Here is a 57,671-nt window from a genome sequence, read left to right as displayed (position 1 = left end):
AAGAAATCTTGTAGATACCGACTGTTACGGTGTGTCAGCATCCACATCAACTTGATATAACAAATTACATCGGCTGACTCAAAGAAGCTCTTACCGCCGAGGCGCTTAACTTTCACTTTATGTTTGGACAACTCCAGCTCAACTGTATCGATTTCTTTATTGGTTCTAGCCAGTACCGCCCACCCGCCTTGATCGGCAAGGATACCTTCAACAACACTTTCAACTTGATGGTCTTCATCCTTAAAACCATGACAATCGACAACACCGCCCTCCTCTACGTGTGACCTTAATTCTTTGGGGATTCGTTCTACATTGTGTTGAATTAGGTTGTTGGCCACATTCAGTATTGCTGGTGGACATCGATAACAAATTTTTAAGCTGTAGGCTTTCGCGTTTAGATCAGCTTGCATGTTACGGAAGTTATCGACCCCTCTTGCATTTCGAAAGGCATAGATTGATTGGTCATCGTCTCCAACAACCATGATGCAACAACCTCGTTTAGCGTGCTCGTAAAGAAACATATATTGGAGATCGTCGGAATCCTGAAACTCATCAGCACATATGTGAGTAACGCCTAAAGTTTCTGACAGTGGTCGAATTGTTCCATCTCGCAGACCATGAATAACGTCGCGAGATATCTGATTTAGGTCGACTTTGCCCTCTTTTCGCATGATGCTTTCATAAGCTGCAAAAAGTTTCAGTTTGATAGATGAGAATTCTGAGCGAGGTATAGTTAAATACTGTCCGATCGTACTTATCGTTTTCTCTGCTTCCTCATAACTCATAGCCACATGACAAGCACGCATCGCTCGCTCAATATAGATGTTTAAGTGTCCACCCATAACAATCGTTTTATACGAATTAGTTTGACGCCAGAGCTGCACAGCCATCGAATGAAAGGTACTTGGAAAGACGCGAAGAGTCTGACTTCTAGGCATCGTGGACTGGAGTCTGCGCTTGAGGTTGGTCGCAGCGGCATCAGTGAAAGTCAGCATAGCAATTGCGTTTAATTCAGAAACTGATAACACACGCTCGGCGTATCGCACGGACACTTCAGTTTTGCCTGAACCTGGTAAGGCAACAACCATGGTATGGCCTTCCGCATTCACACAAAGATATTGATCTGGATTTAACATATTCGGGACTCGAACTGCCTACTGGAATGGAATATGTACATCAGCGTAGGTGAAAATTTAGCTACATAGTCCAATTAACGAAGGGAATTCACTTTGTTAACTCGTTTCGACATCCATCACTAAATTCGAAAAAAATCGAACCCTTCCCCCCATTTCCCCCCTTTTTTGATGGGCCATTTTTTATATTTTTCTGCTCATGATGTATAAATGTAAGAAGAGTTAACAAATACTCATACAGTTTCACTTGGCTTAGGAAGACAGAATTATGGACTTATTCAAAACAGCATCAGTCATAACCGCCGCATTACTCTTGAATGCATGTGCTTCGAACAGTGCAAAATACGAAATACCGGAAAAAGGGACATCAAGTATCGCGCTGCAAGTTACCCGTTCAGCTGGAAGTGGAACTATCATCGAAGACCAAACCTTACCCAAAGGCGCGATTTCCGATGTGGGTATCGGTGGCTATGTTGGGTCTACAGCAATGGGCTTGGCGTTTGGATCGATGACGACCGGTTTTGGTTTGGCCATTTTAGCGGATCAAAAGTACGGTTGGGATCGAAGAAACCTAGTTATGTATTTGGATGCTGATACTTATAGTGGCTTAGACGAGTATGAAATGTGTAAAGTGATTATGTCTAAAATGGATGAGGTAATGGTTCCTTCATTCGACACACTTCAATCCTTTACCAAAAAACCATTATCGCGAGATTCGAAGTTCTACGATGAACAATACAACGGAGGAGAAAGACTGTGCGTACAGGGTTATCCACTAAATAATGAATTGGATTCACATGCGACGATTTATTACAATGGTGGACGTATCCCATTCCTTGGGACGAGAGTCGGTGTGCGTTCTATTTCGGAACCTTTCAACACAGACTTATTCGATAAAGACCTTAAACAACAGATCCCTGAGACGAATGTCATCGCTGTACGTTTTACTTATTACAGCAGCCTAATAGCGCACATGAAATACAGAGAATTTGATGCAACAGGCTATGTCAGTGCTGATGGTTTATCCACCAGCCCTTCTATTAAACTCCCTGCCGCCACTTTCATGAGTTTACCAATGAAAGAGTTCATAGCTGATTCTCAGTACATCCCTACCGTCAATGCAGTACGAAACAATGACACGGTGTATTACTTCGTTAAACCGGTTGATGGGCAACAGTACACACAAGCGTTAAAGGAGCATCAATCTACGGTAATTGAGATTCTTCAACGCGCTAAAGAGAAAAACTCGCATACCAAAGCTTCAACCCAATAAGTAAGGATCGTAAGCATGGACCAATTCATGACAGTGGTATTGAAGTTTGAAAAGGGTGCAACCTTGCCCAAGAAATTGACGCAAGCGTTCTGCTCGGATTCGAAGTATGAAGATGTCGAGATAACCGCTATCTCGTGCGACGACGAAATCAGTCGTGTGGAGCAATTTGAGTCAGAAGCATAATAGTCAAATGCAAATACAAAGGGCTTACATTGTAAGCCCTTTTTTGATGTCTCGATGGCAGCAGTCCGTCATATACGCCATGTACTTCTCTAGACGGCACTCATAGAACTTAAGGTCATCGACCCACAGAGAAATTAGCTGTTCTTTGCCTTTAAATGGAGCGATAGAGCGCAATGTCTCAAGTAGACCATTTTGTTCACTCTTTGGCGCACGAAGGGTAACGTTGATACCCGTTCCCCCTGTATTCGCCTCCACGATAATTTTACCCCTTGTACAGTGACTTTGTAGTACTGCTAACCCAACTTGTAATTCAGTGAGTTGATTCATCTTAATTTTCGGCATGGATACCTCTTCCGTAGTCGCGAAGGGAGGGGAGGAAATGCCGCTCCTCGTTGGTAATTTAATATTCGTTACACTCACAATAATTGGTGTATTCTTGTGATCATGAAAGAAAGAGCTTATAAATACCGCATCTATCCAACACCTGAACAAGTAACTTTACTTGAGCAGACGTTCGGTTGTACGCGATTTATTTACAACTCTATTCTTCGTTGGCGTACCGATGCTTACCACAATGAGCAAACCAAGATTAACTACAACAAAGCATCAAGCTACCTAACAGAACTAAAGAAAAACCCTGAGTTTCCTTGGCTTAATGATGTTTCTTGCGTGCCTCTACAGCAATCACTCCGCCATCAACAAACCGCATTTAAGAACTTCTTTGATGGTCGCGCTAAATATCCAACCTTTAAAAAGAAGCGCTCTAAACAGTCTGTTGAGTTCACCAAATCCGCATTTAAGTACCGTGACGGGCAACTATTTATTGCCAAGTCCAAACAGCCGCTTAATGTGCGCTGGAGTCGTGAACTGCCTAGCGAACCAACCACGATCTCAATTAGCAAAGACAGTGCTGGTCGTTACTTTGTTTCTTGTCTATGTCGTTTCGAGCCAAAGCCACTACCGATTAGTAAAAATACAGTCGGAATTGATTTAGGTTTGACTGACCTTGTTATTACCTCCAACGGTTTCAAGTCTGGTAATCCCTGTCACACCAAGCGCTACGCTAGCAAACTAGCTAAAGCTCAGCGTGTGCTATCGAAGAAGAATAAAGGCTCTTCTAACTTCCACAAAGCCAGAACGAAAGTCGCTCGCGTTCAAGCAAAAATTGCCGATTGCCGTCGCGACTTCACCCACAAACTGACTTCCCAATTGATAAACGATAATCAAGTGATTAGCTGTGAAAGTCTGAGTGTAAAAAACCTGGTCAAGAATCGAAAACTTGCTAAAGCAATTAGCGATGCTAATTGGGGCGAGCTCGTGCGCCAACTTACCTATAAAGCTGAATGGTACGGCAGAACCGTAGTCCAGATTGATAGGTGGTATCCAAGCTCTAAACGCTGTAATAGCTGCGGTCACGTTGTCGATTCCTTACCGCTGCATATCCGAAAATGGTTGTGTCCTGAGTGCTCTAGCGAGCTAGATCGCGACCTAAATGCGGCACTGAATATTAAAGCTGTCGGGCAGACAGTGTTAGCCTGTGGAGCGTAAGTAAGACTTTAGATTCTATTGAATTTAAAGCGATACGCTATGAAACAGGAATCCCCCTCCGTAATGCCGAAGGCTGGATGTGGGGGAGGATGTCAAGCCATTTGTCCTTTATAAATGAAATCTAGTCGTCCAAAATCGATAACGGAGAGTCACACACTGGTGGTCTTGGGTATACCGAGCAATCCAAGTTACCTGGCATCGCCGCATCATGCGTTTCTTTCAAGTTTTCGTCAGCGTCGGTTGATTCGAATCGCGCTTGGTTAAGATCAACAGGATTCAATGCATCATCATTGTTCGGCATCCAAGCTTGGCTCGACAGTGTATCGAGAGTTAAGTCATCATGTTCAACAGCTAACCCAGAGGCCATAATTAGATTTTCCCATTCGGTTAAATCTATCGTATCCCAGTCTAATTCACTGACTTGTTCAAGTGTCATACCAGAACATTGACCACTTCTCGGATCGAGGCTGATATTTAACTGCGGTGCGGCCTGCTCCATGATGATGCGGCCCAATGGACTTGGGTAGCAGCAATAGTGCTTACGTTTTATCAAACACCCAAAAGGAGTGTCTTTGTGGCAACTGGTTGAGGCGTAGATACATTGTTGTTGGTCGAGCTTCATACCCATCCCCATTTCGAGGTCGTCACACTCCGAAATCATCATTGCACCCAGTTTAATCAGTTGATAAGCAGCGTACACGGCCATAATTGTTGCAAATGCACCTGAGATAGCTGGGTTAAGTGTTACTGTAGTTGTCGCTGATGAGCCCGCACCTTCCTTCACAGTATCAAAAATAGCATTTCGAATTGCATCTGGGAGCAGATCCGCGACCTTTTTCATCAATTCACTTTTAATCTGGTCTAACAAGCCCTGCGTTGCAGATTCCGCTGCAGCCTCACCGACTTCACCCGTGATGTTACGTACCGCGAAGTCCCACCCAGAACTCACAGCATCGGTCACATAGGTTACGGTATCAGTAACTGGACTCGGGTAACTCGACGCCCAAGAACCAAAGCCAGAACCTAATTCAGCGGCTTCGGCTAATCCAGCCAATGATTGTTCCATAGCGTAGTGATGATAGACCCCTTTGATATAATCGAAGATATTAGTTTGGCCTGCGGATAGCGTGCAGCAATTGAAGCCAAGTCCTGTTTGCTCGATACCGCAATATGACACTTCACCATTGAAAACTTTGCAGGTAGAGACATCATCTGGATTTTCACATTCCATGTTCGATTTGATGTCTTCGAGCATTTTGAACGTTGCCATCGCTTCTGCAAAATCATCATTCATCTCTAGCTCGGAATAGCGGCAATCTCCACCCACACACTGCATTTCACCCGTGCAGATGTCTTCCTCCATCGTGTACGAGTAGTTTCCGTTTGTGTAGGTATTACATTCGTAAACTGACTCTTGAACGTAGGCTCGACCCGTTATCGGGTCAACAAAGGCTGGATTTTGTTCAATTAACGCACAATCAGCACTGTTTCTGTATGGCTCGCATCGGTCCGGAATATTGGCATTAAATTCAGTGAAAGAAGTACAAACCCGCTCATTGCTTTCAGGCCAATAAGGTTGCCCACAAATTTGCTGATTAGGTAAGGGGTTACATTCATAGTTGACGGCGTTGGCCTTTAGACACTCTTTACCATCGCTCGTTTGGCCAGCACGAGGAACATTTATCGGCAAGCCAATCAAAAACGGATCGTAATCGTCTATATGCGCGGCTTCGGTATCGACGCACTCCCAACCACCATAGCTACACATCATGCCTTGCTGTCCACCACTTTGATTCAAAGGGTTGCTACAATCTGGGTTGATGTATATTTCGTCGCCTTCATTACCGAACACACCACACGTTGATGGGTCTTGAATCCACCCTAGTTCAGCTGCACAACCTACAGGCGATTGTTCTATGAATTCTCGTGGGTCAATTGGGTCTACGGTACGAACTAGGATGGTGGCTTTACCTTCCCCTCCACCACCAACACCGAGACGCATTTTGAATTTCACTATCCCGTTGTTTGAGCCACGAGCGGCTTGAAATTGGCTCGTTATGTTTGTGTTCGTGGTAAAGACTCGGCTTGAACTGAATTCACAATTGGTATGCTGGTATGGAAAGCCAGTTTCATCTACATATGGGTGCGACCAATTGCCATTCTCATCATAATCAGGGTATGAAGAATCGTTATTGCCAAACCAATACGACTTGGTAGGAACGTATTGATAAACGATTTCGTCATTAAGAGTAAACTGAATGACATCATCCACCCACACGCGTTCAAAGGTCACGGAGCTGATACGCACATCGTCTTCGAGTTCAAATTCAACAAAGTTTATTTTGTGGTAACACCCCATCCCATGGTCATTTGTACCGTTATTTGTTGGGTCACCTACCGTCAACCTGAAGGTATGAGAATCCAGAATTTCTACATCACCACTCCCCGAACGCTTTTTCAAAGGGTAAGTTGTGTGTCGCGTCAGTTCACACTTCATTAAGTTCGAACGATCGGGTTCCATGCATTCATTTTGCACTTTTCCGACATACTCCCTGTTTACTGAATACGTGTTTGTTTCAGTGGTGCAGGCACTATAAAAGTCAGAATCTGAATCTTCGAGGTTATTGGCTAAGTCTTTAAAGATGTTGTCAGCATCGACCATGATAGCGTCATCGGACTCTAGCTTTTGGTAATTGTCGTTATAGTTCAGTTTTAAGGTGTTGTATGCCTTAGCGTCATAATCTGACTCACTGCCAACTGTGTTGCTAGAAAATCTATCAGAGACACCTTGCCCTGAATCTCTGAGTTTGTTTTCATTTTGATAGGCTTGGTAAGCGTCGAATTGCCCTTCTGATCCAACACGCTCAACATCCAATCCAAACAATTCTGAGTTGCCTAGCGAGTTACCACCTACAGTAGCATTACCACCGCTGTAAGTAGGTGTTTGAAAGTTTCCGTATATCTCATCAAGTGACATATCCTGTGCGTAGGTCACCGTTGAGGTAGATGCATACAGCACACCGATAAAAGAAACATGAAAGATCTGAACCAGAAACGCGAACAAGCTAAAGTGAGTCAGTATTCGATTAAACATAACGCCCTGCCTTTTTCTCAAAACAAGATCAGGTTAATCCCGTAACACTTAAAAAATTTCAAATAGCGAGGGCATTTTGAGTTTTTGTTAAACGAATACAAAAAACCACCCGTTAGGGTGGCTCTCTAAAGTTACCTTAAGCAGCAATCATTCCAAGAATACAAAAGATAAACGAACGCTTCCCGACCAGGGACCAATCGCCCGTTCCCCCACTTAAGAACGCTGTCACCGAGTTTATGACAACAACCTGTTGATAGTGGAATTGAAGATCCTCCCCCACCTTTAGGTTGCGAGCTCGCCTCTCTTACTGGGTAAAGCATGGATGAACGATATTGTGTTTTTGGCAACATTGGCGCGTAGTTCGGTTCACAACTGTCTTGAATCATATGATTACCCATTGTCAGCTGTGCTTGCCCACGTCGGTGTAGAGTGGCCATCAAACGCGTGGTTAACAACGAAGTGCCACGTACCGGATCGTCACTGTACTGATTATTACCAGTCATTGGGTAAAGGTTCCCTGAACACCCAGCACAAAAATAGTTTTCAACCACCTCTCCACCAGCCAGTATTTGAGCGCAATCGGCTGTACAGATAGACGTCGCTATTGGGTTCGAAAAGATAACGGTTTCCGGAAACATCACGAACGCCAACAAATCATCTTGATACAACGGGTCGGCTTCGGAAAAGTACGCCAAATCCAATGTTGTCGCCCCATCATAGGTACAATCCGCATTGGCAAACATTTCAATCATTTGCATTACTGGGTAAACCCAATATTTATAGTGAAAAAAAGAAGTTTCTGTATCGTCAATCACTGTTTCTGTTCGGCCTTGTCCAGCACGGGTATTATCGTCTGCCAAACGAACACCGAATGAAGGCATGCAGTATGGCGTTGGTGAAAAAGATACGATCCTTGATGGTTGGAAGAATCCGAGCGGTATACCCCATTCAGGGACACCTAGCTCATCAGCACACATGCAAAAAGGCTTGCTCGAAGCGGCACCTTTAGGCGCGTCCCCACCAATACCGGCTAGTCGAATTGGAAGTAAACAGCTCCAACACATACCGTCGATGACTGTACTCAAGATGTTGGCATCGGGACATAAGTCGCCTGCTTTGTCGTTATCCGCAGCCACAGAATATAAGCTCGCCATGCTTATCATTGTGGACATCAAACCAATCAAAAAGAACCTAATCATATGTTCCTCCCTTTAGTTCTTATTCACTTGCTCTATCACAACACCAGCAGCGTCAATACCTTGTTCTTTAATGTTGTTCACGGAATTCGAGAAGTTTGGGTTATCTTTCATTAGCTGATCTGCAGCATCAATGCTTGATTCAGTAATGTCCCTCACAGAGTTGGCTAGATTGGGCTGTGTATCAGCCAACCACACACCGAGAGCGACGCCGAAACCAATAAGTACGAGATTCTTAATCATGTTGTGTTTTCCTTAACTAGTTTGTTTTGGATTGATTGAACGGTGTAGGTTGGCCACCGTCAGCTACTTGTAGGTTGACCTGAGTGACTGTTTGCGCTGAATACTCATTTATCTGGAACATACCCTCATCGGTACTAATTAACCGAGTCGGGGTCACTTCCAAATCAAATCGATCGATGACTTCTTTAGTCAGGATGGTCACGTCATAGGTGAACTTCTTATTTAACTCAGATATGTGGTCAAACCCCCTATCCTTGTCGATACGTGTAGAAATGAGTTTCACTTTCCCGCGAGATTCATTGAGAGACATGTACTTTACAAACTCCACTTCCTGTTCGTCGGTCGCATCAAAGATAAACATGGTTAAATGTGCAGGTACTATGTCGTGGTTTTTAAGCGGCTTGAGGGGATTTATTAACTCTCCTTTCTTGGCCAGAATAAGACCATTCACCGCTTTCACATCAGCAGTGGCTATTACTGTTGGGTCAAAGTCGAACTCACGGTCTTTCGCGGCTGGTGGAAGAGTATGAAAACTGCGGTTATGCCAGTGGCGTGCTATTGCTTGTTTTTGTTCCGTTTCCCAATCCACGGCCCTCATTCTATTTTTTGACTCTTCAATGAAGCTTTTTTCTGCGATAGGAAATATGGACCCCATTTCACCAAGGAATACCTCGGAGCCGTCATAATCAGGGTTTGCTGCCGCGCTTTCCGTCTCGTTCTGTAAGTAGCTTGCGCTGATTAGACCTTTCACTTTCCCGACGAGTTTTGTGTTATCGGATAATTTGCGCTCATAAACCATCGTTGGAACTTGTTCAATGTTGAAACGCTCGAATGCCATTGGATCCATGTAAACAGCGGCTTTATTGATTCGTTTCAGTTTGTCTGGGTTCTCGGCATGCGTGCGTATGTCATCTTGAGCATTAGCCAGTTTGACCTTTAATTGCCACAAACCTTTAATCATATCTGGTACGCCCACGTCGCCAGGTCGTAAGCCGTTAAACACAACACGGCCTCCCCACTCTGCAGCGAGCTCTAGCACCTCTTTCATTTGGTGATCAGGCATTGAACTCGACACGAATATCCAAAAAACAGTGTTCGCTTCTTCATCGTCGTATTTGTTGTCTACTTTTTGACTTGGAGACGAAGGGTTAGGCTGCTCAATGCTTATCGAATCGAGATTATCAATTGTCAATGTGGAGGGATCGAATGCTAAGGGTTTTGGTTGTCCTTCATTGACAATTGAATTGGCTTGATACTGAGTTTGGTTATCATCGATAACATCTTGAAGGGCTCTGAAATTGATATCTGGCGTATCGTCCTTGCGATATTCGATAAGAGAGTCCGATTGGTCAGAAATAGTACTGTTCAACAACTTGGCGTGATCCGCCATTTGTTTCAGTTCTTTCATCATTTTAGGGTTCAAGTTACTTGCATCTAAAACTGCTTGAGTACCTTCAACTTCATGGGCGTTGGATATGATGTCGTTACTTCGTTGTACATTGTCCAGATCTTCTTGAGTGAGTTGTCCGTTAGCCAACGCGTAAGTCGCAATGAATGAAGTTAGTAACAAGACGTTGTGTGCCTTAGAGAAATGCATAGCCAACTCCGATAATTTGAGAGTGTTCAACTAAACCCCAGTATCTTGAATCAAAAGAGGTAGGTAGCGTGCCAAGAGCGAAATATTGACCTTCAGGGACAACGAAAGTTTTATTGAGGGTATCGAAGTCGATTTGGGCATAATTAATCATTCGACGAGCATCAGCCGCATAACGAATGACCTCCCCATCTTTGGTGGTCACGGTGACTCCATCCAAGTCAAAGGTCACGGTATCGCCAGCAACACCAGCTGCTATTTTCAAGAAATTGGTGCCATGTGCGAAATAAGGTTGTGCGTTAAGCGACAGGAAGGACATGAGTTGCCCACGCTTGGGGAAATGATTCTTAGAGTCGATGACTGCGGCCTTGATAGGTAAACAACCCAATGCTGTTGGGACCAATGAAATCTGATACCGACCACTAAGTAACAATACGGCCAACACTAAGCCAACGAGCGTGCCGAATATTTTGATATATGTGTACTGTGTAATGTTCATACGCTTCCGTTACCGAGACATTGATAAACTGGATATACGTAATCTTCACACTTTATTTAGTCATAAAATCCAAATAGGCAGCCAAATATCGATGACTAATTGATCTATTTGCTGTGCGTTTAAAATTTATGGGAATGATAACTACAATACATATAGAAATGCTAATATATGAAATTGGATCTACCAAGACACGATGGTATGAAAAACACAGACCCTTTAACGTTGATTGACTCAGCCTCAACCCATCAGGCTCTGGTCAACTTAAAAGACGCATTAAACAAAGCACTGTTCCAATCTGAGTTAGCTTTACAGTCATCTTTAGAAGCTAATCAAACGCTGATCGATCCTTACCCTGTCATCCCGCTTCGCATTCTGACTGAAGGCATACGAGCTGCTAACTATCATCATACCGGATACACAGCAGATATGTTTTTAAGCCCTTATGCTGATGAGTCTCCCACCGTTTACTACCGCTTATGCGTCCATACAAAACAATTGCTATCGGATATCGAAAAATACATAGAACAAAGTTCACCAATGGCTAAATAGTCAGCTGTAAGTTGTATAACCCTGTGAAATTTCATTCCGGGACTACTTTTATGAACACTCAAACATTTTCGCCTAGCAATCGACCAATTCAGAAACCACAAAACAACAATGCGCCATCAAGTGCGAATCTACATTCGGTCCCTGTAAATCAACAAAGATCGGCGCACCCCGAGCAACCTCAAAACAACCAAGCGTTTTCTAAAGCTACACCACCAGCGAATAACCCGCAAAATGCAGGACTAAAGCCGAACCCATTTAAAGCAAATAACCAAGAACCTGATCCGAATTCAATGCGCCAAATACGAGCTCATAGTTATAAGGTTCATGGCGGTAAAACTGCTTTGGAAGTGAAGCCTGACGAAAAATTAAAATCTAGCCAACAGGGGATTGTTGATGAAAATGGCGAACAAAATATTTTCTATACCATTCGTTTAGAAGCTGCCATTAGTAATAATTCAGGTGACCGCTCTTTCAATTGGAAAGATAAGGTCGCGATTCAACTCACAGACATCGAACTGCCATTGTTCATCGGGGTATGTTTCGGCTTTTACGAAAAGATTTATTTCGGTAATCATGGTGTGGGAGGTGAGAAATCATCGAAATTCTTTGGCGTAGAGCACCAAGGTTCAAAAGTCTTTTTTCAAGTAGGTCAGAAAGACAAACCGATCAGAGCCGTACCAGTCAATCTGCCACAAAGCATGCATATTGGATTAATGGCCCTAGAGATTTACTGCAAAAATTTCCCGGGAATAGATTCCAATACTGTTCTGAACTCAATTTCCAATATGTGTGGAATGTACATTTCACAAAACAGAAAGGAGATAAGAGATAAAGCATAATATCGACTGTCTAAACGCACAAAAGCTCCACATTGGAGCTTCTGCGGAAGTAGTAATAACAATCGGTCACTTACCTTCACGAGTCTGAATGGGTGATCTTAAACGTTTTATCAAACACGCTGACCATCACGACGTTATCATGTTGATACACGTACATCGCGTTCCCAGGTAGTTCTTTCTTCCCCTTATATTCAAGCAACCTTGTGTGCTTGTATGACCCTTTAGTTGTCAAATCAAATAGCACAACGCCTATTCGTTCACCTGAACTTGTCTTTGTTTTAGTAAAACCGAGAACGTAGGGTTTGTTATCTATGGAAATGGCCGTGTCGATATACAGTTCATCAAATTGATTTGTCACCCCATGTGGAAACGTTTGAGTTTTCCATTCGCGCCGTCCTTCATACCCTTCTTTGTAAATGGGAGCTTCGATGTAGTGAAATGAGTTGGGTTGTCCAGATGACGCAATGACTGTCACCTTTTCTCCACTCGTTACTACGGTTGCGTTGTCTTTATGCTCGGCTAAGAAGGCATAGTCGTACCCACTTAACCTTGAGTAGTCCATCGCGGCGTGCCTGATGACATACAAGGACTCCTTCCCATGATTGAGGCTCATCAATACGTATCGACTGGATATACGCTTAGGGTCGGTCAAATGAACTTCACCATCGATGATAGGCGCTTCGTATGACTTGCGATTGAATTCATTCAATGACAGTGGTGTTGCTGCCTTGAAATATTCACTCTCATTTTCATGTCCATGCACGGCGCCATAATTAGTTTTCATTGGTGGACAATACGCAGCATTTTCCGGCTCGCTCGAACAACCTGCAATGATGAAGACACTCGCAATTAGACCATAAAGGGGGTAACGGGATTTATTCATTGTATCGTCCTTTTTGATAACACTCAGAGCATTGTATTTAGACGGTCTTCATCTTTTCTCAAATAGAGAGGCGATTTTTACTTATTAATTAAGTTTCTTTTGCTAAACAACCAATCTTTCTGGTGTATACTAATTTTGAACGAGTGAATGACATAAGTTTATTCTTAGTTCCTCCATACAAATCCGACTGGAAGGGGTTCCAGAAGGTCAATCCTTGGATTGAAGTCTTGCAGGAGAGGTCTTGCGAGCACAAGTCTCTTGGAAGGGGTTTCAAGAGCGAGAATGGGCTCATTACGAGCCCTTTTCTTTTTTTTAAAGCACCATCGTCAATCAATCACCGTAATTTCTTCCTTTATTTGAATTCCTGTTAAGTCACTCTTGATAACATCAATCTAATTCAGTTTGATTTAAATAGGTCAAGTATGAAATTTCGATTATGTTTTCTTTCAATTTGTCTTACCGCTTCTGGGTTAGCGCATTCAGCAATCGAGGGTTTCGAGTTTACCGATACACTCGGCATATCCAAGCTTGTAAAAACGAACACTGCCGAATCCACGTTAATTAATAACGTCGGCCAATTAGGGGTTCATGTTAGTGCGGGATTAGATCGTCGCATCCGAGTCAATATTCTTCAGAACGGCGTTGCTGTGACCAACAGTACGGGTGGCGTGATCACGGTCAATGATTCACAGTCTCCATTCAATAGTGAGTATTTCGGTTCATTACTTAACGTCTCTATTCCCTCAGAAGGCAGTTTTACCGTTCAGGCGCAAACGCTGTCACTAGATGGAGAGGTGGTTAATTCAGAAACCACGAACATCATTAGGGATGTCACGCCACCAGCCTCTGATGATATGTCAGTAAAATACATGTATGGCGGCTATGTAAACTCAATGCTGCCTGCCGGAAGCTGGTATTTATCAGCTCAAATGGGTTCCTATACCTCAACCATCGTTGAAGTCAAAAATGTCTCCGATACATCGGGCATTGATAACATTGAGATGGAAACCTTCACCTTCGACGCCGAAGACAATCGTATTCCATATAAATCGAACAGCCTTGCCTACACTGAGTCAAAACTATCTGCTGAAATAAACCTTTCAGCGAACTCTACTCTATTCCCAGTTGGTAATGCGATTGATCGATTCCAAACGCGAACAAAGATTTCGGACAAGGCCGGTAATGTCACCTATACCGCCTATCAAGATGTGTATTGGGACTCGTTACGAACGGACACACTAGAGGCTGTTGGTGTCTTGGTTCCAGGGAGTAGCAATGTAATTGGCGGATTAACCGGGTTTCAACCTTATGTGCGCGACATGTCGGTAGATACCAATCCCGTAACGGTCTTATACCGTGTAGCAGATTGGAATTTTCGCGATGATTCTGGGAGCTTCGACAATGCAGGGGGAATCTGGGCTTCTGGAGCTAACGCCGTATACACAGACAGAGGTGACGGGTTTATATATTTTGTCGATACCTCACCCGCTGGAGCCATCGGTATATCATGGCGAAACCAAGCGCATTACCGGAATGTGACTGGGCCAAGTCTTTATAGTGTAACACTCTCAGATAGCGCCCGACAAACTCCTGTCCCGAGATATGGGCAATACTATTATTCGGATACACAAGATTGGGGGTCATGGAGTCGACGTGTGTACAATGATGAACTGCCAGTACAGATCGAACGCATACGACTTTTTGTAAATGCTAGAAGTTATCCTCAAATTGCCTATCACGCAGGGCATTCATGTTCGGTTCCGGCAGGGCAAGATGTATGTGATGTTATCCTAAGCTCACCTTGGACAATGACAGCTGGTGGATCGGCTTATTATCACAGTAGCTTCACTGTACGTAGTGAAGACCAGACTTTATCAAGTAACCCTACATACCCTGTTGGGTCGTACAATGATAAATATTACCCATCGATAGAGAAGACTGCCTTTAACGAAGACACGAAGATATTGTCTGTGCAAGTCGAGTTACCATGCCATACGTGTTATCAAAACCGAATCTACATGGACAGATATGAACTGCAAGATGCCAATGGCAACAAACTCAATGTCGGGCGATTTAACTCAACGGTCAATAGCACAACGTTTGAAGGTCAATACGATTTAACGGAGTTACCAGAAGGTACTCATGAGGTGTATGTGTATGCCCGAGAGCGGCACGGTCCAGATGCGCGTAAACATGCCGTTACTTACGTGAGTGACAAGACCGCTCCCTCAATCATCATGGGTTATGATGGAGGTGCCTTACCAGAACAAGTGACCGACTTGAGAAAGGTGACGTTCAACGTTTCTGACGTCTCAAACATCAATGACATTAGAGTCTCTTTACAGGGGTCACGTTATGACATTGATTATCAACTGGGTTACTCCCTTCTTGACGAGTCAGCTAACAGCCAAACCTATCAACTTGAGTTGCCTAAGCTGTTCCCTACGCTTGATGAAAATGAAATCTACTCGTTGTCCGTCAGTGCTTCCGACGAATTTAATAATTCAAACTCGAAAATCACGAGTTTCAGTTACAAACCTGAGAACCTAATAGTCATGAACGCCATAGATTATTTGGCTTCGCAGTCGAACACACCCTTGTACTTATCAGATGGCACACCAATGGCGATCATCTTGACTGAACGAGCACTCACGCTCGAAAACAGTATGTTGGCCACGGGTGACCAGCAGGGCGAAATCACTAACAATGCCTCCTCGGACTTCCCTATTCGAATTCAAACTAAAAATGGTTGGATTGAAGTCGCACCGGGAGAAACGAAGGAAATCGTTATCGACTTAGGTAATGGTGACCCCCTGTATGTTGAAGTCTATCCGGTTTCAGATAACAACAATGGGCAAGCCGATTTTCTGTTTAATTTGCCGCAACTCAGTTCAGCGTATATCGATTGAGGTACTGGTGCGTCCAGAGCAGTACGTTCGTAATAAAAAGGAGCTTTACGCTCCTTTGATTATTTAACTAATAGCAAATGTACATGCAACGAGCGTATAATCGTCTTTTGCGCCTTTCCGTTCAATACGACGTAATAAGCTGTTAGATAATTTTGTGACATTTTTCATGGTGTTCGGTGAGAATCTAGGGGTTTCCTCCCAGTACGCATGTGCGCCATCACTCATCAGATAAATAGTTAAATTCTGTAGGTCATCAACGTAATCAGAAACTTTAAAGCTAAAAAACTCAGGTTTCATTGGTACAACTTGAGATATAGCTGTTGTGATTAGGTTTTTCCCTGTTGCGTTTTTCAATTGGGCCTTCGTATATAACTTCTGATCGATCAACATTTGATGCTGAGTATGATCTTTAGTTAGTTGGACCAACTTGTTTCCTTGCTTTACGTAAGCTCGACAATCGCCAATATGACCAAAGCATGAACAGGGGCGGTAAAGGCGCGTGAGAATATCTAATCGCTTCGCCCTGTTAATCGTCAGTAAATAGTACTGAGGGACGGTATAGAGAACATAAATTGAGCCGTACCTTCCATTCGCTCAGACGGAAACACTTCAACTTCAAAGAGGTCACCTGCAGGCCCAAGATCTACCATCACCGCTTTGGTTTCGCCTGGTAACACATTCACAATACCCGTATCCGCCACAATCGAGATAGCGAAGTCCGAATCCTTACGGTTACTGATTTCCGCTGTTTGTGGACCAGTTGCACGTTGCCCACCTTCCATTGTAAGTGGATCTTCGGTGTAAATTCGAGCCAGTGCATTTGATGAAACATCATACAAAGCTTGGTTTGCAGGTACGTAAGGTTGTGCCTCAACAACAATCAGGTTATCTGGCTCATATCCAAAGGATATTTCTTTGTTTTGTACGTTCTTCTGCTCATCTTCAGCGGTAATAATTAGCTTGTACCTTTCTCCTTCCTCATAATTCGTGGGGAATATTTTGGGCTTCGCTACACGAAACAACCCATCACCATGAGATAGCACCGCCAGATAGACATTCTCTTCAGCATCAGATCCCAACAGTTGTACACTAGTCGGCACAGCCTCACTGAAATCTTCCAAATGGATTTCAAGATCACGTATATCACTCAACACCTCGGGTAATGCTTCGCCTGAATACATAACCTGTATCTTGGGCTTCACAGTATCAATCGTGAACGTTTCAACGCGGTTGGTTTCGTTGCCATACGAGTCAATGACTTTAAATACAAAAGGCACATTCATTTCAACATCTAGAGCAGACACATCGAAGCTGAAATCGTATGTCTGCAAGTCGATCTGATTTGTATGAGAGACAGGGATGTCTTGTGGACCGGCTCCAATGTTGGCCGTTGCCGAAATGGAGCTATATCGCCACATGGAAGACCGCCAATCAAAAACAGTATCGGCATCATACGTTTGCATCGTAATTTTTTGTGCGGCTCGATCATAATGAATAGAGCGAATGGCAATTGGATTGAAGTCCCAATATGTATATAAGTAACCGCCGTGAATGTTCATCGAGCCGTCTTCTTTAGCGGTATAGATAGAATATGGGCTATAACCGCGCCCTGTGTCGTAAATATAGTTCGTACTGATGTCGCATGATGTCGCGCCGGGGTTCACGTAGCATGAGCCGCCAGCGGTTATGGTGAGCTTTTGTCGATAACTACGTGGCTCAACGAATACTCGCACGGCATTGATTGTATAGGGAACATTCGTTTTCGGTCTGTCATTGGTGATCCACTCACTTGATAAATTGGTTTTGTGCCACACCCCCGTAAATTTCGGTGCCATATCAACCCCCGCAGCGAGGTTGAAATTCAAATCACGATATCGATAAGTCGAACAGTAATGACCCGATTCCGTATAAAAATGGAAGTAGCTGTACATTTGAGGGTAGTTAATGGTCGGCTGGTAATACGCATACGTAGAGTCTGTGTTGCTGACCATATGATTGAGTTTCTTCCAACCATAAGGGGAGTCATTAGTAGCAAATTGTGAGAGTAAGCGGCCATATCTAATCGAGACTGGGTTGCTGTATATCGTCATACCTGAGTAGTACGATTCCCAAACGCCAGATTGCGCGTTACGTACTTCAATCTTATTGGAGCTGGTGTCTGGGCAAGTAAAGTCCATATGTGACGATCGAGCAAGGGTACTTACATTACCTGATGTATCATAAACATCGATTCCAAATTGGTAATATCCGGGCGCAGGGACAAGTCCCGCACCAGTGGTGGCCGCGATAGACCCCGCCACAATCACGGTTTTTCTTTCTAGATTATATTCAACGTCTTTGTATTTCTTGGAACCATCTGGTTGCTTAACCCAATATCTGGCTCGTGAGATGCCGTTGTTGTCACTAATGTCACTCACTTCAAGCTGCTTCGTTGTCCCTGTGTTCCCAAAATTATCGATGTGACCATAATATGCATTGAGAATGTGAACGAACTGCCCACTGATCACCGGCTTAATCGTGTCTTGCACAAATGTATAAGATTCCGTTGAGACGACTGCATTGGATAAATCTAGGTATTCCACAACAACGGTGTACTCCCCTTCGTTTTGAGGCACCTTGCTGAGAACCACTTCCTTACCGTAGAAATCCTTGCCGTCTATGTTCAGTCGATCATGGATATTTATGACAGCGGTCAACTGACTTTCAACTAGACCTGAACCATGTTGCAGTCGAACCTGAATTTTTCTATCCAAACCAGATGAAATCTTAAGGGTCAGCGTGTCTCTTATGTTGACCATGTTCAATTCACGGCCATCGACGCTTTTAGGGTTGCCACTCGTATCGGTAAATGAAACTTGTTCTAGCGCAGCCGAAGCGATTGGAACATTCGTTAGCCCTAAAATCATTGTCATTAAGGAGAGCTTTAGTGTGGTCTTCATTTTCTCTGTACCTTTCAAAGTCAGCCATGCGGTCTATGGTCGAAACAAAGGCATCGGCCATCTCACCGATGTTATCTTCTGTGGTACATAGAAATTCCAATTAATGGCATGATTTTCAGTGATTGTTTTACGTAACTGAAGGTAAAGGGAGAAGATTGGCTACCGCGCTAGGCTTGGTTAAATGAATGACAAGAAAGACCAACGCCGTCAGTCTCGCCATTCATTTTCGAGGTAGAGAAGGTGTATTGTACGTTTAACTTAATCGGATGGGCTTCGAGATCAGTCAGTGTCAGTCGTCGTACTGGTAACGGGCTTTGACCCAGTAGTTTGTGAGTCTATAGGCTTACGCTCAAACTTTAGGATAAACATAAAGACATTAATTCCGACAATGACAGACAGTACTACAGGAATATATTCCATCTCCATCGTTGTCAGTATGGAAGATTGACCAAGTACTTTACTCAATATGAAAAAAACTATACTTCGATATCACTCGACTTGGATTGCTGCGGCAGAAGTCGGAGAAATAACATGGGAAACAGCAAGCATGTTGATAGAGGCTTTTGATTTGGGGGTTTGCGAAACGGAAGAAATTCTACGTAACGGTGTGGTTCATTCACCTTCTATTGCAGAACAGGCGATTGAGATAAAAAATGATACATTTCAGTATCTTGAGAACATAGGAAAGCCCATCAAATTTCCACCAGCAAGACTACACAATGAACGTTGTGATGAGGTCGTTATTGAAATCTCTGAAACGGTTAATTTCAAAGCTAGGAACCGCAACAAACAATTGAAAATCGAAGTATAACTAACAAGGGGGCGCTCTTTGTTGTTCAATGAACACGAAGGATTGGTGGTATACCAAATAGAATGAATGCCAGCTGATGTTGAGCTGGCAGGGGGATTACAGGTCGTTGAACTTCAACCCTTCCTCTAGAAAATATTCCATGAAATTGTTATCAAAAAGCTTTGAGAATTTACCTTTCGCCTTATCTGTGTGGCAAGGATTTGCTACACCAAGTAAAAGGATTTCGTCTTCATTTTCCCAATGACTAGAATACACAATGCAAGTGTCACTCGTTCTATCGAATTGACGTCGTGCTCGATTCCATTTGCCTTGTTTGGCGCTGTCAAACCATGGACTGCTCGGGTCCCACAAGTGGATATGCCCCAACCCTGCATCTTCAGCGTCTGTCGGATAGGCTAGACTTGCAACACGGCCAAGATATTGAACCGATAGATCATCGTCGTAACTTAAGTGAAGGGAGATATCTTTGCACAAAGCTTCAACGTCATTGAAACCTTGTGCTTTGATTTCTTGTTCAAATCGAGGGGATGGGGTGACGTTTTTCATGCGTTCCCCTAGTGATAATTAGAGACAGTCGCTTGTGTCGCCGCTTTGAGTTTTGCAACTTTATCAGAAGTCATCTCAAAGCTAGTCTCATATTTACCAATCGAAGCCACTTGGAGTTGGCGTTCGATCGACATTAAATCACCAACGGCACGGCGTAGCTTCGCTGTAGCCTTACGAATTTGTTTTGCTGTTTCAACCGCTGGTTGCTCATACGCCGTTGCACGACGACTTAGGCTTTCGTGTTGCGCTTTAAGAATCATCTCAAAACCACGGATATAACCGTCTGCGACCACCAGCTCATCGATAGTTACTTTATCAAAATAGCTCTCAGGTACATCTGATTGCTCAATCTCACTGTAAACTTCTCTAAGCTGTTTAGTTTGAGTGTTGAGTTTTGCAATAATAGACACAGCCATTTCTAAGCTTTCAGCCGAAACTTGGCGTTGGTTATCTTTACACTCAATTGCCTCTAGACGAAGATCCATAGCTTTAGCAACAGTATCGCCTATTGACGTACTGGCATTGCCACCGAGCGCAGCAAGAATACTTGCACTCATAATTAGCCTCTTCTTCATTGTGACCTCAAAAACATTATAGGAGTAATTATAGAGAGGTGATAAACCTAGCTCATTTCACGGGACGGGAATTATCCATGTCCAAAGCCAGATTACAACCATTCAATATTGCTAACAATCAGCCCATAATGATTAATATCACACCACTCATGCCCATATGTTGCGCAGGTAGCGTTTAGTGCAACAATTGCAATAATGACATCGCAGATTTAACCCAAACCATCATTACGCTTTAGGAAGCGATTCAGAGCGGTTCTAGGGATAGTTTAGGGAAAATCAAAGGGATATCGTCTTAAAGCAAGTCTAACATTATACAATAAGTGTGATTAGGATCACACTTTACCGTTAACCTTCTTCAATGTCTCTGAATTTCTGTGAGTGTTTTGTAAATTCGTTTGAGTGGCTGGTGGCACATAAAAGTTTCCAAAATAGCGATGGAACCTCGCCATTAAATGGGCGCTAAATCTATTTAAACGATGTCGTTATAGTTTCAATCCCTTAATCAGCTTACCAACTGCGTCAGCATTGGCCACGAAGAGACTGCACTGCTCTGAAAAAGATAAACCAATTTTTTTGTACAGTTTTTGGGAGACAGTGGCATCGCAATGCTGGCGAATGATCAATTGCTGTATGCCGATAACTGCGGCTATATAGGTATGAGGATTGTCCGTCATCCAGCGTCTTAGCGTATTCACAGGCACAGCAAACCCACTTAGACGCTCAACCTTATTGGGAATACCTAAAAGACGGTGAATTTCGTGGTGATTAGAGATTGATAAACTGATCGCTTGTTGTTGGACGGCTTCATACGTTTCCGGTTGGAATAAGATTGCGGAACAAGCGGTATCAAACAACATCGCTTTTTCTGGGGCAGTCTTACACCAATTTTTGAGGCGTGAAATCGAAATATGACCGACGTTCGCTACCAAGGCGATATCATTTTCCATTTGATAGCTAGACATGTCCCAGAACCTCTTGTTTCGATTGGTAAGCAAGCATGCTTTCTAGAGCGTTCGATTTCTTTGCAGCCCGCTTGACCGGCTTGGCTGTTGGCTTAGTCTCCAACACTCTCTCCAACACCAGATTATCATTCACAATGACTGGCACTTCGAGTGACGGTGCTACAGGCTTGTTTGTAGGAGCGGTTGATAAGTTTGCACAATAGGTAAGACGGGTTGAGAGATCGACTTTAGACACCGCTTTGCTCTTCAAGGTCGCGCTCTCAACTGAAATGCTATGTGCTAAGTCAGTATACCACTCGGTTGCATTGTGCATTTTCTCAAGCTGCTTTTCTAGCATCAACTTGAGATTCGTTAGATTAGGTCGTAGGTGAGACGCTGACGGTTCAAATAACGCACCAGCTGACTGTGGATGATATTGAGTAATCGCTAGTTTATACATCTCAAGGTGATGATCGCGGTTTTGTGTTTCGTCTACACCTGACTTCTCTGCGATTTCAATTTTATCGCGTATTGACTGAACCGCTTGAACCATCGGCTGCCACTTTTGAACAACTCCTATGGCAGTTTTACTCAGTTCGCTCATTGCTTTTTCTGTAACAGTAGCAAGGCGTGTTAGAAAAGACGCATCCACACAAAGATGGTTCCTTTGCGATGGGGTCAGCGCCATGCGTTGCAATTCATTAAATGAAGACAGCGCATCTTGATTGAGCAGTAACCATGCTTTGTATGCCGCTGCCCTTTGAGTGTGACTAATCTCGTGAGTATTAAACTGGACGTTAAATATCGATGTAGATAACGTATCAAACCCTTCTTCCACATATTGGTGAGCAAGATTAAACAACTGTTGAACCTGAAGCAGTGACTCTTGATGTGGCGTTCCCGCATGCAAAGCCGCCTTTACCTGCTTCCTTTGCTTATTTCTTAGTTCACGCACAACACGAAGTACACCCACTTTATCCATCCTGTGTTGCTTCATGGTAATAGCCCAAGGCTGTTTTTGGATTTCCTCAACAGACATTGATTGATAGTCCAAAGCTCCAATTTCTGCGAACAATTGAGTGCGCTTGAGCAGTTCACGGTACTTGGCAATATACGATGGTGACACCACCACCCCGCCCATCGAATTAAGCATCTCAGCGGGACACGTTGATATGAACTTTCTTACCGGCTCACGATGACGGAGCGCACGATTTAAATGTGAATCATGTATCTCCAACGTCTTCTCAAACCCGCCAAGTCTCTTAAACATCTCTATAGACTGTTCGGTGACGGCGATTTTTGCACCATCCACCAGCTCTCCATGGCAGTTAATGAGTTCAGTTTGAACACTGACTTCTTTTTCATATGCATACCCAAAGTCAACGTTAAGGCCATTTAACTTATTGGCATGGGCAAGATGTAAGCGCGAATCTACTGACAATGGATAGAATTTAACGCGGGTATTCGATTTCGTAAGCTTACCATTTTGAGTTCGTACTACTCGCTTTGTGAAATGGGCTTTGGCTGACACCTTTCTCGGTTTCTCGTTATACGCCACACCTAGCACGGCACTCTTTAAATACGGGATAGCCTGAGTAAGTAAAGTCGGTTTCTTTGAAGGAAACTCAGAAGCGAGGGCTTTTGATACAAATTGCTGGGCAGATAGTAAGCTTACGAATTCACGGTGGACTAATTTATCGGAGATCGCTTCCATTACATTGTTGATGCGATTAGTGGCCAGCTCAGTGAAGGCGGTAGATAGATACTCTGACTCAAAAGACTTCGATACCAATTTTCCGTCAATGCGTACCTTCCCCATTTCGGGCGTACCAAAGGTAACAGACCCGATATCGACCAGATGCACTTCACCTTTGATGTTTGCACTCACCTGATACTGGCCATCGTCAACTTGCGTGTCATTGAATGAATGTGAAACCGACATTTCCACTTTGACTGTTGTGCTGTGTTCGGGTTTGAGTTCAAGCGTGCAGTTGTTGAAGCCTGCTTCGTTAGTGATATCCGAGGTATCAATCGGACGTCGCCAATACGACAGCAGCGCACGGTGGTTGGCCACATAATGGTTCGGTTCCTCTTTTTTGAACACAGGCATCATTACTGCTTCAGGGAGAGGATATTGCGGGTCAACTAACTTGATGGTCTTCCCCGTTTCCGCTTCCCACTCTGCATTGGTTTTCGGAAACGGAATCCATGACTCAGGTCTTAAGTGAAGATCACGCCAGATAGCAAGTGGTCTAAACGGAAGGCTTGCTATACCGTCAATGCCCCATCGGTAGCTTAGGTATACAGCGTGTCGTTCAGAAAAGAGGTTGATTTGTGCTTTCACCGCTTGGGCTTTATACATGGCCAAATAGCCGCGTCTCGCTTTCGCGTTCAATGTCACATCATTTTGGATTTCTATGATGCCGGGATGTGTGTGCTCTTTGCCTTCGGCCACAAGTTGACGAAATTCTGCAGCCCTTTGCTGTGAAAGAATTGATAATTGGGCAAAAAGTCTGACTAACTTCTCCAAGTAGCGCGGCTTTAAGACGTTGGGTTGAAGCGCAATTCTGCCATAGCCTACACTGTCATATCCTTTGGCATGTAGAGCACGAGCTCTCATGTTCGCAGATAAGCGGAACATGTAATCACGCAAACGTAAGGCTTCCTCTTGACCGAGGATATTCCATCGGTCTTGTTTAGCCAAACTTGTTTGAGTTTTATCAATGCTGCCAACTTGAGTACAGATCAAGCACCCATATCGAGCTTTACCTGAACACCCAGCACCATGTTTTTGTCCGACTGAAATCTCACATGCTTCTTGCGCGGCATTTCCATAGATGGCCAACAACAAAGCAAAGTCGGGCATGAATGCAGGAATAGCATTTTGAATACCAGGGAGGTTCTTCGTCAAAGGCTTCTTTCCGGCTAACTCTAAGGCCGTGAAGACTTCATCCGTTAACCAATCGCGGATAGGTGCGTACTGGTACAGTTGGAATTTACTGACATCAGTTTGTTCCACCAGCTCCGCCTTGAGTGCATCGATGGTCTTGTTTGCAGTACCCTGCTTCTTCATATTACGAGTACGACGAGTGCTTTCATCTTTTACGCGTGAGCCCGAAAAAGAGATAACCGGTGATGACGCGTACTGCTCCATGCCTTCCATACCTTCAAATCGATTCAACATGGTTTTAATGTACTTCTCGGAAGGGATCAGCTTCAAAATTACAGTGCAGTCGCCGGACATAGACGCATTCTGAATCACTTTTTGTGCCGACAAGTAACGATTGGCGTACTCTTCATGAAAGTCAGGAGCCACACCATCATAGAAAAGGTTAATGCCACACTCCTTCGCATAGGCTTTCAAGAACGGAGCCGCATACTCGCTGTACATCTGCATAGGCAATGCTTCTGCACCAGGATTAACGGTGCTTATCATCAGTGGACGTGAGGGTTCGATTTTTCCTTCCGCAATGCTCTGTTTGTAAGCTTCAATCAAGCACAGTGCGACCAATGTGCTGTCTTTCCCCATACTTAAGCCTTCATGACAAATATACTTCTCATCAGCTTCGATCAGGCTACGCGTTTCTCTCACCGTGTCATTGAAGCGATCAATAATCCCCATATGCAGGGCATACAATTGACTGCTTAATGCGTCTTGTGCTGTCGATACTAATAAAGTCATGTCCGATTCCCTAAGTCATCTTGAATACCTTAACTATAACGTGCATAGATAATAATGAAAGTTTATCCCCCCGTTTTATGGGAGTTTTTTCTTTCATTTTATACACAGGGATAGTTGTTCTACATAGACTGAAAATAAATCCAGTGAGGACAACATTATGAACGCGAAGACAGATTTCAAAGTACCATACACACCCAATCATGCGCTCAATGGCAAGGACCTAGAAGTGGTGTTCTTTGTCGGTGAAGAAGGGATCAACAAGTATGGCTTTCGTACGCTCGAAGGCATTCTGTTGACCAAAGAGTTAGCCGACCATTTCAAAAATGAAGAAGGTTCAGACAAGATACCTGCCCACTTAAAACGTCAACGTGATCTCGAAAAGTCACGCAGCGAACCGCTCCAAGACTACTTTCGAACCCGCGATAATACCGTATTGCCCGGACTGGCGATTTGTTTAAGCCACCTTAAGGATGAAGAAGAAATCATTGTAGGTAACCGTAAGATGATTAAAGCCGTGATCCCTGCCGACTGTGATCGGCATATCGCAGACGGTCAAAACCGCAATGAGCTATTTCAAGTTTTATTGACCGAAATGCCTGAGCTTGCAACGCAAACCCTGAGCGTGAAATTCCTTGTCTCAGATACCGACACACTGGAGCCAGTGACAGAGCAAATAAAGCAACTATTCAGTGATTATCACTACAATCAGAGAAAACCAACAACGAGTCAAAACCTCTACTTCGACAGCAGCAAACCTTACAGCCGGTTATTACGTCGATTTCTGGATTTAGAAGTAAACCAATTCACCTTATGGGACCTGATCTCGGTAAGTGGAAAACTCACCAACGGCCAACTTTTCATCTTAAAGCAGCTTCAAGATTTCTTAAACATTGCCAGTGCTTCCACAGCTGCGAAAATAAATGCATTACTCACCAAGAACCCTGAAATGGCAGATCAGTTGTTCAACATGCTCAAGCCTGCGCTTACGAGCGTACTAAACGCTATGCCAATTGGTGAAAGCGATCCTGAGAATGACCCTATGTATAGCAAAGCTATTTATTTCTACGGATGCGCGTGGGTTTGTCGCTCCATCATCGAAGAAGGTATGTCTAATGGTACGGCACCAGACTGGACTGCTCTAGAGCGCTTAAAAGCACTTCCGTTACTCAACATGAAAGACAGCTGGTGGACTCAAGCAGGCGTTGTGCAAAAGCTACAGTTAGACAATGCTAAAGAGCCGAAATACAGAATGCAAAAAGGTTCAGAGAAACTGATGGGCCGACGTCTGTGCAAAGTCTGTGGTATCTACCCGTGTGATGAAATTTAGCCTTTGGAATAAACGCTAAGGAGAGAGATTATGGAACTGAATTTACAAGCCTATCGCTGCCCGTCTGCAATGACTCAAGCTCGACTTGCTATAACTATGGCTCATTCAAGTAATGAATCCCTATGGCTTCACTCCATTGAACCTATGCTAGAGCATCATATTAAGGCTTACCTTGCTTCGGAATACCCTAACGCCACTCTCGCTGTGTTTATGGCCAAAGAGATAACAGAAGCGATGCAAAACGAATGGTTGTCTGATGACAGTTTGTTTGATGAAGATGACTTGGATGGGGCGACAGTTCAGTGCTTGTACTGCATTTCATTCAATGAAAACGTGGACAACCTGGCTATACCCATCCAATAAAAAAGGTGCATCTAAACTGAAGAGTCTAAATGCACCAATAACGACACAAGGACGTTCTTATATCGAGGTCATAGTCTTACCAACGCACGACCATTTGCGCTGTGGCGGTATCCCCAGAATCATCATAACCAACAACCGTCACTAACTCTGATTCGCCCGGTTGTCTTAACTCTGAAATCCGTTTACCGATATTGCGACGCTCGTTATCACCAACTGTCCAATCGTATTTGACCATTTTACCATCTAAGTCTTTACATTTTGCTTCGATACGGGCGGTCTTCGAGTACATACGGTAATCGATAGAGCACGTCGGTGGTTGGTTTGGCACCACTTCAATTGGAATGATCGCTTCCGCTTCTTGACCGTAGTTAGTGAGAATTTTCAATTTCAATTCATGGTCACCCGTTAATAGGTTCTCAATATTTGCTGATGACTTCTCTAACTCAGGTTGTAACTCACCATCGACATACCATTGATAGTCTGCCACTCGGTCTGATGGGTGACCACCTCGAATTGTCGGACGGACATTAACATCAAGTGGCGAACGTTGATAACTGTTACTATACCGTGCAGTTAAATCCACAGTGATCGGCTCAGGTTCCAATACCTCCACATATTCAGTAAAGGTGTCGTAGTTACCGCGATCATCTTCTACCGTAACCGAAATTGGGTATATACCCGGTTGTTTTGCGGTAAATCGCGCTCGATGTCCGTAATCTTTCGTCAACTCCAGTCGGCCTTGTCCGTTCCACTCATACAAATAGTACTCGCGTAAATTCGCACCAATTGGACGTCGTAACCAGATCTCAATCACTGAAGGTGCAACGAGCACACGCTGTTTATACGCCACGTCGAATTGTGGGAACTGATACTCCCATACACGAACCTTATGATCGAATTCCGCATACGTTAACGCCTTGGCATCTTTAACCCACGCACGCAGTGTGAATGTATGAAAGTCAGCTCGGTCCAAATCATCATTCGTTGGAGTAAAGTCCACAACATTCGAATCAACAATGGTTCCGTCTGGTCTTACCCATTCAATTTCAAGTTCGGAGTCCATATTGGAATACGGTGTATCGACATCTCCAACCAAAGTTAACGTATCGGTGGTTTCAACATCAGTATCCCCTTTCACTCTTACTCGAACAGGTTTCGCTCGCTGAGAACGTACTGAGCGGTATTCTGTTGCCCAGCTGTGTTCATCGGTTTCATAACCAAGATACGCCGCTTTTGCGATAATCTTGTTGCTGCCTTCACCTGTTGCAGTGTATTCGAGTGTACTACCGCCTTCAGTGAACGTGACTCCACCATCAATAGACCATTTAATAAGCATATTACCGGCATCCGCCTCTTCACCTTGATCAAGAAGCGTGTACGTTCTTGTCATACCGGTGATCAGGTTTGCTGCCCCAACTAGTTCAGTTTGTGGCACTCGGTACGCCATGATTTGTACGACGTCCGTTTCTGCTATCTCCCCTGTGAAGCGATTTGGAACATGACCTTTCACCAACCAAATACCTTCTACTGCGGTACTGAAAGAAAAGCGCTTACCAGGTTCTCCATATAGATTCCACGTACTGCCATTGTCTTCCGATATGTACCATGACACTTCACCAGAGGCGTCTTTGTCATCACGGGTAAGATGTTGATATTGAATTGCCGCATTCATCGGTACAGAACCCGTTATACGCAGTGTACGCAGTTCACCTTCGATTGCCGTTCCTTTCATGATTTTCAATGTCCCGCGTTGAGAGCGAACCATTGAAACATAATTTTCATTTGGCGATTTTAGTTTCGCTTGTGCATAGAATCGAAGGTCACCGATGTCATCTGATGAGAAGTTTACATCAAAGTCATTCACACCTGATTCGTTCATATCTTGCCAATCCGTCAGGCCATGTAGGTTCTTCTCTTTGTCCATGACAGCAATTCGAACAGACCAATCACCAAGCTCTTCAGATTTGTATACGACATCTCGGTAAAAACTACTATACAGCCCAAATTTCGATTTAACCTTGAATGTGTCAACGGTGGACGTTTCACGAGAAGTTTGCTCAACCTTGAGCCTTGCTCGTGTAGAAGGAACCGCATAAGTCTTCACCGCACTCTCAACTACTTGTTCTGGTAAACGGGCGTAATGAACTTGAACGGCATAATCATCCATCTGCCACAAATCTCGGTGGTTTGCACTGTTTCTGTCTGTGATTACCTTAGTGATAGTGTGCTCGGTGTATCGGTTGGACTGTTTGATGTATTGGCTTTCTAAGGTTTCACCATTTTTAAGGAGCGTAATGTAAATAGGCGACGCCGCTGATTTAACTCGATATCTCCCGATTCTAGATTGCCCCATCTCAACCGCATATATGCCATCTTCAAACATACCGTCGTCGTCGAAGATGATCTCTGGAGTATCTGGGGTATGAACGATTAGGCTTGTATCGTCGACTTTGATTAAGTTTTTTCGGCCTTCAGAGTCATGGATATAAATCTCAGCTTCCACTGTCGCAGGACCCGTATTTTCAAATACACCAATCAGCTCAGGGCTCGCAGTATCCCATGCTTCTTCCAAACCTTGAGGGATGACTGTCCAGTTCACGGAACAAGTCATTTGAGTCGGGTTTTTGATCCCTTGTACCGCCTCATGCTCTGACTTGAACATTCTACAAGCTCGACCTTTCGTTTGTGCGAATGTGATGTCTTGGTTCTGCACAAGTGCCACTTTGCGGTCACTGATGTTGTCGTATTCGAAGTCTAAAGGTAAGAATGAAATGGAATACTCTCTTTGAACTACGTTGTTGTTCCCGTCCTTACCACGCACAATGACTTTATGAACGGTATTAGACTCCCATGGGGTTTCCATTTTGATCGCACGAGCCATCTTGAATTCACCAATATGCTCAACGGGTACGCCATCAAGCAAAATATCAGTGATTTCATTCTCAATACTGGTTTCATCTTGCACGGTGAAAATCATATGCTCCATGAAGTTGATTTCATCACCAGTACTAAACAGCGTGTCATTGTTGTACAGACGAATCTCAGGAGGTAAACGGTCTAACTGCATTGCAGTCACTTCCTTGTCACCTATGTTTGCAAATCTATCTAAGGCTTTTATGTTGCCTTGATAAAATCCATCTACCACTGAACTGAGCGGAATTCGATAGACAAACTTGTTGCCAATCTGTTGAGGGATACCAAAGCTGTCTACTGTCTTCTCGGTATAGGTAACGTATTCATTTCTGAATAAATCGCCTATATCCCTACCCTCTAGCGTAACAAAATCGGATACACCGACATGATCTGTATGCTCTTCAAAGCTCAAACTAACCTTGGATGGTAACCACCACTTATTTGCTGTATCGGTACTGTGCGGCGAACTGAGAACGACTACAGCTTCATTGTTTTGGACAACCACCGTTTCTCCACCAACATCAATCGAAATATCATTGCTAGTGGTATCTCCGACAGCTTTGACAGCATACTGCTCAATAACGGGCGGTCTGTAATCCCACGCGTATTGGATCTGACTGTTCGGGGCTGATACGACATCGTATTTATCCGAGACTTTTAATGCTGTGGTAAGTTGCCCTGTCAGTGAATCGTCACCAGATAGATGAAAGGCAGAAATGGCGACCACGCATGAATCTTGGCCTTCAGGCACCTCACACGATTCACCAAACTGAGTTAAGGCCACCACCTGATCAAATGGACGAGGCTCGACCTCAACAGTAATTTTGCGAAGTTTTTCATTCTTATCGTGCGTAATGAAGCTCAAGCCTTGATATTGAGCTGAAGTAGTGTCCGTGGTGACATTTACAATCACAGGCGGAACGGGTTCAAGGATAGTGTAGGCCACGCTGTCTTCAATCAATGTGATGCGTTCTTTCTCAATACCATTGAAGTAAGAAATGCGATATGAACGGTAATGCTCTCCTGCAGCTGCGGTAGGTCGACCATCGAGCGCTAATCCATTCGCATTCCAGCTCGGGTCGGTATCACCTGTCCATTCGAAGAAACACTTTAGATTGCTACTGTCAGACGTATACGCTTCTTCTCGCACTGTTTCTAATCTACAACCAGATGCTGCGGCTTCTTTAGCTAAGGCTGAATACTCTTTCACGCCACGATAGATTTCATCAGGGTAAGTAAACTCTACTTTTGGCGGCACACTCGTTATGGAACCGATGATGTACACTGATTTCGCAACAGCAGCAGTCCCTATAACTGTTAGTGAACAACTAATAAGAATTTTGATTAACTTGTTCATAGTGCTCTTCAACTCCAAACGCAATTTCATTGGGATAGGTTAAATAAGGTCGAGAGCAATTTTTGAAATTAACAAGCCTATTTTTGAAGATTAAAGTTTTTCTCGCGGCATTCATTGTAAAGGAGGGATTTGGATTGTTACCCCTTCACGACTATGAAGGGGCTGAATGAGAATGAAGACTTATGGTAAAAATATATGGATTAATAAACCTGGCGCGACCGCGATACCGAACGTGAATAAGGACAAGTATAAGTCCGTGGCTACATATGCGCCGATGTCTTTCTTTTTATCAGAAGAAGATTGTGCATTTTTAGACAGGTGTTTAGATATTTCCGTTCCAAACTTTTCAGACAATGGATGACGTCGATTTGACTGATAAATCTCAAAGACAAATTTATCAAAATGCATGAGTTCTTGTAGACGACATTTGATAAACGGGGAGACAAGACAGTAGCATACCGCCACCAGTAAAAAGCAAATTATTGTGAGTGACATGCTATTCAATGGGTTTGTCAAAAAGACAATTATCCCCAATTGAAGAGAGATGTATCCAACAAGAAAATTTAGCGTCTTCATTCCAATACCTCCACCACAGGACTATTCACAAAGGGATCTGGCATGGAAAGCAACAACCGCCCCCCAGTTGCATTGAGCAATTCAATATTCAGCGGTTCACTTTCATCATTTGTCGCCCTGACTCCATATGTCATGGTATGGCTTTGGTCTTTAAAGGAAGTTTGATACGCAAAAAAGCAGGTGGCATTTGACGCCTCAGACTTACAAACTTTTGTTACCAAATTCACTGACTGCACCCCACCATGAGCGACAGCAAAATCAGGCCACTGAATCGCCTTTGAATCTAGTGTTGAGTTGTCCATTGCATACAGGTTTAAAATATACTCGCGTGATGATTTTTCCATCATCGTGTAATCACTGAATCGATTCGCTCTCGTTGTCCACATCATCACGGTAACAATAGTGATTAAGGCCACAAGTCCACACACCAGAAGCCATGTCACCTTCACGTTTTTGCCTGATTTTTCATTACATTGGTTAGTACTCAACATCCATAACCTCACTCATTCTAATTGCTACTTGAGACATTGGAGCCTTGGAGTCCGTTGTTTGCCTCTAGCACGAACGAATAGTCTTCGATGGACTTAGACCACTTATGTAAGTCCGAACAATCAAGACTCTTCAAAGCATAATTTTGCAATGAGTGAGCAAGTGGGTGTTGGACTGCAATGGAGATCGCCACAAATTGAAGCCCAGTAAGCTCCACAGACGTTTCTACGACTGAATCATAAGGAATGTTACATTGGGCGGAAGCATAGCGTGACAAATAGGCGATGGTGTCCCCACACTCCGTTCCACACGCTTCTTTGTAACGACTGATTATGTCGTCACTGGTGTTAGCCATAGCTGAACTCATGAAGACCAAAGTGCTTAAAACCATAGTTAGAATTTTCATTGCATAGTGACCATTGTTGGGGTGTGATTTTCATTGTAAGGAGCGGTAGAAATAAGTTTTTCAAACAAGGAAGGTAATTTGGACTTTAAATTGACAAGCAGGTTTTGGAGCCTGCTTGCCTATTTGGGAGATCATTTGCATAACTTATTTTCTTTCAAAGAAAGGACATTGTTATGCGGCGTTTTCGACTTGTTCTTCGTCTTCATTTTCCAAGTCATCCATGTCAGTCGCAAATGACTCGACCCGACGCGTCTCTAAAATTTTATCGATGGCTTGGTCTTGGGTGTACCCCCGTTCCATCAGAGCCGCTAATTCCATTTTGTCTTTCGGGTCCGTGGAGTACATCAGCAGCATTGCAGGAGGCGCGTAAAAACGCACAACCTCTTTGATGTCATCACCAATTTGGAAGAAGATTTCTGAGTACCTATTTTTACGGGTCCTAATCGATTTGAGAATTTCGAATTCTTGGTCTGACAATGCCACCAGCTTGTCATTTTTAACTTGATTAATCGTGTCTGATTTCTGATACAGGAAGCAACGATATACACAGTTGGCGGCTATGGCTTTACCTACAGATGAACCATACAAGTCACTCAACAATTGGGTGATAATCCAAGCACTAGCATCCACCTTCCTAAAACGCCTAAAGGCACTCTCAAGGAACGATGATACTGGGTTAGCACCTGTGGACCCTTGCTTTTCTTGAAGGAACTCCCAACACTCATCCACAATGAAGGCTTTCGAACGACGCTGAGAACCGGCTTGAGCATCACCCAAGAAGAAATGTTGGTAACACAGGTTGATGATCTGCATTAAGGCAATTACCTGCAATTCCGGTTGCGACTTCAGCTCTTCTAATTCACAGACAATGAATGGGTTGTCCAGCGTTGGGGGCGGCTTATTGACCGTAAACATATCGCCAAACATTTCGCCTTCACGGAATGGTTTTAACTGTTCACCAATGTCATTCAGCTCTTGACGAGAGCTCGCAGAACACATATCAGCGAAGATCGTGACACTTGAGTCGCGACCATGCTTATCCCACATCAATTTCAAAATGGTCGTCATACCACGCTTCTGCAACGTCGTGAGCGTACCATTGGGCTCTGCCATCACCGACAGCATTTCCAAAATCATACCAGCCTGCCCTTCCTTACCACTGAACTCAACAATGGACGGGAAAGGGTTGAGTGAGAACTTCATATCTTGACCGAAACTGATAAATTGACCATTCAACGCTTCACACAAACGGTAGTAGCTTCGACCCACATCGATAATCATTGCCATACCACCATCGCGCTTGGCTTCAGCAATATGTTGAGCGGTCTTCATCAGCTTATCGATTTCTGACTTGGGTAAATTCATCATGTTCCATAGATGCTGGCTTGGCATCTTGCCTGACCCCAATATGCACGTCACAATGTATTGGACGAGAACCGACTTGCCCGAGCCCGACTCCGCGACAACGATACCGTTCATTGAGCCATCGGTTTCAAAAGGATTAAACCCAAACATCGACATGTCTCTGGTTACAAAGGGGATCACAGGTTTACTTGGTGAGTTGCCAGATGAACTGGAAATTATCGGGCTCATGAACGCGCAGACATCAGACGGTACTAAGTTATAGCGGTCTAATCTTTTGCGAGTCACAGGGTCTGGTGCGAAAGGTAATGAATGCAGGAACATAGGTGGAGTCATGTACTTGTCTTCTTCCAATTCGAATCCTGCAGGGGTTGAAGCTACTTTCTTGAAGCGTGCAATCTCCGTCTCTAAATGCTCCTCATCATCACCAAAAATCATAAACTGAAGATACGCATTCACCATCTTCGACTTCTTTTGCTCAATTTTGGTAAAAGCTTCATCAAAGTCAGCTCGCTGCCAACGAACAGTATCATTCCAATTTACTAATTTGTTGTTTGCCTGCATTGTCATGTATTTACGGCGACGCTTAATCTTACCCTCTTCTTTTTTAGAGTTAGGGTAATGGACATTCAATACAATCATGAAGTTCGACCATGCTGTAGAATGCCCATATCGCCAATCACTAAAGACATTCAGCATGTCACCAAAGCCCAGTGTTTTTGGGTATTCTTTGGGAGTAAGCATCGATATAGGCCGCTCATCAATGATGACCTTCGAATCGGTAAACTCGATTTTACCGCCCTGCTCCTGAACTTGATCTCGGGGCATGTAGGCTTCGTTTTTATTAACGTCTCCTTTGCGCCAAGTTGACGAGTCCTTTCTGTTCATGAGCCTTTGCATGAAGTGTAGCCAGCCCCACTGATCCATCGGGGTACAGAACAAGCCGACCTTGTTCAATGACTCTTCTGTATCAGTACGTAGATTATTGAAGTGTTTAAGTTCCTTTTTGGTAGGCACGCCAAAGTTGCCTTTGATTGGAACCTTCACTACGAAGTAACAATCAAACATGCGAGCTCGACAGTCGCTATCACCAAACCCTGATTGTGATGATTGCTGGAAGTGGTTAATCAGCCCCTTTGAAATCGAATTCAGTCTGTCGTTTGCCTCACCTGTTTGTCGACCTCCGTGGTACATAGAAAAGCTATTGGTGAAAGGGCTTAAATTATCATTCGCCCAAAACAAGACCTGAATAAACGTGTCTTCCGGCCAATCGGCCTTATAGATTTGTTCTAATAGCTCCTGTAACTCATCGTTAACGGCTGGCACCGTTTCAATCTTGTACATTAAGCCAATGTAACTGTCTTCGAGCTCGAAATATTTGTGCTTTCGGTTGTAGTCCAAGACAGGGAGAAGATCGCCAAATTTGGAGTTTTCGAATTGCTTAAAAAATCGTGAAATCGCACCCATGATATATGCCCCCTTATTGACGCAGTTGATCGATTAGCGAGTTCGCATTACTTCTCGCATTCTCTCTTAACTCAGAGTCGCTGATAGCCGGTCTTGCATTGCGTGACTCGACGCCAATCTGACCATCATCATTCACATCGTAGTTTTGCTCTTGGCTTTCCTTTCTGACATGGAAGTTGACGTATTGAGAATCATTGGTCTTAGCGCTTCTATCGACGACCCAAGTTCGCTGTGTTGCTTCGATGAATCCATAACCAGGGATCTGTAAGGTTTCTTTGTCTGTATATGGACGCACCAATGTACGAACAATATCGGCAGGCTTTCGCATGGCTAGGGGTTCTGGAGCCGGAAGAAGTAAATGCTGATATGCCGCTTCGGGTGAAGCTAACGCTGGAGCTTGAGAAAAGTTTGCGTGTTGTTGGGTTTCATTCACTGATGCTGAGTCAGCCTCAATGTCCGTTCCGTATTTTTCTTTGTATTCTTTCCCTGTGATGGTTTCGCCATCTTCGTCTGTGACCATGACACGTTCGTCACCTGTCGCCTTCGCATAGTCTTCAGCATTGTTATAGACATTGGTTAGCTCATAAACTTCTCGGACGGACGCACACGCTACACCACTTTTCGCGCCTGGACACACGCCCTCTTCTTCGCCTACGACAGAACAACCGGCTAAAGTAAGCAGCGCAAATGAGATAAATATGGATTGTTTAATCATAGGTCGATTCCTTCTACGATAATGGACGTGAGTTGAGCCTTACTCGTTGGCAGCCCGATAATGGAAGATGTTTTGTTGTTGAAAAATGCAGGAAGCCCAACACGGCCCGGACTCATTATCTGTAGAGACGCGTAAGTTGAATTCACTTTGGTAATGGCTTCTTTACACTGGCTATTTGGTGGGCGGGGGTATTTAGCTTCAGACCAAGTGCCTTCATATAAGGCGTGCAGCGCTTTGTCCGGATCATCGGAACATTGGGCTAACAACGTATTTTCATACTCCTTATCATCGAAGACAGGCACGATTGCTATGCGGAATCTTTTATCAGGGTGCTGCTTCTCAAGGATCTCTACGAAGTCACCGCAATGCTTACAACCCGTTGGTGCAATAAAGAGGGTCCCACCAAAAACTTTGGCTAATGGGTTTAAGTTAAACCCCGCAAAATCTTCTTCTGGGTTGATTTTCATTTTCTTCAAGTCGACATGGGATGCCGCGTAAAGCTCTTGTGGGGAGTTTACGAATTTGGTGTGAACGGTTGAGAATAATGAACCGCCCTTGATAAGAAATTTTCCATCACCGGTGGCCAGTAACATTTCACCGGTATCCAGCTCCATCATAATTAGCTTGTCGGTTTCAATTTCATAACTTGAAACCACATTGATGTCGGCATTGAGGAAATCTTGCGTTGGGGGTTCAGCTGCGACTTGAAGGCTGGCAAGCAACCCTAAGCCCAACATACCTTGAATTTTGTTTGACCATTTCATAGCAACACTCCTAGTTAGTACCAAGAGTTTGCCAAACTTAGATCTGCATAATTTAAATTAGTGAGCCTTATTTCACGGCTTAATTGAATTTTATTGGTGACAAAGGTGAAGTGTTACATCAGAAAAGGTATTTAAATTAACGATAATCAGGGGATGAGGTTCACTTTCCCACAACTAACTATCGCAAGGTATAGTGTTGTTTAACTCCGCCTTTAGAGCTTGTATTAAAGCAAGAACAAATCGCTAATATTCATCGCACAAAATAACGTTAGATGGTATTTCAATGTCACAACCATCTTTATCTTCAATACTTATGCCGCCGAGGTGGAAATTGATTCCGAGGTAAAACCGCTCTAAACATGCTCGACCTCCTGCGTTAGTTCCTTGACCAGCAACTTCGACGTCCACATATCGATATTCGTTGTTAAATTCATCAAACACTTTTTGCCTAGATATCAAGCGACCCGTTTCATAGGCCATTATCTGACCTCGAATGCCATTTCTATACTTGGGCTTAACGTAGACCATTTCCAAAACGACTCTAATCGAATAGTACCCATCATCGTTATGTTCAAACTTACTTAAGCTGCAAAACCCGATCAATTCTTTTGGGTTTCTAGGGTCGACAAAGAAAATGAGCTCATAGAGATTCGGGTCAAGAAAACAACGTACATTAATCCCTTTCTCGCTTTCCGGTATCGACTCTCTTACACTATCAAGAGTGAATAGTTGGTTTTGAATTGGTATTGAAACCATCCAGTTATGTTCTACAATCTCAGTTTGATTAATTTGTGTATTGAAAATATCCCCGAAACTGTAAGTAGATCCGCACATTGTTTCAAATTGAATTTTCAATTGATGGAATAAATCAGAGTACTTCAATTTATCCATATGCTCTAAAGTAGAATCATCCAGATCAGAATAATTTTTGTATTTAATTAGCATAATGGTGCTCTCCGTAAATTGCTCATGCCTGACTGTCATTTATTGAGCGTGATGTCAGTTTCAGAAATTAATTCGTTTAGGTTTCTGATCCCTTTCCTGTCAGTCTTTCTAAGGTATCGGTTAGCAGACCAAGCGATAATTGTTGGTCGACCAAGATGCATTTCGACGTTCCTGACTGATTGTTGCCATTCTTTAAGTCCCCCATACCCCGTAATTGCAAGTCAGCCTCTGCCAAACTGAACCCATCAGAGTGATTGACCAACAAATCCAGTCGGTCTATGGATGGCGTTTTGAGTTGGGTAGTAGGCAGTAGGTCACAATGCCCGATACCTCCTTCCCGCGCTACGCGACCTCGGATCTGGTGCAGCGTAACCACACCAAGATTTTCAGGGTTCAGCACAACGACATAGTTCAGTTTTGGTATTGTGATCCCAACCTCAATCAATGTGGTCGCAATCAATATTTTCCCCTCACCCGACTTCATTGCATTTATGGCAGTCTCATTGTCTTGTTTAGACAACCCACCATGGGACAATTTAACGATGTCACCATACATCGCTTTCCAGTCATCAAAGAGTTGTTCAGCACTGGCTCTGTGTGAAACAGCTTGAGCTTTGGATTCACCTTTCATGGTGCTAATGATTAACACCTTGTCACCACGATTGATGCGTTCTTCAACTCGACAGATAACCTCATCGATTTGGGTATGCTCGTAACGGGTAGTGATCACTTCTCTAGGTGTGTGGTACTTGGTTAATTTGAAGTACGGCAGCATGCCAAAACTCATCATCGCTTGCGTTCTAGGAATGCACGTCGCACTCGACAACAACAGATGTGTCCGGCCATGAGTTATTAATGTGGATTCTTTTTGTTCAAGCCCCATTTTTTGCTCTTCGTCGATCCACAGTAGGTCGATAGGCATATTGTTGTGATGATGGAGCAAAGCCGTCGTACCAATCACGACACGGGTGTCTTCTGTCATCTCGTTGATGCATCGATAGCCTTTACCTACGAAGTTGTCATGCTCACTCTCAGACAATAAAAACTCGATGCCAATATCTGGCCAGCAGTTGTCGATCTCTTTATAGATTTGGGCTCCTAATATTAGGTTGGGAACCATAATGACGACACAACCACCAGCATCAACAACATGACGTGTCAGTATCGCGCCAATGACGGTTTTCCCCGTCCCCACATCCCCGAATAAGACACTTCGTGGGGCTCTGTTGTTAATCGCGGCTTTGATACCGCTCACGGCATCCAATTGTTCATCCGTCAGTTGAAACGGGACGACATCATTGAAATAGGTATCGTCTTTGTCGAGCTGAAATGGGTGAGTTAAATTTGGTTCGCCTTCCACTTCTGAGAACAACAAAGTAGCTGCTATTCTTTGTAGTATAGCGTTGCATTGTTCACTTTCTTCCAATGAATTTGGGAAATGCACAAATCTCAAAACCTCTTCTAAACACAGCGAGTGCGCTTCTAACAACCGTCTAATTTTCCCGTTGCTTAGATTTAATTTCGCTAATTCTTCTCGTATCTTTCTTGCCGTCAATGGGATCAGTTCATCAATATGCTGCTCCAAAAACTCAGCATACTTCAACCCTTTGAGTTGCTTACTTTTGACTTTATAGACCGGAGTGATTTTACCAATGAATTTTTCATTCAATGGCTGCGGGTGGTTGATAAACAGCGCGGTTCCGACTTGTTTCACTTTGCACAAGTAATAACCTCGATCATTAAGTCGACTTGCCAATTGTTGGCCGTATTCACTGTCTAATTTGGCAAAATGAGAAAAACGTTGAGCGACGTTTCGGGAGTCAACAATGCTGCCATTAATGACAGTCGTTCGATTGTATGATTCAGAAATAGAAGTCACTGTCCCTTGAATAACCACACAGTCACTGTCCGTAAGATAGGAAAAGTCAGACACCACTTGTCTCGTGTCCACAAACGATTCAGGTAACCGCAACAACACTTGCCAAACAGGAACTTTAAATGTGTCTTTGATGTACTTTATATCCAGCATTCTCGCGTTTCATTCTGATTCAATAATGCAGTAGTTATACACGTCTGAGCACTATCATTTAGTTACGATGGCTCTCAGTAATATGAAGTTGATTTAGAACGTCTTTACGAACGCTTACTGCTTTAGAGTCAGCTCATAAACCTTCTCGACCGGTTCTTCGATGTACCTACGTGTAACAGTTAACTCAACACCGCTGGTGGTTTTGGTTATTCTAAAGTTTTGGTTTGGAGACTGAGCCAAAACAGAGCCGTCATCATTAACAATCACGTCAACGGGTAATCGTTTCCCAAACGCCTCAATGTAGTCAGCTCCGACGTTGAATTCTGCAGCGCCGTCTGACGATACAGAGCTCCACTGGCCAACATAGGCATGAGAATCATCGAAGAAAACAGAAGAGAACTTTAGAACCAGAACACCAGACAGTACGAGTACGCCACATAGGGTCAGTGTCTTTCGATTTATACGTATCGACATAATGAATTCCTATAAACATGAGAACCCCATATTACTTGTGGTAGAAGTCGATTTTGCTAAATAGCGAGGGGAATTTGAGCTGCTATTTGATATTTGGGGAGTCGAAGTTAGCTCTAATCCTGATACCAATACTCCGAGCAGTTCAATGATGGTCGTTTCAGAATGTAATCCCAAGTTTTCATTGTTCTGATTAGATAATTGGTCTTGATGTTGACTGTCTTTGAGTTATAGCAACCGACGGCTTCCCAAACATGACCCTTAGCGTAGGTAAGGCATCCTTTGAATATATCTGCACTGATACGGATATTGAGAACAGGGTCAGTGGCAACATCTACCCAAGACTTATTAGGGTAGTTTCGTAAGATGTATTTGGAATGGATTGTATTCACCTGAGCGGGACCCAAGTCATAGGAATCGTTAGTATTTTTTACTTTACTGCCGATTTTGCCCCCCTCGCCAACCACAAGTAAGTTAAGAAAGTCTCTCGGGACATACTTCTCTCCTGCGACTTCAGCAACAATGCTGCATCTACTCGCGTTTGATAAAGCAACAGTATCTAATTTGGTGTCATGGATATCTGGCAAGAAAAACATGGTGATTCTCCTTTTCGTGGCCAATGATTGAAAGTCAGTGCAAACACGCTTTTCATAAGTGCTGACTAAGTATGTTCCTGTGGTGATACACCTTTTCTCTTCATCTTTATTCTTCATTCGTTGAGCGGAAATTGTTGATGAGGAAATTACCCGAGAAAGTGCAATCCTACCTTGCTGTTTCGACTAGCGAAGGCGCATTTCTTAGCTTTAAGCATTGAGACTCGACACAAAGCTTTGCCTCTTAAGTGGCTTACATATCTACGGTATCGGTATTTGTGAATTGGCTATGATTATAATCTTCTAAATAGTAACGCTTATTAGCACAGATACTGTTCCATTCAAGGCTTACCGCATCAAGCTTCTCAGCAAGAATTTGGTATTGTTCAATTAGGACGTTGTAAGCTTGAACATCTGAGTTTGTAGGGTGATCTATGCTTTGGATGTAGAGCTTCCTTTCTTCTAACTGAGCGCGTAAATCGAATGCTTGCGACTGATTTTGGTCTTGATAGTGCCTTATAGCCAAGCACTTTTCTATTTGCTCGACAGTTAATGTGTTTTGGTCATAATGCTTAACAATGTCGCGGTGCAAAACACCTGTACCGATATCAGGCTTGTCATTGATACTATCACTCTTCATTATTTTGACACCTACACCTCCTACTATCCCAATAAATAAGAGCGTCACTAATAGACCACGAAAGCCGCCCAATAAAAGCTTATCCGTCTCTATGTGCTGATCTTGCTCCCTATCTAGATGAAGGTTGATTTTTTTGGGGATACACCTTCTACGCAGCCATCGCCTAACGGTTACAAAAATACGAAATATCATTTTAAACAGCCAATTAACGACAAAGAGAGCCACTATAGTTGACATAGCAAAAGCCAAACGCTGATTCAGACTAAGGCCATGCACCCAAGTAACCCATCCATTAAAAAAGCTGACCACAAGATCATCAACCTGTGGCCCGTAGCTTAATCGTTCAAACCAATCCAAGCTTAATCGTTCAAACCAATCCATTTAGCTTCTCCGTTCAATTCTATTACGCTGATTTGGTCACTACTTTTTTTGCTCCAACTTTCTGAATTACTACAGTCTTACGTTTCACAAGTAGTGCGTATGCATCGTTGAGAGACATGCCTTTCTTCGTGTAGTGATGTTCTGGTATGTTGGATAAGTGGATTTCGTTTCTATCCCCTCGATCCCATACGTTTATCTTGCGTATTGTTCGGTACTGGATTCCTTTTGCGTTAAAAGGTGGGTTTGCCAGTAAGTAGTCGGTAACATCACTTTTGTCAGGGTACACATGAACAGCCTGTACAGATGGCCCATTTTTAGCGCCTAGCCAGATATAATTACCACAATCTTCCACTGCTAATTCTCGAAAATAAAAATCAAAGCGAACCAAGCTCTTTCTTGGATCTACAATTTTGACATTTTTTCGAGTTTTTCCATCTCGCTTGAATTTAGATTGCTGTATTACTTGTATAACTCTCACGTACTCAATTTGTGAGTGGTGCTTCTCACATAAAGAGTATCGTTTTGCCTGGTGTCCATTTTCTACCATTGTTAGTGTGGGTTGTTTACAGACTACACACTCGCGCAGGGTGTTATTCTCGATGACTTTCATTAAAAAATCCCCAAGTCAAAAAAGATTTAGACTCTGACGGTCAGTTATACACGTCTAATCACTTGGGTTTACGAATTAGCGAGTCCATTTAAGCCCCTTATTTGACAAAGGAACTCGATTCCATCACATCATTAGGCATCGTCTTAAACGAGAGGAGGTCACTGTTTTCTATTCAAAACGGGGGAAACACTAAAAATCGTTCCACTAATTTCATTTCGGCATGACTGTCTATGCCATATTTCTGATATTGGGTTGTCTAGATGAATGGAACTGGAAAACGTTATGGAAATGAATACTAAGTGTGTCCCTGTCAGAACCGCTGCGTGCTTAATTGTCGCCTTCGCGTGTTTGGCCGTGTATATGCTCACACCCAGCCGCACCGATTACTTAGATGCACGAGTAAACTTGTTATTTTCTCAATGCAGCTCAAGTCTTTTGGAAGATGAGTTCAAAATGGAACCATGTGAAGAGCTCTATCGAACCTACGCCAACATCTCGCGCAGTACCGCTTATCACTACATCTCGGATAACGTGATGTTTAAACTTCATGGCGAGATTTCGAAGCTGGGCTACTCGTTGGACATCAACCAGGTCACCGATGGATTTATGCAAAAACTTCCGTCAGGCAAATACCACACGACACGACGCAATAACATCATCGACGCATGGATTAGCTCTCCCACAGAGTCCGTCGAATTTGATTATGAGGGAGGCATCGACGCCTCGCTTTAGTAATTTGGGAAACCCAAAAATCCAATCGTTTGATTGTTGCGATTGAACCCACTCCGTTGTTAACTTTTTGGGTTTCCCTACCACCTCCCCCACTCAATTCTCTAAATTCACTCTCAAAAGTTGTATCAACTATGTCCTAGTATCCGATGGGCATTACCATGTTAAAGTTTAATTTATACCACCCTGTGATTAACCTCATCCTCTCCCATGATGGCGTTATTGACGAACTCGACCTAGAAACTAACGTTGTCAGTGATACAGCGACACGGGTTCTCATCGATACCTGCTTCAAATTGCATGAAGATAAACAATCAATCGATTTAAACACGATTAAAGCGCGTGTATACGCTGAGTATGGGCAAGAGGGAGTCGACGCGATTACTACAGTTGCCATGGAGTCACTAGCGCAACCAGCAAACATAAATGCTCTTTCTGACTATGTTTCGCAAATCAACGACACTAACAACAAACGAACACTTCAGGTGGAGCTTCAAAAGCTATTAACACAATGTTCGTCAAACAAGACGACCGATGAAATCATAGGTTCGATGCATTCTGTTGTTGAGTCTTATGACGAAGTGGAAAAGGACAATGAGCAAGGCCCAATTTCATTGAAAGATGCCTTTGCTGCAACGCTGGACAACATGGAGCGCAGAAGCAAAGGGGAATTTAATGCATTTAAGTCGGGCTTTGCATGCTTTGAAGCACTTGGTGGATTCCGACCTGCAGATTTCATCATCCTTGCAGGCCGTCCATCTCATGGCAAAACCACCTTACTCCTGAACGTTATCAAAAACTCAAGTTATCAAAACGATGCACCATTCTTATTTTTCTCCCTTGAAATGAGCTCTGAATCGATTGGAGAGAATTTGCTATCTAACTTGGCAAGCGTACCACTGAGTAATATTCGAAACGCCAGCATGAGTGATACTCAATGGGCTGATTGTTCATCTGCGCTAGGTAGATCCGGTGATTACAATATTGAGATGGATGACGGTTCAATGACCGTCGAGGAGTTGTGTCGTCGCGCACGTCGCTTTTATCGGCAGCATAATGGAAAGATTTCTGGTATTGGTGTGGACTACATTCAGTTGCTAACCAGTGAAAAATACAAAACTGATAATAGAAACTTAGAAGTCTCAGAAATATCACGACAGCTCAAAGCGTTGGGGAAAGAGTTACAAGTACCTGTTATAGCACTATCCCAATTGTCTCGCGATATCGAGAAGCGTGCTGATAAACGCCCAGTGAATTCCGACTTACGAGAGTCAGGTTCGCTAGAGCAAGATGCGGATATCATCTGCTTTATTTATCGACCGGAAATGTATGATCCTCAAAATGAACCTGGTGTCGCTCATTTGATTATTAGCAAAGCTCGTAAATCAGCTATAGGCTCTGCAAAAACAACCTTCATTGGAAAATACGCTCAAATTAAAGATTCCTTCAATTACACGCAAAGCGCACCACCAGCTGCGTCACCTATTGCTGATCAATACCAAAGGACCGACAACAAAAAGCAGAATACCGAAACTAACGATACTCTGCCAAACAACAGTCCCAATGGGAGTGGAATTGAGTTCATCAACTAAGCAAGCGCACGTTCCCATGACTTAGAAAGTGACTTATGTGCGCCTAGCTTTTGTAAGGCGCTTGTCTTAACTTGGGTATATCGAGACGAGGAGAAACCGAGAGATTCAACCAAGTCGTTTCGATTCAATGTACCGGCTACTAATCCCATCTCATTCATGATCACAATTTTCTCGTTCGCATTGAGGGTCTTTAACTGGGCAATCAAGTGCTGTCTCAACTTAAGATGCGTCAAATCCGACACCACATTGTCGTTACATCCACTAGTTACCCCATATCGATTGTCGTTCGAACCTTGATCAAAGTCATACAATGGTTTGGGTAAGTACGATGATGCACTGGAACCTGGGGTCAGCTTGTTGTTGGTTTTCTCGGAATTAATTTCAATTGCTTTTGAATAAGCGCCTGAAATGTCCCGGTCTGATACTTTCACCATCAGTGTATGGTGGAGCTCTTTTCTTGATACAACGGTCTTAACGCGAGCGCTCGCGTAAGTATCAAAGCTCGCTATACCCGTATGCTTATAGCAGCGTGCAGCACGAATCGTTTCCAAGGCAGCCTCTTGTACACGATCTGAAAGATAGTCGATATCATAGTTATGGCGGCGTAGTAACTTGCGTAAACTGTTTAATGACTTCAGCGTTACGTTCTGGATAGCAGTATTCAGATCTTTGAGCTGAGTCGGCTCAGGGCAACCTCGTTCCACCATTTCGTAAACCACGAACGCTGTCACTTGTAATTCGTTAAGAACAAAGTCGTCAGTTGCCTGTGACTGAAGTAGCTCTGCTGGAGTGTGTTTGTTAGAGACAACGTGGCCAACATAATTGGCGCAAGTTGCATCATTGGCAATTTCTGAAAGCTTCTGCCTCCAATTCGGTGTTGTTTGAGTAATTTCTTTGAACACCTTCCTTGTTGTAGTGGCCAATGTTTCAAGCACTTCTGATTGCGATTCTTTTACAGAATTAAAGCTTTCTGTGATGAGGGAATTCATTCTACTGATCGGGTCCATAGTAACGCTCCATACATTTTTTCATAACTGGGGTGGGTAAACTCATTATGGTTTTCCCCGATCATCGCGTCAATTTTCTCCCCCCGTTTCAATCTATCTCGAAAAAAAGTTCTCTTAATTGAAAACATAACGTTGTTCATCGAGCACTATGTTACGACCACTCAAATCGAGGAATCTAATGATGGCACCTTTGTTCAAGAAGACAGCGACGACTTTATTTACAATTTTGGCAATTGGTTCTGCAGCTACCGCATCAGCTTCTGAAGTTGAAATGTCACAACAACAATTCAACTCGATGCTTATGAAAGCGTTCCAATCAAACCCTGAACTCTTAATCGCAGGAGTGGAATCCGTGAGGACATACCAAACAATGAAGCATAAACAAATGTTTTCAAAATCTTTGTATTATGATGAAGATACGCCGGTTCTTAATGAAGCTGGAGAGATCACTGTGGTGGAGTTTTTTGACTACGCATGTGGAGTATGTAAAAGGGGTGCAACGGAGTTGGCTCCCCTTTTAGGTAAAGACAAACGCATCCGATTCGTGTATAAAGATGTGTCCATTTTAGGTGCTAATTCCACTGAATTAGCAAAGATAGCCATTGCTGTAAATCAGATCTCTCCCAATGCGTATCCAGCATTCCACAAAGAGCTTCTTTCAATGCAGCAGTCCATCCCACAGAAGGCATACGAGCTTGCTGAACTGATGGGGCTAGACAGTACGCTTATCAAAAAGACTGCGAATTCGTCACAAGTAAGTGCTATTTTAAATAAAAATAATACACTTTTTAGAGATCTGAAACTTACTGGAACTCCAACTTTTTATATTGGTGAAAAAAAGTTTGGGGGCCTAATCAGTCGTCAACAGATGATCGAAGAAGTGAACCTTCAGTATAGCCAACTGGTAAACCAAACTAATAGGCAGGCAGTTAGTAAATAGGAAGCATCGTATATTGGTGTGGAGGTATTTACTCGTATGGCCCTGCAAAGTCACTCCAAGGAGGGAGTGGAGCAGACTAACTATAAGTAGTAAGGCATAACTACGAAATCACCACACATACTCCCCCGTTCTTCGGGGGTTTTTTTTACTTATAGTGCCACAAGCTAGTCACTATATTGCTATAGCCTGTCGTTATTGTGCCACAAGCCAACCACCAGCGGCTCCACCAAGTTCAAAGTTAAGCCAGCCGGTTTGCATATAAACTATACAAAACCACACACCATTATTATAATTACTTCAGTTCTCAAAATCTTCTAAGTTCTCTGCCACTATCCGGTAGTTCCCTTATTAGTCGGGTGATATGTCCCGTTGATCATACCAGTCCTCGACTGAATTTATTGAAAATGTATTTTTCACTGATCCCTCATCGCGTGTAGCAACCGTCACACAGCACACCTAAGCAGATTGCCTCAGTCTTCTTTGGCGTGCTGTGTGGTGACAGTTACGTGTGGTGAAAAGTCGGATAACCTGGGGATAGGCTTCGACTTAACAATAATAAAAGTTGCCCTGCATTGGAGCGGGGCCTTTTTTTTCTAAAAAGACACTTTACCCTTGGCATTTTCAGTTTCCTAACTTGAACAACTCTTTTATTTTCATTTTCCTTCATAGAATTGGTCATTGATGTATACAAAAGAAATCAACATGAGATAAGAAAAAGGTTTTCTACCATGACAAAAGTGTCAGCGAACAATAATTATAAATAGTTTGTTACATGTAACTGTAGCTAACCTTCTGTTTTATATAACCTTCTTTAAGGTTGCACTTTTGGATGCTTTTAACCATCTCAAAAACAACCTTAATTTTAATTTATTGCCTTTAAATTCAGATAATTAGCTATATATTAATTGCGTTACATTGCTATTATCCGCATGAGCATTACTCAGCGCCATGTTTTTTCGTATTAACGTAGCATTTTGTGATTGAACTTTAGCGAGCATAGCTTTTAATTCCGCCACCTCAGACCGCAGCTCTCGATTGCGGTCTTTGTATTCATTAAGTTCAGTTTGTTTTGCATCACGTTGCTGTCGAATGCCCTTATTTACACCGCCTTTAATGCGTTCTAATAGGTCAGGGCAATCACGGTGAATCAATGCTCGACTTACGCCAGCTTCTTCGGCAACAGCAGCGACACTCATTTTGCGTTTATAAGAGACAACATTAGGGCGACCCTTTTCGATACGAATAATGGCAAGTCGAACCGCTTTGTGTGTCGCTTTTTCTTTCTGGTTAGACATTTATCACCTCGATATGCTCTCTTTCGTTAATCTCTTGCTTCATAGCTTCAACATCAATCCCCAATGCCGCCAGAACCTTTTCACAGCGCTTCATGCCTTTTTTGACCGCCGCTCTACCAGCTTCACCAATATCATCTAATTGCATCAGTTTCATTTGCTGCACTAGCATTCCCTCCCAATAAGGCAGGTGTCGCTTATCTACAATGCCACTTTCACAGCTATCAGGCTTACCACACTTACACTCATCATCATTGGTACACCACCCAATACCTGTTGAGCGAATTGGTATGGAGCTAGAGTATGCCTCTGCCATAGCACTAAGAGAGCCAAAAAATTTGATTAACTCTTTATCCTCACGGACTTTCTTGATGTTTTGAGCTATATCACCACCCGTGATAGGCACATCTAGTTCAAACCAATCTTGCTTAATTTCTTCTTCAACCAGATATTTCTCTCGGAGCATTTCTTCAAACAATTCCGCATCAAAATCATCATTAAAGGCATACAAAGCGGTCATGGTAATAGACCAATGTTTAAAGTGGTCTTTCAATGCTCTCAAGTCGCCTAATTCAGAATGAACCGCATAATTAGCAAAGGTACGTCTGAATTGGTGCGCTGATAGGTTCCAATCATTCGCTATCTGTTTACATAAGTTTGGCAACCTAGTGTTAGTTATGGCCACCCCTGACAATAGGTAAATTGCGTTTCCTTTTCCGAGGTTTTTCGATAGACAAATGTGGTCTGAGATTTCCTCAAGTCGATGTACTTCCACATGGTCATTGCTTGCTTTCGCTTTTAGTAAATCACACTCAAGCTGCTCTTGAAGTGAAGCACTAAAACGACCAAGAATATCAATCGCTTCAGTGGCTATCTTTGGCGCAATCCACTCAGCTAACCCAGTATGTGTTTTCTCAGAGACAGTTTCGATGTAGTAGTAAGTGGTGTCATCTTTCGTTTCAGAGCGATACGCATCACGCTTAATGCCTAATATTTCATGGATACGCATACCCGTTGTGAGTAGCAGCCAGAAGATACAGCTATCTCGCAGTAGTAATGTTTCTTTCTTTTTTGATGATGCCAGAATTTCATCAGCTCTATCTAGGCATGATTTAGTAAGCTGACACAGCGGAATTAGCACTTTATCTGGAATAATGGGGGTCTTGCCTTTGATAATGGCTTCCCGATACACTTCACCAACATACCCAGCTTGCTCATTAGCGCTTGATTCAGACCAGGGATGCTCTTTGACAAAATCAAACTCTTTGCAGTGGTAATAAAGGTCTTCTAGAATGCGAAATCTATCCACTTTAGTGATTGCTGTCAGTGGTTTAGTTTCGCCTTTTCGTTTTGAGAGCAGAGTGTTTACGTGCCTAACGTAGGCATTTGAGGTAAAAGCCGTAAGCCCATGTGTCGCTGTAGTATCTGACCTTAAAACCCACTGAAAATAAATTTTCAACTTGGCCAGTATTTTTCCCAAAGAGCCAAGCGCTAAACCCTTTTTCATTTTACTCCAGATTACCCACTTTGCCATGCGTTTCATTTGAGTGTCCGAAATGGTGGAAAAAGTAAGGTTTAATGCACTTGCTATAGTTGCTTTCGTACCTTTACTAGCAGGAAACACCCATACATCTTCCTCAAATCGAGATAGCGTTTGGTATTCACCATTGGCGAGTTTAATGTAGGTCACGATACCCGTTAGAGAGCCACCAATGACTTGCTCAAGCGCACTGGTGCTTGGCTTTGGGCATTGCTGAATCGCAAACTCAGCTTGCGAGAGTATTAACTCAATTGAACTCATTGCGTCACCTTTAACATATCAAGATTTTGCCAGTACGGATGTGGATTGGTTCTTGCTCGCTCTTTTTCAGCCTCTACACGCTGCAACTGATCAAGCTTTGCAAATTCAGGGATAACTTCTTCATCCACGATTCTTAGAACATTCTTTAAATGACGCTTCCAGTCTTTGCGACCAAACTCATCACGGTTGCGAATAATTGCCCAATAAAAACTAAAGAGTTTATACAAATCATCACCTGTAATAACGAAGCTCTTACAACGGAAGCAACCTAAAAAGTCATTACAGAATGTGCCATTTTTCGGTGCTTTATCACCATTTTTAGGGTCTTTACAATGCCCTACAGGGACGCTTGACTCTGTACTCGTTAGCTCTTTAACTCGTATCTCGCCCATCAAGCCTAAATTACGCTTTGATTGCTCAGGGGCTTGTAAATAATGGTCAAGCGTTCCCGTCCCGTTGTGTTTGGCTTGCTGCGCGGCAATCAGCAAACTCTCACCACTTAGCTCGTAGATGTCATTAATAAACGTCTTGCGAAAACGGCTTACATTAAGTTTTATCGTGCGACCATCTTCATCTCTTAGGTCGTACTCTTTGATGAAATTTTTGATGTTATATTGAAGCAGCCTCTCTGATAGAGAGGTGGCCGCACCTCTCTCTGCACCTTTGCGAGCTATTATAGGCTCATAGACAAATACCAAGTCTGTGTCGATAGACTTTCTCTCTTGGGTATTGCGTTCAATGATAGCCTCAATAAGATAAGCCACATCAAGCTTTATCCCTTGCACCACTTCAAGTTCCTCTGATTTTCGCAAATTGTGCAATTGCGTTGAGCTGCCTCTTTTTTTGAATACGGTTAACAGCTTGCGGCAATCTTTAAGTGGGTGGTCACTCAATGAGTCGGTAGTCATATTGAGAAGTGGAGATGTATTGATGCCCGTTTGGATTGCCACAGCTAATAAGCAAACCACTAATTCATAACCTGTCAATGGTTCGGTCTTTTGATAAATCGGCTTAATCGCTTGTTTTAGCGCAACCACCACCTGCCTTTTTTCATGGGGAGTAAGTGGTTTCTCACCCTTCACTCGTTTGCTTGAATTTGGAAATGGGTTCTTAGGAAAGAAATCACTGTTTAGGTTGATATCACCAATGACTGACCAATAGCCCTTGTCTTTCATATGTATCAGCATTGACTTGAGATGAGTGTAGTAACCTTTTTGGGTGTTATACCCTAACTCACAACCTTTAAGGTGCAGCAAATACTGCTCGATCAACTCTGGCGTAATATCTGCTTGTGTTAAGTCCTCACCCGCTGAATGCCTAAATAATTTAAGGTATTCAGCGAAATGGTAAAAACCATTTTTAAAATAACTTTTTTGAGTTTCCTCGCTAAGGGCATCGGTGTTTTTCAGCAGAGCTTTTGCGGTGTAGTACACTCGATTTGTTATGTCGTCATAACCTTTGCCATAGAAACGAGAAAAATTAACGTTAGAACCATTACCACCTTTTGAGCCAATATTGGGATAGTTCACAACAGGGTTGATTGGACGGATAATCTCTTGGCTCTGAGTTGCGTCAATTGTTTGTTCAACTACAGATGTTTTCTTGAGTTTATCTTTGTTAACTGTCAGATTTTTTCGGTGTTTCGCCATGCTTCACCTACACAATCGCATCAATTTGTTGCTGATACTCAATTGACAGGTCATCGACTAAATCATTAACCAAGTGCAAATATTTCATCGTGGTTGTGATACTCGAATGTCCAAGCCGAGCTTGTAGGTACATCAAGGGTTCAAACTTACTGCTTTTATGCTCTAACATTCCTTTCAGCATGTGCGTTGCGTAAGTATGCCTTAGCATGTGACAGTGATACGTGAAAGGGTAAATTAAGCGACTTGAGAGCCTTACCAAAAGCAGAGCCTTGAGAAGTCCACTCTTGACCATCAGACGTTAAAAACAAGCAATCTGATACCACTCCTGACTCTTGCTGCTTCTGAAAACGAGCCTCATTTACATAATGCCACAAGCCCTCCATCAATCGTGTCGGGATGTGTATCTTGCGCTCTTTCTCACCTTTGGTTCGTGAAATGTTGACCTCATAGTAAGCTCTGTTTCCAGTAGGCTTTCTTATTACATGTAAGGGAAACAGCAACAGTTCTTTTCGTCTAATTCCTGTCTGTAGACATAAGCGAACCATCAGCTTTAAGGTTGGATTTTCAATCGCAGATAAAAGCTCTCGCACTTCAATTACCGATAAAAACTGAGCTTTCTTCTCAAAGGTTTTCATCATCAAATCAGAGCTGTATTTCTTACCACCATTTCTTACTGTATGAGCCAAAAACTGCTGGCCTTTATTCACTGAAACGGATTCTAGAGAGTAAGGTAATGACTTAAACCACTTACCGACGCCATAAGAATAGAAACGCACTATCGTTCTTAAATGCTGATTGGTTGAATTTACCGACATGCCAAACTCACCAACACAAAGGTCACGATAAGCACTAACTAACATTTCATCTTCGCTGCTTTCTGAAATGTCTCGCCAATCCAAACTGTTCTGCTCACAGAATGTCAGGAATTGAGCTAGGTGATTGCCATACGTCCACCAAGTGTTCTCACTATTCACTCGGCCTCGTTTTAAGCACTCATATACCAAGAACTGCAACGCCTCTACACAAAGCATTCCTGATTCAATCCCTAGATCTGAATTATCAGTCTCCCAAGTTAGCAAAGGGAAGTTAGGGTATTTGACGCTTTCTATCTCAAAGTCAGATGTGGATTTAATGCAAAGCATAACGGCTCACTTAAACTGTATATACATACAGGCTAAGTGCTAAGGTTATACTTCGCAAGAGATTAGGGTGATTTTTATGCATACGTTGACTTGTAACACGTTATTGGACATAACCTTCTTAGAGTAATCACTTAAATTAGGAAAATACGGATAACTTTAGGTATCTTAAAGTCGCTTACTGGGCGGTCCAGTCCCGCTAGTTCAAATCACATGCCCCGTCGGCACACTTCTAAACAAGAAATCATTTAGGATGGGTTGTGCTCTTAACATTTGACTGATCAGCTTTATTGCAAAGCCTAGATCCATAATTCCCTTAGCTACCACAGTGCCATCAAACTCAATACTATTGAGTAATCCCTATTTGGATACTAATTTTACAGAGGTGTCAAAAGAGAAGCCGTTTGCTTCGCCCTACATTCAACTAAACGGAGAGACGAGATGTTAAAAACATTTTTGGTGATTTATTTCAGCTTATTCGCAGTAATTCAAGCAAGTTACGCAACAGACATGGATAAATCTAAGGCAGAACAATCTGCAAAAACCCTAGAGGTTGCCCAAGCTTTTCTGTGGGCTGCTGGATCTGGGGATATGGAACAGTTAAGTACTCTAATGGCTGACGATTTTGTTTGGCATAATGAAGGAGATGGTTCTATTCCTTGGATTGGTAACTGGGAGTCTAAAGAAACAGTTTTAAATACCTTCTTGCCTCGCTTTGGTGCTGGATTAAAAACAACGAGCTGGACTACAGATTATAGTTTTGCCAACGGTGATCAAGCCGTCTTTATGGGGACCATGAGTGCTATCGCAAACAACACTGGCGCTGACACTGGAAAATTTAGTTGGGCTGTGCGCGTTCAAGTCGTCGATGGGAAAGTAAAGAGTTGGAACTGGTTTGAAGACAGCTTTGCTGTCTCAAAAGCCTATCACACAGAGAAATAACAACTCTGAACATGTTTGATTTTACTGAGAATTGGCTTAACACTGAGAGGCTACCTCTCAGTGTGTAATTTAAGTGATTAGGGTTCAAAATCATCAATCCCATGATATAAACTGGTAAAAAGCCCGATTCTTAAGGCATGAAAAGTCGCTTAACTTGATGCTCAATCTATCTGGAGCCGATCACAAATGCCGTGCTATCAAGACGCGCGGCATTTCTAACTGTAAATGACTGTAAAATCAATTGAATCAAGATGCCAACTTGATAGTTTATAAACATGAATTTTTTATGGCTTAACAACCTATCAGGCAATTGATTATGCAAACCCGTACATGGAAAGACAGTTTGGTAAAGACTCAGTATGTCATGGACATTCTACTGCTGGTCGGCTTTATCTTAGTCTGTATCCCCAAAGCAACAGGTGTAGCGGCTCACGAATGGCTGAGCCTTTTGTTTATTATTCCTTTGATTATCCACTTACTACTGCATTGGGACTGGATGGTATCTCTTCCAAAAAATTTCATCCACAAGCAATCTGCTAAAGATCGATTCAATGCGGTTTGGGATGCTTTGTTCTACTTGGTCATGCTGATGGCAACACTCAGCGGCTTCTTAGTTTCCGAAGCTTTGCTACCTCGGCTCGGTATGCCAGTAGAGATACTGCCTGTTTGGTCCAAGCTACATCATGACCTAGGAAACCTAGTGATGCCAATGCTTGGTATCCATCTCGCTCTGCACTGGCAGTGGATAAAAGGTGTGAGCAGAAAAATGAGACAGAAACACAACACTAAGGCAGGTGTATAATGAAATATCTCGTTTATCGTTGGAAACAGCGCTCTGCTATTGTCTTAATCATCTCGCTTATCATCTGTGCAGTAATGTGGACCCTAGAGCTATCAACTTGGGCAGAAACAATAAATAGTGAAGCAACCGAGCTTGCACTCGAAGAAGGAAAACGAAACCTATCTGGGTTAGCGGTTTTCGGCGTCTCATTTGCTAAGCTTACTGTGCTGACCATGGTGCCCGCCTTTTTGTGTTATGGCGTGTTAAAGCTCTCTGCTTTTATCTTCAAAAACCGTACACACGAAAACCAAAACAAGCCTACTCGGCAAGTCCACTAGTCAAACAATGTCTCAGCCAGTGCGTCAAACATTCGACGCGCCCGCTGTCAGTGAACTAGCTGGGGCAGGTCTGCCTTTTGCCATTCATTACTATTTGTATATCAAAGTTACCAAATCATCGAGACATAAGTTTGGATGCAAAAGTCACAATGGGGCACAAACGTTCTAGCTGTCATGTTCACGTTGATCGTATTGGCACATATCTGGACAGCTTAATAGCGCTTTTCTTACAGTTCAGTATTGATTGTGTAAGTTGCTTTGGAGATTTACCTGTTTCTTATATCAAACCAGTGACATAGTTAACAGATTGATATTGATTAATATACCTAATAAAAACGCGGAGTTATCATTCACCGATTACTTTACGTATTTCAGTAGGACATTCTCATGAAGTTAAATTTGGTTCTTAACCACACAAATCAAGTCGAGCGATCAAAGTTTGTAAATTGCATCGATAAGCTATGCCAAGACAGCAAAGGAGATTCTGATTTAACCAAACAACTCGAGAAAATCGATGGCCAACTTAAAGCAGCATCAGGCAATGAAATCACGCAATTATTTAGTCTAATTCAGACTCTTTTCCAAAAGCACCTAAAAGAACAAATCGCTATCGGCGGACCTCAAGTGTCTTTACTTATCAATATCCTAGTCAGAGATGGGAATTGCATTGCTACCATTCCTTGGATTGAAAATCTTTATGCCAAAGAATATACCGAAATTGATGAGCTAAGCCAAAGCCTCATCAAAGAGATTGAAGAAAATGACTCAAGCGACTTTGAGCGATTGAATCGCCTAGATATATACCGTGAGTGCATGAAAACAGCATTTAACAACGATTTAAGGTCTAATCGCACCGCAAAGATATCTGAAGATGAACGAAGCATCTTAAATGTCTTAGCTGAACGTCTAGCGCTTTCAAGAGAGGAAATTCATGCGATTGAACACTCTGTCGACCCAATTCCAGAACTAGGTATTGAAAGTGCATTAGAGTACCTTCGAGAAAACGGTGTCATCCTTATCAACCGCCGTCGCTCTGAAATTATGATTGCCGATGAAGTTATCGAATCTCTTCATGACGTTCTTGGCAAAGAGCTGCATGATAAATATGTCCTTCGCATTCTAAGGTCACTTTCTGATGCTGATCTTTCCAATATACTCAAAAACCACGGCTACAAAATTCGTGGCATTGAAAGACAAGACAAAATAACCACAATTTCGCACTCTGGCTTATCAATCAGAAGTATTTTAATGACAGATCTTCACGCTGAAGATGCCACTCAAAATCAGAGAAAAGAACGAATCAAGCAACTCATTGAAGATATGGACCTCGATATTTCAAGAATAGGGACAAGGCTACAAGACCGCATTGATGTTTTAATTGAACACCTAAGGTCCTCAGAAGAAGAAGAGTTTAACGTACTTAGTGTAAGTGGCTATAAAGAACTACTCGAAGCACTGTCTCAAAACGAATTAAATGTTGAAGATAGGATTCGAGCAGACTTCGAAATTGAGAACAAAGAGACGCTCGACCCTGAACGCCTCAAAGCACTAAGTATCACACCATTGGATATCCTTTATCTCTATAGTAATGATGAGATTAAGACTATCCGCAATGATATGAATTTGCCTCGACGTGGCAACCCTAGAAGCCAAATTATCGAGAGCTTTGCCAGTGCCAATGATCGACTCATCGAAAACTATCATCTTTTGGCCTGTCGTGACCTTCAAGGACTTCAATCAGCAGGTATTGATATCAAAGAAGCAGATATCGGTGTGAAATTTGAGGAGGCGACTCGTTCGATTCTAGAGCAACTAGGCATGACTGTTGATGAGGATTTGAGAAAAGATATCAACACAGCTAAAGACAAGGCTGACATCATCATTTCGTTAGAAAATGATGATGTTATCGTTGGTGAAGCAAAGTCATTTAAGAATGGACAATTTTCCAAATACTCTTCAACGTCTAGACAAGTTAAAGCATATGTTAAGCGCTGTGAAGCCAACGGGCATCGGGTCGCTCAAGTACTTATTGTTGCACCTGCATTTTCTGATGACTTTGTTGATGCAGCTGATATGGATACAGAGATAAACATTTCTTTACTAGAAGCTGAGGGATTACAGAAAATTCTAGCCGCATTTAAACAGCGTAGAAACCCCAATTTTTCACCTAAATTATTGACTAAAGGTGGGCTACTGAAAGCTGACTTGATCTCCAAATCAATCTAAACACTGTTTATTGTCCGTTGAGACCTAGGGGTTACCGCTAGGTCTTTAATTTCTCTATCATTTTAAATTCTTGATGAACTAGAGCCAGATAGTTCACCTTCGTTAAGTCTAATATTGAGGTATAGGCAAGGCCTGAAAAAGCTAGACATTCTACTGGCATGAGAAAAAGTCAGTCAAATGACGCTAAGCAGAAGTATACGGTCAACCCGTCGTAAGGTTTGGGGCAGATCTGAGCTAGCTGGCACTTTTTAGAAAAGTGCCATGAGTAAAACTTCAGGTCTATCAAGCCTCTGGACAAAAACGCGTTAAACTCAAAACTCTAATTCACTTAACTGATATTAGAAAAAGTATCTTGAAACCTTAAAGCTGAGAGGTTGATACGGCGACGTT

At 43.0% G+C, this 57,671-nt stretch carries 47 protein-coding genes (1 of these 47 running past the window's edge); 16 read left to right on the top strand and 31 right to left on the bottom strand.

Features of this window, described 5'->3' with window-relative positions; translation table 11 throughout:
* Nucleotides 1-1,136: the 5' portion of an ATP-dependent helicase gene (locus AB6D58_RS11205; RefSeq protein ID WP_372127967.1), read on the bottom strand. 712 nt of this gene lie to the left of the window's left edge; only the first 1,136 of its 1,848 coding nucleotides appear in the window; it begins with the start codon at nucleotides 1,134-1,136; its stop codon lies beyond the left edge, outside the window.
* 265 nt (nucleotides 1,137-1,401) lie between these two features.
* Between AB6D58_RS11205 and AB6D58_RS11200 the strand changes: the two genes are divergently transcribed.
* A complete protein-coding gene (locus AB6D58_RS11200) occupies nucleotides 1,402-2,406 on the top strand; it encodes a hypothetical protein (protein WP_372157312.1) in 1,005 nt (334 codons plus the stop codon).
* Nucleotides 2,407-2,421: 15 nt separating this feature from the next.
* A complete protein-coding gene (locus AB6D58_RS11195; RefSeq protein ID WP_372127965.1) occupies nucleotides 2,422-2,589 on the top strand; it encodes a hypothetical protein in 168 nt (55 codons plus the stop codon).
* Between the two features lie 24 nt (nucleotides 2,590-2,613).
* On the opposite strand, the gene AB6D58_RS11190 is transcribed toward AB6D58_RS11195, so the two are convergent.
* Nucleotides 2,614-2,931 carry a hypothetical protein gene (locus tag AB6D58_RS11190; RefSeq protein WP_372127963.1) on the bottom strand — a complete coding sequence of 106 codons (318 nt, stop codon included), beginning with the start codon at nucleotides 2,929-2,931 and terminating at the stop codon, nucleotides 2,614-2,616.
* A gap of 102 nt (nucleotides 2,932-3,033) precedes the next feature.
* Here AB6D58_RS11190 and AB6D58_RS11185 point away from each other — a divergent pair, with 102 nt between their 5' ends.
* The gene (locus tag AB6D58_RS11185; RefSeq protein WP_372127969.1) at nucleotides 3,034-4,137 is read left to right on the top strand and encodes an RNA-guided endonuclease InsQ/TnpB family protein; all 1,104 of its coding nucleotides are present in this window, start codon (nucleotides 3,034-3,036) and stop codon (nucleotides 4,135-4,137) included.
* Between the two features lie 121 nt (nucleotides 4,138-4,258).
* Here the strand turns inward: AB6D58_RS11185 and traN are convergent, their stop codons facing one another.
* From traN to AB6D58_RS11160, 5 genes are all read right to left on the bottom strand, one after another.
* Nucleotides 4,259-7,231, bottom strand: a complete 2,973-nt coding sequence (gene traN / locus AB6D58_RS11180; protein WP_372127962.1) for a conjugal transfer protein TraN — start codon at nucleotides 7,229-7,231, stop codon at nucleotides 4,259-4,261.
* A gap of 131 nt (nucleotides 7,232-7,362) precedes the next feature.
* Entirely contained in the window at nucleotides 7,363-8,430 is a 1,068-nt protein-coding gene (locus AB6D58_RS11175) for a TraU family protein (RefSeq protein ID WP_372127960.1), read from the bottom strand.
* A 12-nt stretch (nucleotides 8,431-8,442) separates the two neighbouring features.
* Complete coding sequence (locus AB6D58_RS11170) at nucleotides 8,443-8,670, bottom strand: hypothetical protein (protein WP_081230308.1); 228 nt, start codon at nucleotides 8,668-8,670, stop codon at nucleotides 8,443-8,445.
* A 16-nt stretch (nucleotides 8,671-8,686) separates the two neighbouring features.
* Nucleotides 8,687-10,267 (bottom strand): TrbC family F-type conjugative pilus assembly protein, encoded by a 1,581-nt coding sequence (locus AB6D58_RS11165; protein WP_136987065.1) that lies wholly within the window; start codon nucleotides 10,265-10,267, stop codon nucleotides 8,687-8,689.
* Nucleotides 10,254-10,763: a S26 family signal peptidase gene (locus AB6D58_RS11160; protein WP_086714935.1), complete on the bottom strand. Its 510-nt coding sequence runs from the start codon at nucleotides 10,761-10,763 to the stop codon at nucleotides 10,254-10,256. Before AB6D58_RS11160 ends, AB6D58_RS11165 begins: the two co-directional genes overlap by 14 nt.
* Nucleotides 10,764-10,961: 198 nt before the next feature.
* Between AB6D58_RS11160 and AB6D58_RS11155 the strand changes: the two genes are divergently transcribed.
* Together AB6D58_RS11155 and AB6D58_RS11150 are read left to right on the top strand one after the other, a co-directional pair.
* A complete protein-coding gene (locus AB6D58_RS11155) occupies nucleotides 10,962-11,312 on the top strand; it encodes a hypothetical protein (protein WP_261901432.1) in 351 nt (116 codons plus the stop codon).
* Between the two features lie 50 nt (nucleotides 11,313-11,362).
* Complete coding sequence (locus AB6D58_RS11150) at nucleotides 11,363-12,151, top strand: hypothetical protein (RefSeq protein ID WP_372157309.1); 789 nt, start codon at nucleotides 11,363-11,365, stop codon at nucleotides 12,149-12,151.
* A gap of 76 nt (nucleotides 12,152-12,227) precedes the next feature.
* Here AB6D58_RS11150 and AB6D58_RS11145 read toward each other — a convergent pair whose 3' ends face one another.
* Nucleotides 12,228-13,034 (bottom strand): hypothetical protein, encoded by an 807-nt coding sequence (locus AB6D58_RS11145; RefSeq protein WP_372050663.1) that lies wholly within the window; start codon nucleotides 13,032-13,034, stop codon nucleotides 12,228-12,230.
* Between the two features lie 422 nt (nucleotides 13,035-13,456).
* Here AB6D58_RS11145 and AB6D58_RS11140 point away from each other — a divergent pair, with 422 nt between their 5' ends.
* Nucleotides 13,457-15,943 (top strand): Ig-like domain-containing protein, encoded by a 2,487-nt coding sequence (locus AB6D58_RS11140; protein WP_372157307.1) that lies wholly within the window; start codon nucleotides 13,457-13,459, stop codon nucleotides 15,941-15,943.
* A 63-nt stretch (nucleotides 15,944-16,006) separates the two neighbouring features.
* Here AB6D58_RS11140 and AB6D58_RS11135 read toward each other — a convergent pair whose 3' ends face one another.
* Complete coding sequence (locus AB6D58_RS11135) at nucleotides 16,007-16,369, bottom strand: hypothetical protein (RefSeq protein ID WP_372157305.1); 363 nt, start codon at nucleotides 16,367-16,369, stop codon at nucleotides 16,007-16,009.
* A gap of 107 nt (nucleotides 16,370-16,476) precedes the next feature.
* Nucleotides 16,477-18,882, bottom strand: a complete 2,406-nt coding sequence (locus AB6D58_RS11130; protein WP_372157303.1) for an Ig-like domain-containing protein — start codon at nucleotides 18,880-18,882, stop codon at nucleotides 16,477-16,479.
* Nucleotides 18,883-19,348: 466 nt separating this feature from the next.
* Here AB6D58_RS11130 and AB6D58_RS11125 point away from each other — a divergent pair, with 466 nt between their 5' ends.
* Nucleotides 19,349-19,693, top strand: coding sequence for a hypothetical protein (locus AB6D58_RS11125; RefSeq protein WP_136987070.1), 345 nt, complete (start codon nucleotides 19,349-19,351; stop codon nucleotides 19,691-19,693).
* Between the two features lie 96 nt (nucleotides 19,694-19,789).
* Here AB6D58_RS11125 and AB6D58_RS11120 read toward each other — a convergent pair whose 3' ends face one another.
* From AB6D58_RS11120 to AB6D58_RS11105, 4 genes are all read right to left on the bottom strand, one after another.
* On the bottom strand, nucleotides 19,790-20,239 hold the full coding sequence (locus AB6D58_RS11120) for a type II toxin-antitoxin system YafO family toxin (RefSeq protein ID WP_372042043.1): 450 nt from the start codon (nucleotides 20,237-20,239) through the stop codon (nucleotides 19,790-19,792).
* Between the two features lie 8 nt (nucleotides 20,240-20,247).
* A complete protein-coding gene (locus AB6D58_RS11115; RefSeq protein WP_372157301.1) occupies nucleotides 20,248-20,796 on the bottom strand; it encodes a hypothetical protein in 549 nt (182 codons plus the stop codon).
* Nucleotides 20,797-21,296: 500 nt separating this feature from the next.
* Entirely contained in the window at nucleotides 21,297-21,776 is a 480-nt protein-coding gene (locus AB6D58_RS11110) for a hypothetical protein (protein ID WP_372128590.1), read from the bottom strand.
* Complete coding sequence (locus AB6D58_RS11105; RefSeq protein ID WP_372157299.1) at nucleotides 21,769-25,437, bottom strand: hypothetical protein; 3,669 nt, start codon at nucleotides 25,435-25,437, stop codon at nucleotides 21,769-21,771. Before AB6D58_RS11105 ends, AB6D58_RS11110 begins: the two co-directional genes overlap by 8 nt.
* 157 nt (nucleotides 25,438-25,594) lie before the next feature.
* On the opposite strand from AB6D58_RS11105, the gene AB6D58_RS11100 reads away from it, so the two are divergent.
* Together AB6D58_RS11100 and AB6D58_RS11095 are read left to right on the top strand one after the other, a co-directional pair.
* Entirely contained in the window at nucleotides 25,595-26,764 is a 1,170-nt protein-coding gene (locus AB6D58_RS11100) for a DGQHR domain-containing protein (RefSeq protein WP_372157297.1), read from the top strand.
* 30 nt (nucleotides 26,765-26,794) lie between these two features.
* Nucleotides 26,795-27,127 (top strand): hypothetical protein, encoded by a 333-nt coding sequence (locus AB6D58_RS11095; RefSeq protein WP_081230277.1) that lies wholly within the window; start codon nucleotides 26,795-26,797, stop codon nucleotides 27,125-27,127.
* Between the two features lie 76 nt (nucleotides 27,128-27,203).
* Here the strand turns inward: AB6D58_RS11095 and AB6D58_RS11090 are convergent, their stop codons facing one another.
* From AB6D58_RS11090 to AB6D58_RS11040, 11 genes are all read right to left on the bottom strand, one after another.
* On the bottom strand, nucleotides 27,204-31,397 hold the full coding sequence (locus AB6D58_RS11090; RefSeq protein WP_372157295.1) for a hypothetical protein: 4,194 nt from the start codon (nucleotides 31,395-31,397) through the stop codon (nucleotides 27,204-27,206).
* A 572-nt stretch (nucleotides 31,398-31,969) separates the two neighbouring features.
* Nucleotides 31,970-32,464 carry a hypothetical protein gene (locus tag AB6D58_RS11085; protein ID WP_372157293.1) on the bottom strand — a complete coding sequence of 165 codons (495 nt, stop codon included), beginning with the start codon at nucleotides 32,462-32,464 and terminating at the stop codon, nucleotides 31,970-31,972.
* A 575-nt stretch (nucleotides 32,465-33,039) separates the two neighbouring features.
* Nucleotides 33,040-35,697: a TraC family protein gene (locus AB6D58_RS11080; RefSeq protein ID WP_136987036.1), complete on the bottom strand. Its 2,658-nt coding sequence runs from the start codon at nucleotides 35,695-35,697 to the stop codon at nucleotides 33,040-33,042.
* 13 nt (nucleotides 35,698-35,710) lie between these two features.
* Nucleotides 35,711-36,412 (bottom strand): TraV family lipoprotein, encoded by a 702-nt coding sequence (locus AB6D58_RS11075; RefSeq protein WP_086714968.1) that lies wholly within the window; start codon nucleotides 36,410-36,412, stop codon nucleotides 35,711-35,713.
* A complete protein-coding gene (locus AB6D58_RS11070; protein ID WP_081230270.1) occupies nucleotides 36,409-37,176 on the bottom strand; it encodes a hypothetical protein in 768 nt (255 codons plus the stop codon). The genes AB6D58_RS11075 and AB6D58_RS11070 overlap by 4 nt, the downstream gene beginning before the upstream one ends.
* Nucleotides 37,177-37,419: 243 nt before the next feature.
* On the bottom strand, nucleotides 37,420-38,121 hold the full coding sequence (locus AB6D58_RS11065) for a hypothetical protein (RefSeq protein WP_102305741.1): 702 nt from the start codon (nucleotides 38,119-38,121) through the stop codon (nucleotides 37,420-37,422).
* Between the two features lie 76 nt (nucleotides 38,122-38,197).
* Nucleotides 38,198-40,150 carry a helicase-related protein gene (locus tag AB6D58_RS11060; RefSeq protein WP_136987035.1) on the bottom strand — a complete coding sequence of 651 codons (1,953 nt, stop codon included), beginning with the start codon at nucleotides 40,148-40,150 and terminating at the stop codon, nucleotides 38,198-38,200.
* A gap of 114 nt (nucleotides 40,151-40,264) precedes the next feature.
* Nucleotides 40,265-40,624 (bottom strand): hypothetical protein, encoded by a 360-nt coding sequence (locus AB6D58_RS11055; protein ID WP_102305739.1) that lies wholly within the window; start codon nucleotides 40,622-40,624, stop codon nucleotides 40,265-40,267.
* A 113-nt stretch (nucleotides 40,625-40,737) separates the two neighbouring features.
* Nucleotides 40,738-41,217: a lytic transglycosylase domain-containing protein gene (locus tag AB6D58_RS11050; RefSeq protein WP_146493234.1), complete on the bottom strand. Its 480-nt coding sequence runs from the start codon at nucleotides 41,215-41,217 to the stop codon at nucleotides 40,738-40,740.
* A 250-nt stretch (nucleotides 41,218-41,467) separates the two neighbouring features.
* The gene (locus AB6D58_RS11045; protein WP_372157291.1) at nucleotides 41,468-42,235 is read right to left on the bottom strand and encodes a hypothetical protein; all 768 of its coding nucleotides are present in this window, start codon (nucleotides 42,233-42,235) and stop codon (nucleotides 41,468-41,470) included.
* Nucleotides 42,236-42,257: 22 nt separating this feature from the next.
* Nucleotides 42,258-42,845, bottom strand: a complete 588-nt coding sequence (locus tag AB6D58_RS11040) for a hypothetical protein (RefSeq protein WP_086714975.1) — start codon at nucleotides 42,843-42,845, stop codon at nucleotides 42,258-42,260.
* 360 nt (nucleotides 42,846-43,205) lie between these two features.
* Here AB6D58_RS11040 and AB6D58_RS11035 point away from each other — a divergent pair, with 360 nt between their 5' ends.
* Nucleotides 43,206-43,577, top strand: coding sequence for a hypothetical protein (locus AB6D58_RS11035; RefSeq protein ID WP_372157289.1), 372 nt, complete (start codon nucleotides 43,206-43,208; stop codon nucleotides 43,575-43,577).
* A 158-nt stretch (nucleotides 43,578-43,735) separates the two neighbouring features.
* Nucleotides 43,736-45,166 carry a replicative DNA helicase gene (locus AB6D58_RS11030; RefSeq protein WP_372050572.1) on the top strand — a complete coding sequence of 477 codons (1,431 nt, stop codon included), beginning with the start codon at nucleotides 43,736-43,738 and terminating at the stop codon, nucleotides 45,164-45,166.
* On the opposite strand, the gene AB6D58_RS11025 is transcribed toward AB6D58_RS11030, so the two are convergent.
* The gene (locus AB6D58_RS11025) at nucleotides 45,163-46,173 is read right to left on the bottom strand and encodes a hypothetical protein (protein ID WP_372157287.1); all 1,011 of its coding nucleotides are present in this window, start codon (nucleotides 46,171-46,173) and stop codon (nucleotides 45,163-45,165) included. The two genes, AB6D58_RS11030 and AB6D58_RS11025, sit on opposite strands and share 4 nt — an antisense overlap.
* A 178-nt stretch (nucleotides 46,174-46,351) precedes the next feature.
* Here AB6D58_RS11025 and AB6D58_RS11020 point away from each other — a divergent pair, with 178 nt between their 5' ends.
* Nucleotides 46,352-47,113, top strand: coding sequence for a DsbA family protein (locus tag AB6D58_RS11020; RefSeq protein WP_372157285.1), 762 nt, complete (start codon nucleotides 46,352-46,354; stop codon nucleotides 47,111-47,113).
* Between the two features lie 890 nt (nucleotides 47,114-48,003).
* On the opposite strand, the gene AB6D58_RS11015 is transcribed toward AB6D58_RS11020, so the two are convergent.
* Genes AB6D58_RS11015 through AB6D58_RS10995 form a run of 5 tightly spaced genes read right to left on the bottom strand, consistent with a single transcriptional unit; the run spans nucleotide 48,004 to nucleotide 52,997 of the window.
* Nucleotides 48,004-48,408 (bottom strand): TetR family transcriptional regulator, encoded by a 405-nt coding sequence (locus tag AB6D58_RS11015; protein WP_372128597.1) that lies wholly within the window; start codon nucleotides 48,406-48,408, stop codon nucleotides 48,004-48,006.
* Nucleotides 48,401-50,206, bottom strand: coding sequence for a site-specific integrase (locus AB6D58_RS11010; RefSeq protein ID WP_372157283.1), 1,806 nt, complete (start codon nucleotides 50,204-50,206; stop codon nucleotides 48,401-48,403). Before AB6D58_RS11010 ends, AB6D58_RS11015 begins: the two co-directional genes overlap by 8 nt.
* Nucleotides 50,203-51,855, bottom strand: coding sequence for a phage integrase SAM-like domain-containing protein (locus tag AB6D58_RS11005; protein ID WP_372128599.1), 1,653 nt, complete (start codon nucleotides 51,853-51,855; stop codon nucleotides 50,203-50,205). The genes AB6D58_RS11010 and AB6D58_RS11005 overlap by 4 nt, the downstream gene beginning before the upstream one ends.
* A gap of 7 nt (nucleotides 51,856-51,862) precedes the next feature.
* A complete protein-coding gene (locus AB6D58_RS11000; protein ID WP_372157281.1) occupies nucleotides 51,863-52,024 on the bottom strand; it encodes a hypothetical protein in 162 nt (53 codons plus the stop codon).
* Nucleotides 52,011-52,997 (bottom strand): tyrosine-type recombinase/integrase, encoded by a 987-nt coding sequence (locus tag AB6D58_RS10995; protein WP_372157279.1) that lies wholly within the window; start codon nucleotides 52,995-52,997, stop codon nucleotides 52,011-52,013. Before AB6D58_RS10995 ends, AB6D58_RS11000 begins: the two co-directional genes overlap by 14 nt.
* Nucleotides 52,998-53,435: 438 nt before the next feature.
* Here AB6D58_RS10995 and AB6D58_RS10990 point away from each other — a divergent pair, with 438 nt between their 5' ends.
* From AB6D58_RS10990 to AB6D58_RS10975, 4 genes are all read left to right on the top strand, one after another.
* Nucleotides 53,436-53,936 carry a nuclear transport factor 2 family protein gene (locus AB6D58_RS10990; RefSeq protein WP_130241165.1) on the top strand — a complete coding sequence of 167 codons (501 nt, stop codon included), beginning with the start codon at nucleotides 53,436-53,438 and terminating at the stop codon, nucleotides 53,934-53,936.
* A 316-nt stretch (nucleotides 53,937-54,252) separates the two neighbouring features.
* Complete coding sequence (locus AB6D58_RS10985; RefSeq protein WP_371969230.1) at nucleotides 54,253-54,738, top strand: DUF4405 domain-containing protein; 486 nt, start codon at nucleotides 54,253-54,255, stop codon at nucleotides 54,736-54,738.
* Nucleotides 54,738-55,055, top strand: a complete 318-nt coding sequence (locus AB6D58_RS10980) for a hypothetical protein (RefSeq protein WP_372157277.1) — start codon at nucleotides 54,738-54,740, stop codon at nucleotides 55,053-55,055. Before AB6D58_RS10985 ends, AB6D58_RS10980 begins: the two co-directional genes overlap by 1 nt.
* Before the next feature lie 387 nt (nucleotides 55,056-55,442).
* A complete protein-coding gene (locus AB6D58_RS10975; protein ID WP_372070324.1) occupies nucleotides 55,443-57,281 on the top strand; it encodes a hypothetical protein in 1,839 nt (612 codons plus the stop codon).
* Nucleotides 57,282-57,671: the final 390 nt, after the last annotated feature.

The organism is Vibrio sp. 10N.239.312.D08, from assembly GCF_041466145.1.
GTDB classification, from domain to species: domain Bacteria; phylum Pseudomonadota; class Gammaproteobacteria; order Enterobacterales; family Vibrionaceae; genus Vibrio; species Vibrio crassostreae_C.
Note: the sequence above shows the minus strand (reverse complement) of the source record. Positions and strands in the feature narration are given on the sequence as shown.

Coding starts and splice junctions, on each gene's coding strand:
- AB6D58_RS11200 (WP_372157312.1), top strand. CDS start 1,402: ATGGACTTATTCAAAACAGCATCAGTCATAACCGCCGCATTACTCTTG.
- AB6D58_RS11195 (WP_372127965.1), top strand. CDS start 2,422: ATGGACCAATTCATGACAGTGGTATTGAAGTTTGAAAAGGGTGCAACC.
- AB6D58_RS11190 (WP_372127963.1), bottom strand. CDS start 2,931: ATGCCGAAAATTAAGATGAATCAACTCACTGAATTACAAGTTGGGTTA.
- AB6D58_RS11185 (WP_372127969.1), top strand. CDS start 3,034: ATGAAAGAAAGAGCTTATAAATACCGCATCTATCCAACACCTGAACAA.
- traN (WP_372127962.1), bottom strand. CDS start 7,231: ATGTTTAATCGAATACTGACTCACTTTAGCTTGTTCGCGTTTCTGGTT.
- AB6D58_RS11175 (WP_372127960.1), bottom strand. CDS start 8,430: ATGATTAGGTTCTTTTTGATTGGTTTGATGTCCACAATGATAAGCATG.
- AB6D58_RS11170 (WP_081230308.1), bottom strand. CDS start 8,670: ATGATTAAGAATCTCGTACTTATTGGTTTCGGCGTCGCTCTCGGTGTG.
- AB6D58_RS11165 (WP_136987065.1), bottom strand. CDS start 10,267: ATGCATTTCTCTAAGGCACACAACGTCTTGTTACTAACTTCATTCATT.
- AB6D58_RS11160 (WP_086714935.1), bottom strand. CDS start 10,763: ATGAACATTACACAGTACACATATATCAAAATATTCGGCACGCTCGTT.
- AB6D58_RS11155 (WP_261901432.1), top strand. CDS start 10,962: ATGAAAAACACAGACCCTTTAACGTTGATTGACTCAGCCTCAACCCAT.
- AB6D58_RS11150 (WP_372157309.1), top strand. CDS start 11,363: ATGAACACTCAAACATTTTCGCCTAGCAATCGACCAATTCAGAAACCA.
- AB6D58_RS11145 (WP_372050663.1), bottom strand. CDS start 13,034: ATGAATAAATCCCGTTACCCCCTTTATGGTCTAATTGCGAGTGTCTTC.
- AB6D58_RS11140 (WP_372157307.1), top strand. CDS start 13,457: ATGAAATTTCGATTATGTTTTCTTTCAATTTGTCTTACCGCTTCTGGG.
- AB6D58_RS11130 (WP_372157303.1), bottom strand. CDS start 18,882: ATGAAGACCACACTAAAGCTCTCCTTAATGACAATGATTTTAGGGCTA.
- AB6D58_RS11125 (WP_136987070.1), top strand. CDS start 19,349: ATGAAAAAAACTATACTTCGATATCACTCGACTTGGATTGCTGCGGCA.
- AB6D58_RS11120 (WP_372042043.1), bottom strand. CDS start 20,239: ATGAAAAACGTCACCCCATCCCCTCGATTTGAACAAGAAATCAAAGCA.
- AB6D58_RS11115 (WP_372157301.1), bottom strand. CDS start 20,796: ATGAGTGCAAGTATTCTTGCTGCGCTCGGTGGCAATGCCAGTACGTCA.
- AB6D58_RS11110 (WP_372128590.1), bottom strand. CDS start 21,776: ATGTCTAGCTATCAAATGGAAAATGATATCGCCTTGGTAGCGAACGTC.
- AB6D58_RS11105 (WP_372157299.1), bottom strand. CDS start 25,437: ATGACTTTATTAGTATCGACAGCACAAGACGCATTAAGCAGTCAATTG.
- AB6D58_RS11100 (WP_372157297.1), top strand. CDS start 25,595: ATGAACGCGAAGACAGATTTCAAAGTACCATACACACCCAATCATGCG.
- AB6D58_RS11095 (WP_081230277.1), top strand. CDS start 26,795: ATGGAACTGAATTTACAAGCCTATCGCTGCCCGTCTGCAATGACTCAA.
- AB6D58_RS11090 (WP_372157295.1), bottom strand. CDS start 31,397: ATGAACAAGTTAATCAAAATTCTTATTAGTTGTTCACTAACAGTTATA.
- AB6D58_RS11085 (WP_372157293.1), bottom strand. CDS start 32,464: ATGTTGAGTACTAACCAATGTAATGAAAAATCAGGCAAAAACGTGAAG.
- AB6D58_RS11080 (WP_136987036.1), bottom strand. CDS start 35,697: ATGGGTGCGATTTCACGATTTTTTAAGCAATTCGAAAACTCCAAATTT.
- AB6D58_RS11075 (WP_086714968.1), bottom strand. CDS start 36,412: ATGATTAAACAATCCATATTTATCTCATTTGCGCTGCTTACTTTAGCC.
- AB6D58_RS11070 (WP_081230270.1), bottom strand. CDS start 37,176: ATGAAATGGTCAAACAAAATTCAAGGTATGTTGGGCTTAGGGTTGCTT.
- AB6D58_RS11065 (WP_102305741.1), bottom strand. CDS start 38,121: ATGCTAATTAAATACAAAAATTATTCTGATCTGGATGATTCTACTTTA.
- AB6D58_RS11060 (WP_136987035.1), bottom strand. CDS start 40,150: ATGCTGGATATAAAGTACATCAAAGACACATTTAAAGTTCCTGTTTGG.
- AB6D58_RS11055 (WP_102305739.1), bottom strand. CDS start 40,624: ATGTCGATACGTATAAATCGAAAGACACTGACCCTATGTGGCGTACTC.
- AB6D58_RS11050 (WP_146493234.1), bottom strand. CDS start 41,217: ATGTTTTTCTTGCCAGATATCCATGACACCAAATTAGATACTGTTGCT.
- AB6D58_RS11045 (WP_372157291.1), bottom strand. CDS start 42,235: ATGGATTGGTTTGAACGATTAAGCTTGGATTGGTTTGAACGATTAAGC.
- AB6D58_RS11040 (WP_086714975.1), bottom strand. CDS start 42,845: ATGAAAGTCATCGAGAATAACACCCTGCGCGAGTGTGTAGTCTGTAAA.
- AB6D58_RS11035 (WP_372157289.1), top strand. CDS start 43,206: ATGCTCACACCCAGCCGCACCGATTACTTAGATGCACGAGTAAACTTG.
- AB6D58_RS11030 (WP_372050572.1), top strand. CDS start 43,736: ATGTTAAAGTTTAATTTATACCACCCTGTGATTAACCTCATCCTCTCC.
- AB6D58_RS11025 (WP_372157287.1), bottom strand. CDS start 46,173: ATGGACCCGATCAGTAGAATGAATTCCCTCATCACAGAAAGCTTTAAT.
- AB6D58_RS11020 (WP_372157285.1), top strand. CDS start 46,352: ATGATGGCACCTTTGTTCAAGAAGACAGCGACGACTTTATTTACAATT.
- AB6D58_RS11015 (WP_372128597.1), bottom strand. CDS start 48,408: ATGTCTAACCAGAAAGAAAAAGCGACACACAAAGCGGTTCGACTTGCC.
- AB6D58_RS11010 (WP_372157283.1), bottom strand. CDS start 50,206: ATGAGTTCAATTGAGTTAATACTCTCGCAAGCTGAGTTTGCGATTCAG.
- AB6D58_RS11005 (WP_372128599.1), bottom strand. CDS start 51,855: ATGGCGAAACACCGAAAAAATCTGACAGTTAACAAAGATAAACTCAAG.
- AB6D58_RS11000 (WP_372157281.1), bottom strand. CDS start 52,024: ATGTTAGAGCATAAAAGCAGTAAGTTTGAACCCTTGATGTACCTACAA.
- AB6D58_RS10995 (WP_372157279.1), bottom strand. CDS start 52,997: ATGCTTTGCATTAAATCCACATCTGACTTTGAGATAGAAAGCGTCAAA.
- AB6D58_RS10990 (WP_130241165.1), top strand. CDS start 53,436: ATGTTAAAAACATTTTTGGTGATTTATTTCAGCTTATTCGCAGTAATT.
- AB6D58_RS10985 (WP_371969230.1), top strand. CDS start 54,253: ATGCAAACCCGTACATGGAAAGACAGTTTGGTAAAGACTCAGTATGTC.
- AB6D58_RS10980 (WP_372157277.1), top strand. CDS start 54,738: ATGAAATATCTCGTTTATCGTTGGAAACAGCGCTCTGCTATTGTCTTA.
- AB6D58_RS10975 (WP_372070324.1), top strand. CDS start 55,443: ATGAAGTTAAATTTGGTTCTTAACCACACAAATCAAGTCGAGCGATCA.